The 57,671-nt window shown below is 45.9% G+C and carries 58 protein-coding genes (1 of these 58 running past the window's edge); 10 read left to right on the forward strand and 48 right to left on the reverse strand.

Translation table 11 applies throughout. The features are described 5' to 3' along the window. Window positions 1-426: transposase (locus tag FZD51_RS20510; protein WP_187445843.1), on the forward strand; the 426-nt coding region annotated here is incomplete at its 5' end. A gap of 132 nt (window positions 427-558) precedes the next feature. Here the strand turns inward: FZD51_RS20510 and FZD51_RS20515 are convergent. From FZD51_RS20515 to FZD51_RS20565, 11 genes are all read right to left on the reverse strand, one after another. Continuing rightward, the gene (locus FZD51_RS20515) at window positions 559-1,524 is read right to left on the reverse strand and encodes an ROK family glucokinase (protein ID WP_148976464.1); all 966 of its coding nucleotides are present in this window, start codon (window positions 1,522-1,524) and stop codon (window positions 559-561) included. Between the two features lie 18 nt (window positions 1,525-1,542). Then, window positions 1,543-1,746 carry a YqgQ family protein gene (locus tag FZD51_RS20520; RefSeq protein WP_148976465.1) on the reverse strand — a complete coding sequence of 68 codons (204 nt, stop codon included), beginning with the start codon at window positions 1,744-1,746 and terminating at the stop codon, window positions 1,543-1,545. A 330-nt stretch (window positions 1,747-2,076) separates the two neighbouring features. Then, window positions 2,077-3,534, reverse strand: a complete 1,458-nt coding sequence (locus FZD51_RS20525; RefSeq protein ID WP_148976466.1) for a spore germination protein — start codon at window positions 3,532-3,534, stop codon at window positions 2,077-2,079. Window positions 3,535-3,700: 166 nt separating this feature from the next. After that, entirely contained in the window at window positions 3,701-5,236 is a 1,536-nt protein-coding gene (locus FZD51_RS20530; RefSeq protein ID WP_262381029.1) for a rhomboid family intramembrane serine protease, read from the reverse strand. A gap of 224 nt (window positions 5,237-5,460) precedes the next feature. Continuing rightward, window positions 5,461-5,652 (reverse strand): hypothetical protein, encoded by a 192-nt coding sequence (locus FZD51_RS20535; protein ID WP_148976468.1) that lies wholly within the window; start codon window positions 5,650-5,652, stop codon window positions 5,461-5,463. Between the two features lie 85 nt (window positions 5,653-5,737). After that, window positions 5,738-6,529, reverse strand: coding sequence for a DUF92 domain-containing protein (locus tag FZD51_RS20540; protein ID WP_262381030.1), 792 nt, complete (start codon window positions 6,527-6,529; stop codon window positions 5,738-5,740). After that, window positions 6,519-7,076, reverse strand: a complete 558-nt coding sequence (locus FZD51_RS20545) for a 5-formyltetrahydrofolate cyclo-ligase (protein WP_187445845.1) — start codon at window positions 7,074-7,076, stop codon at window positions 6,519-6,521. Before FZD51_RS20545 ends, FZD51_RS20540 begins: the two co-directional genes overlap by 11 nt. Window positions 7,077-7,218: 142 nt before the next feature. Next, complete coding sequence (rpmG, locus tag FZD51_RS20550; protein ID WP_022544192.1) at window positions 7,219-7,368, reverse strand: 50S ribosomal protein L33; 150 nt, start codon at window positions 7,366-7,368, stop codon at window positions 7,219-7,221. A gap of 112 nt (window positions 7,369-7,480) precedes the next feature. Beyond that, complete coding sequence (locus FZD51_RS20555) at window positions 7,481-8,056, reverse strand: hypothetical protein (protein ID WP_148976469.1); 576 nt, start codon at window positions 8,054-8,056, stop codon at window positions 7,481-7,483. Between the two features lie 41 nt (window positions 8,057-8,097). Continuing rightward, entirely contained in the window at window positions 8,098-10,413 is a 2,316-nt protein-coding gene (locus FZD51_RS20560; RefSeq protein WP_148976470.1) for a glycosyltransferase, read from the reverse strand. Continuing rightward, entirely contained in the window at window positions 10,394-11,044 is a 651-nt protein-coding gene (locus FZD51_RS20565; RefSeq protein WP_187445846.1) for a DUF4912 domain-containing protein, read from the reverse strand. The genes FZD51_RS20560 and FZD51_RS20565 overlap by 20 nt, the downstream gene beginning before the upstream one ends. Before the next feature lie 322 nt (window positions 11,045-11,366). Here FZD51_RS20565 and FZD51_RS20570 point away from each other — a divergent pair, with 322 nt between their 5' ends. Beyond that, window positions 11,367-11,738, forward strand: a complete 372-nt coding sequence (locus FZD51_RS20570; RefSeq protein WP_009794884.1) for a hypothetical protein — start codon at window positions 11,367-11,369, stop codon at window positions 11,736-11,738. Then, window positions 11,735-12,256: an endolytic transglycosylase MltG gene (locus FZD51_RS20575; protein ID WP_148976472.1), complete on the forward strand. Its 522-nt coding sequence runs from the start codon at window positions 11,735-11,737 to the stop codon at window positions 12,254-12,256. The genes FZD51_RS20570 and FZD51_RS20575 overlap by 4 nt, the downstream gene beginning before the upstream one ends. Before the next feature lie 233 nt (window positions 12,257-12,489). Here the strand turns inward: FZD51_RS20575 and phoU are convergent, their stop codons facing one another. The 10 genes from phoU to FZD51_RS20625 form a co-directional block, all read right to left on the reverse strand. Further along, entirely contained in the window at window positions 12,490-13,149 is a 660-nt protein-coding gene (gene phoU / locus FZD51_RS20580) for a phosphate signaling complex protein PhoU (protein ID WP_009794882.1), read from the reverse strand. Between the two features lie 53 nt (window positions 13,150-13,202). Continuing rightward, window positions 13,203-14,030 carry a phosphate ABC transporter ATP-binding protein PstB gene (pstB, locus tag FZD51_RS20585; protein ID WP_262381033.1) on the reverse strand — a complete coding sequence of 276 codons (828 nt, stop codon included), beginning with the start codon at window positions 14,028-14,030 and terminating at the stop codon, window positions 13,203-13,205. 96 nt (window positions 14,031-14,126) lie between these two features. Further along, entirely contained in the window at window positions 14,127-15,005 is an 879-nt protein-coding gene (gene pstA, locus FZD51_RS20590) for a phosphate ABC transporter permease PstA (protein ID WP_148976473.1), read from the reverse strand. Next, on the reverse strand, window positions 15,005-15,979 hold the full coding sequence (gene pstC, locus FZD51_RS20595) for a phosphate ABC transporter permease subunit PstC (RefSeq protein ID WP_148976474.1): 975 nt from the start codon (window positions 15,977-15,979) through the stop codon (window positions 15,005-15,007). The genes pstA and pstC overlap by 1 nt, the downstream gene beginning before the upstream one ends. Window positions 15,980-16,031: 52 nt before the next feature. Further along, a complete protein-coding gene (locus FZD51_RS20600; protein ID WP_148976475.1) occupies window positions 16,032-17,021 on the reverse strand; it encodes a PstS family phosphate ABC transporter substrate-binding protein in 990 nt (329 codons plus the stop codon). Between the two features lie 367 nt (window positions 17,022-17,388). Further along, window positions 17,389-19,557, reverse strand: a complete 2,169-nt coding sequence (locus FZD51_RS20605; protein WP_148976476.1) for a peptidoglycan D,D-transpeptidase FtsI family protein — start codon at window positions 19,555-19,557, stop codon at window positions 17,389-17,391. Between the two features lie 146 nt (window positions 19,558-19,703). Further along, on the reverse strand, window positions 19,704-20,921 hold the full coding sequence (locus FZD51_RS20610) for an MFS transporter (protein WP_148976477.1): 1,218 nt from the start codon (window positions 20,919-20,921) through the stop codon (window positions 19,704-19,706). A 129-nt stretch (window positions 20,922-21,050) separates the two neighbouring features. Further along, window positions 21,051-21,659 carry a superoxide dismutase gene (locus FZD51_RS20615; protein WP_148976478.1) on the reverse strand — a complete coding sequence of 203 codons (609 nt, stop codon included), beginning with the start codon at window positions 21,657-21,659 and terminating at the stop codon, window positions 21,051-21,053. A gap of 184 nt (window positions 21,660-21,843) precedes the next feature. Further along, window positions 21,844-22,326 carry a DUF456 domain-containing protein gene (locus FZD51_RS20620; protein ID WP_148976479.1) on the reverse strand — a complete coding sequence of 161 codons (483 nt, stop codon included), beginning with the start codon at window positions 22,324-22,326 and terminating at the stop codon, window positions 21,844-21,846. An 83-nt stretch (window positions 22,327-22,409) separates the two neighbouring features. Then, window positions 22,410-24,044 (reverse strand): Na/Pi cotransporter family protein, encoded by a 1,635-nt coding sequence (locus FZD51_RS20625; RefSeq protein WP_148976480.1) that lies wholly within the window; start codon window positions 24,042-24,044, stop codon window positions 22,410-22,412. A 225-nt stretch (window positions 24,045-24,269) separates the two neighbouring features. Between FZD51_RS20625 and FZD51_RS20630 the strand changes: the two genes are divergently transcribed. Then, window positions 24,270-25,043: a DUF1189 domain-containing protein gene (locus tag FZD51_RS20630; protein WP_148976481.1), complete on the forward strand. Its 774-nt coding sequence runs from the start codon at window positions 24,270-24,272 to the stop codon at window positions 25,041-25,043. 91 nt (window positions 25,044-25,134) lie between these two features. On the opposite strand, the gene FZD51_RS20635 is transcribed toward FZD51_RS20630, so the two are convergent. After that, window positions 25,135-26,895 carry a methyl-accepting chemotaxis protein gene (locus FZD51_RS20635; protein ID WP_148976482.1) on the reverse strand — a complete coding sequence of 587 codons (1,761 nt, stop codon included), beginning with the start codon at window positions 26,893-26,895 and terminating at the stop codon, window positions 25,135-25,137. A 172-nt stretch (window positions 26,896-27,067) separates the two neighbouring features. On the opposite strand from FZD51_RS20635, the gene FZD51_RS20640 reads away from it, so the two are divergent. Both FZD51_RS20640 and ispG read left to right on the forward strand, forming a co-directional pair. Next, entirely contained in the window at window positions 27,068-27,406 is a 339-nt protein-coding gene (locus FZD51_RS20640) for a hypothetical protein (protein WP_148976483.1), read from the forward strand. A 150-nt stretch (window positions 27,407-27,556) separates the two neighbouring features. Continuing rightward, window positions 27,557-28,672 (forward strand): flavodoxin-dependent (E)-4-hydroxy-3-methylbut-2-enyl-diphosphate synthase, encoded by a 1,116-nt coding sequence (gene ispG, locus FZD51_RS20645; protein WP_022544197.1) that lies wholly within the window; start codon window positions 27,557-27,559, stop codon window positions 28,670-28,672. Between the two features lie 75 nt (window positions 28,673-28,747). On the opposite strand, the gene FZD51_RS20650 is transcribed toward ispG, so the two are convergent. After that, window positions 28,748-29,179: a DUF4190 domain-containing protein gene (locus FZD51_RS20650; protein ID WP_148976484.1), complete on the reverse strand. Its 432-nt coding sequence runs from the start codon at window positions 29,177-29,179 to the stop codon at window positions 28,748-28,750. 166 nt (window positions 29,180-29,345) lie between these two features. Here FZD51_RS20650 and FZD51_RS20655 point away from each other — a divergent pair, with 166 nt between their 5' ends. Beyond that, a complete protein-coding gene (locus FZD51_RS20655; RefSeq protein WP_148976485.1) occupies window positions 29,346-29,915 on the forward strand; it encodes a hypothetical protein in 570 nt (189 codons plus the stop codon). Between the two features lie 33 nt (window positions 29,916-29,948). Here the strand turns inward: FZD51_RS20655 and zur are convergent, their stop codons facing one another. The 3 genes from zur to FZD51_RS20670 are packed head-to-tail and all read right to left on the reverse strand — an operon-like array spanning window position 29,949 to window position 32,082. Further along, complete coding sequence (gene zur, locus FZD51_RS20660; RefSeq protein ID WP_148976486.1) at window positions 29,949-30,362, reverse strand: zinc uptake transcriptional repressor Zur; 414 nt, start codon at window positions 30,360-30,362, stop codon at window positions 29,949-29,951. Window positions 30,363-30,418: 56 nt separating this feature from the next. Then, window positions 30,419-31,282 (reverse strand): metal ABC transporter permease, encoded by an 864-nt coding sequence (locus tag FZD51_RS20665; RefSeq protein ID WP_148976487.1) that lies wholly within the window; start codon window positions 31,280-31,282, stop codon window positions 30,419-30,421. Beyond that, window positions 31,279-32,082 (reverse strand): metal ABC transporter ATP-binding protein, encoded by an 804-nt coding sequence (locus tag FZD51_RS20670; RefSeq protein ID WP_148976488.1) that lies wholly within the window; start codon window positions 32,080-32,082, stop codon window positions 31,279-31,281. Before FZD51_RS20670 ends, FZD51_RS20665 begins: the two co-directional genes overlap by 4 nt. A 169-nt stretch (window positions 32,083-32,251) precedes the next feature. Here FZD51_RS20670 and FZD51_RS20675 point away from each other — a divergent pair, with 169 nt between their 5' ends. Beyond that, window positions 32,252-32,506 carry a DUF2624 domain-containing protein gene (locus FZD51_RS20675; RefSeq protein WP_022544200.1) on the forward strand — a complete coding sequence of 85 codons (255 nt, stop codon included), beginning with the start codon at window positions 32,252-32,254 and terminating at the stop codon, window positions 32,504-32,506. A 599-nt stretch (window positions 32,507-33,105) separates the two neighbouring features. Here the strand turns inward: FZD51_RS20675 and FZD51_RS20685 are convergent. Together FZD51_RS20685 and FZD51_RS20690 are read right to left on the reverse strand one after the other, a co-directional pair. After that, the gene (locus FZD51_RS20685; RefSeq protein ID WP_148976490.1) at window positions 33,106-34,002 is read right to left on the reverse strand and encodes a deoxyribonuclease IV; all 897 of its coding nucleotides are present in this window, start codon (window positions 34,000-34,002) and stop codon (window positions 33,106-33,108) included. A 28-nt stretch (window positions 34,003-34,030) separates the two neighbouring features. Next, window positions 34,031-35,341 (reverse strand): DEAD/DEAH box helicase, encoded by a 1,311-nt coding sequence (locus tag FZD51_RS20690; protein WP_148976491.1) that lies wholly within the window; start codon window positions 35,339-35,341, stop codon window positions 34,031-34,033. Window positions 35,342-35,725: 384 nt separating this feature from the next. Here FZD51_RS20690 and FZD51_RS20695 point away from each other — a divergent pair, with 384 nt between their 5' ends. Then, window positions 35,726-36,298, forward strand: a complete 573-nt coding sequence (locus tag FZD51_RS20695) for a YqfQ family protein (protein ID WP_148976492.1) — start codon at window positions 35,726-35,728, stop codon at window positions 36,296-36,298. A 196-nt stretch (window positions 36,299-36,494) separates the two neighbouring features. Next, window positions 36,495-37,436, forward strand: a complete 942-nt coding sequence (locus FZD51_RS20700) for a 4-hydroxy-3-methylbut-2-enyl diphosphate reductase (RefSeq protein ID WP_148976493.1) — start codon at window positions 36,495-36,497, stop codon at window positions 37,434-37,436. A 38-nt stretch (window positions 37,437-37,474) separates the two neighbouring features. Here FZD51_RS20700 and FZD51_RS20705 read toward each other — a convergent pair whose 3' ends face one another. The 20 genes from FZD51_RS20705 to FZD51_RS20800 all read right to left on the reverse strand — a co-directional run. Beyond that, complete coding sequence (locus tag FZD51_RS20705; RefSeq protein WP_148976494.1) at window positions 37,475-38,590, reverse strand: Nif3-like dinuclear metal center hexameric protein; 1,116 nt, start codon at window positions 38,588-38,590, stop codon at window positions 37,475-37,477. After that, the gene (locus tag FZD51_RS20710; protein WP_148976495.1) at window positions 38,577-39,299 is read right to left on the reverse strand and encodes a tRNA (adenine(22)-N(1))-methyltransferase; all 723 of its coding nucleotides are present in this window, start codon (window positions 39,297-39,299) and stop codon (window positions 38,577-38,579) included. The genes FZD51_RS20705 and FZD51_RS20710 overlap by 14 nt, the downstream gene beginning before the upstream one ends. A 169-nt stretch (window positions 39,300-39,468) precedes the next feature. Further along, entirely contained in the window at window positions 39,469-39,834 is a 366-nt protein-coding gene (cccA, locus tag FZD51_RS20715) for a cytochrome c550 (RefSeq protein ID WP_148976496.1), read from the reverse strand. 193 nt (window positions 39,835-40,027) lie between these two features. Beyond that, on the reverse strand, window positions 40,028-41,167 hold the full coding sequence (locus tag FZD51_RS20720) for an acyl-CoA dehydrogenase family protein (protein ID WP_148976497.1): 1,140 nt from the start codon (window positions 41,165-41,167) through the stop codon (window positions 40,028-40,030). 96 nt (window positions 41,168-41,263) lie between these two features. Then, complete coding sequence (locus FZD51_RS20725) at window positions 41,264-41,785, reverse strand: hypothetical protein (RefSeq protein ID WP_148976498.1); 522 nt, start codon at window positions 41,783-41,785, stop codon at window positions 41,264-41,266. A 96-nt stretch (window positions 41,786-41,881) separates the two neighbouring features. Next, window positions 41,882-43,006 carry an RNA polymerase sigma factor RpoD gene (gene rpoD, locus FZD51_RS20730; protein ID WP_009791410.1) on the reverse strand — a complete coding sequence of 375 codons (1,125 nt, stop codon included), beginning with the start codon at window positions 43,004-43,006 and terminating at the stop codon, window positions 41,882-41,884. A 48-nt stretch (window positions 43,007-43,054) separates the two neighbouring features. Continuing rightward, complete coding sequence (dnaG, locus tag FZD51_RS20735; protein WP_148976499.1) at window positions 43,055-44,866, reverse strand: DNA primase; 1,812 nt, start codon at window positions 44,864-44,866, stop codon at window positions 43,055-43,057. Window positions 44,867-44,911: 45 nt separating this feature from the next. Continuing rightward, window positions 44,912-45,379: a YaiI/YqxD family protein gene (locus FZD51_RS20740; protein WP_224951682.1), complete on the reverse strand. Its 468-nt coding sequence runs from the start codon at window positions 45,377-45,379 to the stop codon at window positions 44,912-44,914. A 278-nt stretch (window positions 45,380-45,657) separates the two neighbouring features. Next, window positions 45,658-46,476, reverse strand: coding sequence for a pyruvate, water dikinase regulatory protein (locus FZD51_RS20745; RefSeq protein WP_148976500.1), 819 nt, complete (start codon window positions 46,474-46,476; stop codon window positions 45,658-45,660). Between the two features lie 24 nt (window positions 46,477-46,500). Continuing rightward, a complete protein-coding gene (gene ccpN, locus FZD51_RS20750) occupies window positions 46,501-47,133 on the reverse strand; it encodes a transcriptional regulator CcpN (RefSeq protein WP_009791406.1) in 633 nt (210 codons plus the stop codon). A 188-nt stretch (window positions 47,134-47,321) separates the two neighbouring features. After that, window positions 47,322-49,394: a glycine--tRNA ligase subunit beta gene (gene glyS, locus FZD51_RS20755; protein ID WP_148976501.1), complete on the reverse strand. Its 2,073-nt coding sequence runs from the start codon at window positions 49,392-49,394 to the stop codon at window positions 47,322-47,324. Next, window positions 49,381-50,277, reverse strand: a complete 897-nt coding sequence (gene glyQ, locus FZD51_RS20760) for a glycine--tRNA ligase subunit alpha (protein ID WP_148976502.1) — start codon at window positions 50,275-50,277, stop codon at window positions 49,381-49,383. Before glyQ ends, glyS begins: the two co-directional genes overlap by 14 nt. Window positions 50,278-50,995: 718 nt before the next feature. Then, window positions 50,996-51,757, reverse strand: coding sequence for a DNA repair protein RecO (gene recO / locus FZD51_RS20765; protein ID WP_148976503.1), 762 nt, complete (start codon window positions 51,755-51,757; stop codon window positions 50,996-50,998). A gap of 29 nt (window positions 51,758-51,786) precedes the next feature. Further along, window positions 51,787-51,930: a YqzL family protein gene (locus FZD51_RS20770; RefSeq protein ID WP_009791402.1), complete on the reverse strand. Its 144-nt coding sequence runs from the start codon at window positions 51,928-51,930 to the stop codon at window positions 51,787-51,789. Between the two features lie 156 nt (window positions 51,931-52,086). After that, a complete protein-coding gene (gene era / locus FZD51_RS20775) occupies window positions 52,087-53,016 on the reverse strand; it encodes a GTPase Era (protein ID WP_148976504.1) in 930 nt (309 codons plus the stop codon). Further along, the gene (locus tag FZD51_RS20780) at window positions 53,009-53,407 is read right to left on the reverse strand and encodes a cytidine deaminase (RefSeq protein ID WP_148976505.1); all 399 of its coding nucleotides are present in this window, start codon (window positions 53,405-53,407) and stop codon (window positions 53,009-53,011) included. Before FZD51_RS20780 ends, era begins: the two co-directional genes overlap by 8 nt. A 295-nt stretch (window positions 53,408-53,702) precedes the next feature. Beyond that, a complete protein-coding gene (locus tag FZD51_RS20785) occupies window positions 53,703-54,098 on the reverse strand; it encodes a diacylglycerol kinase family protein (protein ID WP_148976506.1) in 396 nt (131 codons plus the stop codon). Beyond that, the gene (gene ybeY, locus FZD51_RS20790) at window positions 54,076-54,546 is read right to left on the reverse strand and encodes an rRNA maturation RNase YbeY (protein WP_148976507.1); all 471 of its coding nucleotides are present in this window, start codon (window positions 54,544-54,546) and stop codon (window positions 54,076-54,078) included. The genes FZD51_RS20785 and ybeY overlap by 23 nt, the downstream gene beginning before the upstream one ends. After that, window positions 54,543-56,723 (reverse strand): HD family phosphohydrolase, encoded by a 2,181-nt coding sequence (locus tag FZD51_RS20795; RefSeq protein WP_148976508.1) that lies wholly within the window; start codon window positions 56,721-56,723, stop codon window positions 54,543-54,545. Before FZD51_RS20795 ends, ybeY begins: the two co-directional genes overlap by 4 nt. 196 nt (window positions 56,724-56,919) lie before the next feature. After that, window positions 56,920-57,671, reverse strand: the 3' portion of a protein-coding gene (locus FZD51_RS20800) for a PhoH family protein (protein WP_009791396.1). Its footprint extends 211 nt past the window's final position; 752 of the gene's 963 nt are visible here — the last part of the coding sequence; the start codon falls outside the window, past its right edge — the gene reads right to left on this strand; the stop codon is at window positions 56,920-56,922.

The following is a 57,671-nucleotide window of genomic DNA, read 5'->3' on the forward strand; positions in this document are numbered from 1 at the left end:
TGTCTTGTCTATGACGAGTACTATGATTGTTATATCTGCCCAGAAGGGCAGTTGCTGGAGTATGTCACCACGACGAAGGAMGGATATCGTCAGTATAAGTCTAAACCAGAAATCTGTAAAAATTGTCCATTACTTTCACAATGTACATTGAGCAAGAATCACCAGAAGGTGATTCAACGACATGTCTGGCAAGATGCTTTGGAAGAAGCTGACCATCTTCGTCACCAAGATGATATCAAGGAAATTTACGAAAGACGAAAAGAAACCATCGAGAGAGTATTCGCCGATGGAAAAGAAAAGCATGGTATGCGATGGACAACCCTAAGGGGATTAAAAAAATTGTCTATGCAGGCGATGCTTACTTTTGCTGCCATGAATTTAAAAAAGATGGCCAACTGGACATGGAAAGAGCCAGAAATGGTCTAAGAGAATGCCTCGTCGAGGCACCAATATTCTTGAAATACAAGAAAAAACTCAAAAGGCACTTCGAATGGACACATTCGAAATGCCTTTTGTCTACAATCTGAAACCTTCTGCGCAGGCAGAAGGTTTTTATGATCATTTATTTTTGATAAGCCAGGCAGCGCCGATGACTCCGGCGTCATTGCCAAGAGTGGCAATATCAATAGACGTGGACACCGCAACCCTTGGAAAAGCAAAACGGGCAAACTGGGCTTTGACAGGATCCAGCAGTATGCTTCCGGCTTTGGAAACGCCGCCGCCGAGCACGATCTTCTCAGGGTTGAGTGTATTGGCAATATTGGCCAGCACAAGCCCCAGATGGAAGGAAACTTCTTCAATAACCTTGCCGGCTGTATCATCTCCCTGTCTGGCTGCATCGAAGACATCTTTAGCAGATAAGAATCCATTATTCCTGTGCAATTCATGCAGCATGCCTTCATCCTGTCCCTTTTTCATTTTGTCCAGCGCAATCCTCACAATACCAGTAGCCGAAGCGATTGTCTCCAGGCAGCCGGTTTTGCCGCAATTGCAGGGAGCCCCGCCTTCAGGAATAGCGGCAATATGACCAATTTCCCCGGCCGCTCCGCTTGTTCCCTGGACTATGTCTCCGTTGGCGATTACCCCTCCGCCGACTCCAGTTCCAAGTGTGACACATACAAGGTCTTTAGCGCCGTCCCCGGCACCCTTCCACATTTCACCCAATGCGGCACAATTGGCATCATTGTCTATGATGACCGGCAAAGAGGTTTCCACTTCAAGCAGATCCTTTAAAGGATAATTATCTTTCCAGCCAAGATTTACAGTATTATAAACGACACCTGAAGCGAGATCTACCGGGCCGGGCGCCCCCATTCCGATGCCGGCAACATTTTCCTTGCTGTGATCCAGTTCTTCAAGCTTTTGATCAATTGCTTTGGCAATATTAATGGTGATATTCTTGCCATAATTAGAATTATCAGTCGGTATCTCCCATTTATGAATGATTTCTCCATAAAAATTCAAAAAAGCCAATTTGGTTGTCGTTCCTCCCAAATCCACTCCGATCAGCCATTTTTCAGCCATTATTGTCACCTTTTCCTTCTATCGTTTGTTTTTATTGAGCAGCTGCCTTTCATGCCTGACGAGCAAAAGAGCAGTCTGAAAATCCTTTGGGTCAATCAGCTGGGACTGCCGGAGCTCCATCAGCTCCTCTTCCATCAGCTCAAGGTCAGCCGACCTGTCTCCAATATAAATGAAGGTCCCATACTTTTTTAAAAATTGCTGTACATCATAAATGCTTTTCATTCTCAACCCTCTTACTATTGGTTTGCTTTTATATTTTTGCAGCGGTTACATCACTAAAAGTATAATCGAAAAACATAGCTATCTCAATGGAAAACAGCAGCTTGAGAACTTTTTAAGGCTGAACAAGACAAACGGCACCGAGGACAGCAGCTCAAGCAGCCTTCCAGGGCAGATGGGCGAGGGATAAGATCTTTCATTTTGCACCAAACCAAAATACCATATTGATTCATTAGCAATGTTAAAAGAGTTTCACACAAATAAGCCCAGCAACTTGGATACCAAAAAAGCCCCTCAAATCAAGAGGGGTTCTGACAATATCCAATGTATCTTTCAACGATCAGGATCTTTGGGATGAAGAAACCGCGGACGCCTGTTTTTCAGCGGAATCGGCGATCTTAGCAGCACATCCCTGAATGCCCTTAAGTTGAACGGAAGAAACGGCCAAAGGTAAGGGACACCAAATGAATTGACTCTCGCAAGCATAAAGATAAGGAATGTTACCGCAAGCATGAATCCATATTCATGGAATGCTGCTGTGGCCAGCAGCAGAAATATCCTTACAAGCCTGTTGGCGAGGCTCATTTCATAGCTTGGAGTTGAGAAGGTGCCGATCGCTGCAATGGCGAGGTACAAAACTACCTCATTGATGAAAAGCCCAACCTCCACGGCCACCTGGCCGATCATCAGGGCGGCGACAAGACCCAAGGCTGTCGCAAGGGCGGAAGGTGTATGTATGGCAGCCATCCGGAGCATATCAAGCCCAAGCTCTATAATCAGAAATTGAAGGATAAGGGGCAGCTCACCCACTTCATTCGGTCCGATATAGGCAAGGTTTTCCGGGAGCAATTCAGGCTTGACGGCCAGCAGATAATAAAACGGCAGCAGGAAAATCGACGCCCAGACAGCCAGAAAACGGACAAAACGCAGATACGCCCCAATCATCGGCTTGTTCCTGTATTCTTCTGCATGCTGGAGATGGTGCCAGAAGGTGGTCGGGGTTATCATCACACTTGGCGAGCCATCGATCATGATGCATACATGGCCCTCAAACAAGTGTGTCGCTGCCGTGTCGGGGCGTTCGGTATACCTGACCATGGGAAACGGGTTCCAGTGCCTGCCTGAAATGAACTCCTCAATCGTTTTTTCTGCCATCGGGAGGCCGTCCGTATCAATCTTTGATAGAGCTTCCTTGATTTTTTTCACCGTATCAGGATCGGCAATATCCTCGATATAGCTGACCACAATATCAGTCTTTGACCTTCTCCCTACCTGCATATATTCCATGCGCAAAGTACGGTCCCGGATCCGCCTCCGTGTTAAAGCTGTATTGAAGACAAGGGTTTCGACGAATCCGTCCCTCGATCCCCTGACCACTCTTTCCGTATCAGGCTCCTCCGGCCCCCTGACAGGATAAGTCCGCGCATCAATCAGGATCGCTTTGTCCACGCCATCTGCAAATAAAGCTGTGGGGCCAGACAGTACGGCATCGACGACCTTGTCCAGATCATCCAGGGTCTCTACCTCAACATAAGGGATGTAGGTTTTGACAAGCTTTGCCAGGGTATCCCCTTCCAGCTGTTCTTTATCCAGGCTTGAAAGCAATTTCATCAGATAATGGAGAATATCATCTTTCACAAATCCATCAACCAGATACAGCGCCATTTCTCTTTCCGCATATTCCACGTTCAGCTGAATCACATCAAAGCTTTTATCAACCCCAAGGGCTTCTTTCAGATAGGCGGTATTTTCCCGGAGAACGGGGCTGACATGCTTTTTCGTTCCTTCCATCTTCAACACATCCTGACAATATGAACATATTATTCCAAACAATAGTCTCATCATAGACAACGGATGGAAAAAACATACCATGCCGGGAAAAGATCCAGTTCATCTTTGAGGAAGACTCACTTGAGCAGCTATCCATTACAGACTAACATGCAAAAAAGGTACAGCTCTACTCGAGCTGCACCTCATTACCTTTGATTTCTTCCAGCAGAAGTCTATAACCCTCTTCGGACGGATTCAGTTCGATTGCCTGTTCTGCATACTCTCTGGCCTTTGCTGTATCCTGCTCATTATAAAATATAACGGCAAGATAGTAATACGCTCCATCCAGATCAGGATGATCAGCGACAAGCTCTTCAAGCCTGTTTTTTGCCTTCGCTGCTTCTCCTCTCTCCAGCTCCAGATAAGACAGAAGCAGCCGCATTTCAGCAGAAGAACTTTCAGAGCTTTCTACCTTTTCACTTACAAGGCTGTACGCCTTGTCATATTCCCTGTTCTTGGTATATTCCTGTGCCATTATGAATACAGATTCCTCATCCAGCTCCCTGCCAGGACTGTAGCCATATGAGAGCCCTGTATAAATGACGGCAGATGCCAGAAGAAGGAATAGGAGCTGTAACCCGAATCTTCTCTTTTTAGGCACATGGACCATACCTGCTGCAAGGAAGCCTCCTGCAAGCCCGCCAAGATGACCGGCATTATCAATGCCCGGTACAGAAAAACCAAAAAGCAGATTGATGCCTAGGACAATCAGGATGTTCAGCCCCATGGTCCTGAAAAATAGCTTGGGCTGAATCAGGCCGAAATAGAGAAGTGCCCCAAAACAGCCAAAAATAGCTCCGCTCGCACCCGCAGAAACACTCGAGTTGAACAGGAAGCTGGCCAGGGCGCCCGTGAAACCGGCCAGAATATAAATGAACAGGAACCGTGCGCTTCCATATATCTTTTCTACAGCTGTTCCCAGATAATAAAGGGCCAATGTATTCATGACCAGATGCAGCAGGCCGATATGAAGCACAATCGGTGTAAAGAAACGCCACCACTCACCTTCTAAAATGAGCGGATTGTATTTTGCCCCATATTGAATCAGCACTGAGGTTGTTTCGCTTCCTCCATTAGCTTCCAGCCAAAAGAACATGGCCACCTGGATAAAGATAAAAAGATAGGTGAAAATCGGCCTGCCCTGATTAAAGACAGCCTTATCCGCTTTCACTTTATCAGCTGCATTTCCCAGTGCAGCACGCTTTATGTTTTCTACTTCTGCTTCTTCATACTCCTGCTTTAAGTCAAATGAAATGGAAGTGCCGAGAAAATCCCCTGCTTTCTTCAGTCCATCTTCATAGCCTGCCCGGTCAATCAGGATATTGGCCACCTTCGTTTTGCCCCCTGCACCGGAAGGCGGATCAAGCCTGAATGTATAATCATCTACCGGCGGATAAGCCGTTATATATATATTGAGGATAGTCAGCTCTCTTTTTCTGACTTGCTTCCTTATGTTTTCTCCATTTGCTGCTGTAAGGTCAATATCGCGCTGAAGTGAATTTCCCCAATCCAGGTTTCTCCGCAGCAGCCTGACGACCTGTGTATCCTTGCTTTCCAGTTTTTCGAGCCAGATTTCGTTCTGGTTCTTCGACATCTGCACAAGTCTGTAGTCTTTTTCGGCGATCAAAAAATAGGCCAGCCTCCAAAATAAATAATCTTCCATATATACCAACGCTTCCCCTACTTTCTTTGGCAACTCCGCGCATTTACCCTCTTACACTATAGGCAATGCCCTCTCCTTTTGTCTAGCACCGGCTCCTGAACGTTCAGCAGTTATACATTTTTTCCTTATTTGCCCCCATCCTAAACGGACTTAAACAAATTGAACGGCATTTCCCCAAAATAAAAAGGCCCTTACTGGACCTTTTTTCCGGGCAGCCGGCAAGCTTACCAGCCTGTGTTTCCGGAGAAAACCGATTTCATCATTTTATTCCTTACGCCTGGTATATTCATCAATGAAGTAACAAACAGGCGGCGCAGGACAGCGCTTCCCATCACTGTATTCACCACTCGAAAACGGTTTTGATAAAGATAATATCCCCCGATGCCAATGGCTAATATGGAAATAATCCGTGACATATATCATCCCTCCTGAGATTATTTTTAACGAAAAACTCCATATTATCCATCAGCATTGAATGTTGCAGACGGGTTTCTGTATGTATTATGACAGCCAAAGCAGGCAGCAGACCCCCAAAAGGGAAGCACCTGACCCGCTTGCAAAATTAACAGCATCGTTGGTCATCCATCTGAACCCGGAAACCAATTCAGCCCTTTTTCCGCAATGTTTGCTTTTTTCCATATCGGCCCCGCAGAATGCACATCTGTATGAAGCCTGCCAATAGGTGCCGATAAAGGTATCCAGTATATTACCGATGCATCCGAACAGAAAGATGGCCATCATATGCTCTGATGAAAAGGAAAAAAGCAAAGCTGCTGCGCCAGCTATAACCAGCGAGCCTGCTGCACCTGCTGCCGATCCAAGGACGCTTACTGCCCCGGATGTCCCTGCTGATGCTTTTCTCCATGTCCTGATGGAGATAGGGGAGGATTCGCTCAAAGCCCCTATCTCAGAAGACCAGGTATCCGAATTGGCGCTGGCCAGGGAAATAGAAAAGGCAGAAAGCCAAAGGATCTGCGGGTCAAAAGCGAATATGATACTGAAGAGTGCAGCAAGCCCCCCATTGGCTGCGACCTGAAGCCAGTTTCTCTGCGCTCCCTTTCCCAGCTTTTCTTCCATCGCTGTTTTTTGTTTCTTTTTATATACCGACCAAAAGCTGGATGTTAAAAAAAACAGCCCCAGAAGAGCCAGCCCCCGCCAGCCGGTCCCCATCACTATGCATATACCCGCTGCTGCGGCTGCAATGCTCCCTGATGGAGCCAGAAGCCGCAGCTTCAGGCTTAGGAAAGATGCGAGCAGCACAAAAGCTGCCGGCCATAAAAAATCAAACATCATCAGGAGCTGTAATGATCATATCAATTTTTTTATCGTGGGGCTCAACAGGCATTTCAGTAACCATTTGCACGCGGAAGGCAAGGGAAATGGTGTACCCGCCATATCCGGCCAGCCAGCGGTCATAATAGCCTCCTCCGAAGCCAAGCCGCAAGCCGCCGGAACAATAAGCAAGGCCGGGCACAATCATCAGGCCGAATTCCTCCGGCTCAATCTTTTCTGTCAATGCTTCAATAGGTTCCAATAAGCCGTAATACACGGATTCCAGCTCGAGGAAGGAAGTCAGCCTCCTGAATTCCATCTTTCTATCCGCAGGAAAGCATTTAGGGACTGCGACCCTCTTCCCTTCCTCCCAGGCGCGGCGGATAATCTGCAGGGTATCCGGTTCAGGAAACCTGGAGACTGTTATCCCGATTGTATCTGCCTTTTTCCAGCTTTCTTCATTATATAGCCTTTGTGCCAGCTGATAGGAATATTGTTCATATTCCTGTTTCGTTATTTCCGAAAGCTTCTCTTTCACTTCTTTCCGAAGCTTGTTTTTATCTGCCAAGTCATTTCCTTCCCTTCCGAGCCTTTTGTTCATCATAGCATAATACGGGATATGAAGAGGAATATACGATGAAGAAAAAAAAAGCCCGGACAAGTCCGGACTTTAAAAATGGATACAAAAAAACAGTGGAAGAATCCACTGTTTATTTTGTTTCGCGGTGCAATGTAACACGCTTCAATCTTGGGCTGTATTTCTTAAGCTCAAGACGATCTGGGTTGTTACGTTTATTTTTTTTAGTAATATAGTTACGATCACCAGTCTCTGTGCAAGCCAACGTAATGTTCACACGCATGTAATTTCCCTCCAAACTATGTTTCATCCTAGTTCGTTCATACGACTTTTCTATAATATCATTAATTCAGCTTAAATGCTAGTCCGTTTTTTCATGACTTTTTATTTTTTGATCAAACATTCTTATCCAGCGGTCTTAGAGAAACAGAAGCCCCTCCACGGACCATTTTTTTCGCTGGTATGGAGATCTCCAGAAGCAGCACACTGGAAGTCTCCCCCCTGATCATCGGGACATAATTCAATATTCCCCTTTTTTCATGCTTCCAGATTCGTCCGTCCAGAGCAGCACCCATGGACAAGGCCGAAAGCTGTGTCCGATTCCCGCAGGGTGAATCTGGCGTGATCAGGAACAGCTTGTTATTACATGCGTGATAAATCGCCTCTCTTGAAGGTGAAACAAATGAAAAAGCCTCACCCGCTGCTTCCTGATAGAAGGCAAACAATAATTTAACAGAGATAGAAGATGCCTGGTCATTCGCCACTTTTGCAAAAAATAAATCAGATTCTGTTTCGGCCTTTTCTTGGCTAAAGGAGACCGTAACTCCTTTTTTAAGAAAAATGTCCCCGCCATATCCCTTTTCCTGCCAGCAGGTCCGGCCTTCCAGCCATACTCCCTGCCTGACGAGCAGCTTCCCGCCTGCCCGCCTGCTGTCTTGGTCCAAATCATGCAGATTGGCTGATTGTCTCATTTCCTCGCACCTTTATCCCTTCTATATAGTCAGATGAACCGCTAAATTCTGTAGCCCAGCACACAGTCTTCAATCACCCGTTTGGTTTCTTCAGCGATCCTGTCCCAGCTGAACAGCTGCAGAGCCGCAGTCTTTCCCATGCTTCCGATCACTTCGGCTTCTTGTTCATTGCAAAGGAGGAAAGCGGCTTGTTCCACAAAGCTTTGAGCATTTCCCGGCTCCATCAGCAGACCTGTCCTTCTATGGCTGATAATCCCTTTCAATCCGCCTGTGTCTGACACAATGGTAGGTTTGCCATGCATCATCGATTCCAGCGCCACTATACCAAAAGGCTCATAATCACTTGGAAAAACAGCAGCATCACATAGTGAAAATAATGCGTTGCGCTGCTCATCACCAATGAACCCTATAAAGAATACGGTCCCGGACAGCCCCATTTCTTCCGTTTTCTTTCTATAGAAATCCAATAGCGGACCTTTTCCGGCTATAAAATAATATACATCCGGAAACTCGTCTTTCATGAGGGCTGCTGCTTCCAATAGGGTATCAAAGCCTTTTTCCTTCACCATTCTGCCAAGGGAAAATACTAGCCTTCTGTGCGGGTCAACCGGCAGCTGGCTTAAAACATCTTTTTCCGGCTGGAGAAAATCACCAGGATGAATTCCATTGGCTATGATATGAACAGGCTTTCCTTCTATATGAAAAATCTTCTGGATCTCGTCCCTCATATATCTGCTGCAGACAATCAGCATATCTGCAGCCTCAGCCAGCCTGCTTTCCTTCTGATGGATGAACTTCTGTATTTCCGTATATATGCCATTATTCCTTCCATATTCCGTTGCATGTATCGTGGCCAAGAGCGGTAACCTGAGCTCAGATTTCAGCGATTCAGAAGCTGGCCCTGCAAGCCAGTCATGTGCATGTATGAGGGAGAAGCGGTGGATACGTGCCAGCTCCAGCCCTTTTTCAGCCATGGCCAGATTCAGGCTCCCTACCCAGTACAGAAAATCTTCTTCTGCAGCAGCAAGCGGCTTCACCCGATGGACAGTGACTCCATCTGCACTCTCCTCCATCGGCGCTCCGTCTGTACCGGCAGTAAGAACATGAACGTCGAAGCCTTTTCCTGCAAGGCTCGTGGCCAGTCCATGGACATGACGGGAAAGGCCTCCGACGATATTGGGCGGGTACTCCCAGGACAGCATCAGTATCTTTGGCAAACTGCCCGTTTCGGCAATATGCCCTCCTCTGCCTCCAATTGCTGCAAGGATGGGTGATTTCACCTCCAGTTCCTCCAGAAAGGCCTCTCCTCCCTCCCCAGCCGCAAACAGCATCTCCAGCTTCCGGAATGCTTCGGCATGCTTTTCTGATTCGCCCCGGTAATCGGGATGGGCTCCGAGGGTATTCAAGAAAAACATCCATTCTCTTGCCATTTGTTTATAAATCCTCAGCTCCCGGCTATTCATCAAAGATTCTGCAATCTTCTCAAGTTTTCTTTCCTGGAAGAAGCACTCCTCCCATAAGCCGGATATCTCTTCGAAGGGAACTCCGCAATCTTCTAAAAATGATGAGGAAAGGTGCACCCTTTCCAATTCCTCAGCTCTTTCCTTGGCGGAGGATACCGATACAGCGGATAGTCCTTCAAGGTTAGAAATATTGAGATCATGCAGGCTGACCGCCGGCATACCATCTTCCTTTTTTTCTGTCCCCTGAAAGTGATAGACAGGAATCATGATTACCCCGTGGGGAGATAAGACCTCTCTCTTCCTTCCATCCTGCGGCGCCGGGTCTCCATAGCCGATCGTCCTGCCGTGTATATAGCTGTGAAGGATACCTGCTTCAGCCAGATAAAGATCCAGCCCTTGCTCATAAGCCCCTTTTGGAAACCAGAATCCTGCCGGATGGATGGAAAAATAATCAGTTATGATGGAAATCCCAGAATCAATCTGCATTCTTATTCCATTTTGAGTCGAAAGAAAAGGGAGGATCGCTGAACATGACGGAGAAGCAAGGAGCTCCAGCTGGCCGCTTTCGGCAAGCTGGCGCACAAAGATATTCAGCCTTCCCTGATGCTTCTCCCAAATTCGGATCACCTTTCCATCCTGCTTATCCTTGTTTAAATAGTCAGCCATTTTCTGCTGAAAATCAGGCTGATCGAGAAGTTCAAAGTAGATGGGAGTTACCGCCAGCTTAATCCCTTGTTTTTCCTGAATATTATCGAGAAACAGAACGAACTTCTCAGTAAAAGAAAAAACTTCATCCTGCATCTTCCGGTTCTCTGAATAAAAGTTCATGACAGGCGCTTCTGCGTATACGATAAACCCTTCTGTAGCAGCCAGTTTAAACGCCTCCCTTTTCATTTGTATAAAAGCTGTAGGTGCTGACGTGTTCAATCCAATTTGGCGGGGACCCGTTTTCGTGTGCCTTTAGATCTTCCTTAAGACGCCCTGCCTGTTCAGAGGAATTCCTCGGAATTTGAACTGAATTGGATCTCATAAAGGGTATGAATCTGCCGCGAATCCTGGCCCCTGCTTCAATGCAGTAAGACCGGTCTGGGGCCAGGTTTTTAAACATGCTGGAGTTCTGCCCTTCAGCGAGGAGATGTTCCTGGAAACTGTGTGCATTGCTGCCATTAAAGATTATGCTGGTGATATCATAAAGCCTGATTGCATCCTCCAGCTCACTTACATGAACTTCAAAATATGACGCAGCAAGGGTTTTCTTCATGGCTGCCGTCCTCCAGAAGGAATATATGCATCCATCCTCCACCTGCCAGGCAGCTATCCCCTCTTCTTCCATCCGACAATCCGGAGGTACCCGGATCGCTTCTGTCACACTATGTTTTTGCTCCTTTTCATCCTCTTTCTCCTCCGTCTCTTTCAAGTGTTTCATCCACTGATACTGAACTTTTCCGCGGGTTGTACCTAGCTCTTTTGCAATATTTCTGAAGGAAAGCCCTTTCTCCCTTAATCTGATAATTTCAGATTGCATGGTGCACCTCCTGCCGGCCAACCTGCCATTATATGCCCTGCCGGCCCGTCTTATTACTTTCATGTTATCACTGAACCTGCGCCCCCACAATGAACGCATTTTGTCGTATTATGCAGGTCCTTTGAACGCTGGCACCAGAGGGCAAAATAATTTTTCTGCATGAGTTTAGAACCAGTCATTCCGGCCGGATTCTGTTTTAAACTCGGCCAAAAGTACGGATTATGCAGATAAACACTCTTTTCCTGCTAGATGGAGTCGAATTTTGTCATCTGTAATGGTAAAATTACTAGGGCACTAAAAAATTATTATTGAGGTGAATATAATGGGTTATGTAATGATCGGCCTGATAGCCGCGGCAATATTGCTTCTCATACTCTCGTTTTTCCTGAAAGATCCATATAAAAGCATTCGTGAAGAAATCGACCAGGTATCAATCCATCAGATACAGGAACTTTACTTGATCAAGAAAAAACTGAAGGTGCTTGAAGAAGAGCTATTAGTAGACGGAGCTGCCGCCAAGCCGGCAGGCCAGCCGCTCTCTTCCGGGCCAGTCAATCCCATATTGAAGAATCAGGTTCTCTCCCTTTCACAGCAGGGGCTGTCCATCGACCAGATTTCGAAGCAGTCCTCCCTTTCCAGAAACTCTGTACAGGAGATCGTCAATGAATTTTCTGCAAGGAGAGAGTACTCATGAACAGACTGACCTTGCGGGCATTTTCACTTGGGATGCTGATTACTGCGTGTCTCATCGGCGCTTTTTATTTCTTTTCAAAAGACGATTATATCAATCTTTCGGATGCGAAGGCTGCCAAAGCAAGCGTGAAGGAAAACGGATATATCCTTTTGTCGGAAAAAGAATATGATGAACTAAAAGGCAGGACGGCAGAGGAAACTGAAAGCAGCCAGGCAGAGGATAAGCCTGCCAAAGAAGGCGATAAAAAGGCAGATCCAGAGGAAAAACCCAAACAAGATGAGCAGGAAAACAAAGCTGAGCCAAAAGTTATTACCTATAAAATCACAATTTCAAGCGGAATGGATACAGGAGAGATTGCAAGCCAGCTGGCTGCAGCCAAGATCATCACCAATGAGTCAGCATTTAAGCAGTACCTCATCTCCAGCGGCATGCATACAAAGATCCAGCTTGGCACATTTGAATTGAACAATGAAATGACTTCCCAGCAGATTGCAACAGTCATCACAAAAGGCAGATAAAGATAGAAGCGGATGGAGGGGCACTTGCCCTCCATCCATTTTTATTTAATAGGCTTTGTTAAATATTTTTGTTGATTTTGGGCTCATTTTTAGCCGGATATTCATTTCAGCTGTGCTGAAATGCGTGTGAAACAAAGTTTCACACGAATGAGCCCAAAATCAACAAGGTACACTAACACAGCCATTTAATAAAAGAGCCCTGCAGAATCCGGGATCCTGCGGGGCTCTTTGCTTTAGCTATTCAAATCATAGTGCCTTCCTTTAACAAGATAAAACACGCTTTCTGATATGTTGGTCACATGGTCTGCGGCTCTTTCAAGATAGCGGCAGATAAAGGACAGCTGGGTGATCTGCGGCAGGTATTCAGGCTTCTGCAGATTGATCTGCAGGAGCTCCTGTATCGTCTGGCCGTACAGGTCATCAACCTGATCATCCATTTCTGCCACTTCTTTTGCTTTCCTGACATCTTCTTCATTGAAAGCCTCAAGAGACATCTTTAGCATCCTGGAAGTGATTTCATACATTTCTTTAATATGGACGATCGGCTTAACATGCTCCTCGCTTCCGATACGGATGGTGGATTTCGCGATGTTGACGGCAAAATCGGCTATCCTTTCAATGTCGGTGGCAATTTTGATCGCCACAATGATTCTTCTTAGATCAATTGCGACCGGCTGCTGCTTCGCTATCAGAAGGATGGCCAGATCATTGATTTCCTCATATAGAACATCAGCTTTCGTATCGTCCTCCATGATTTCAAGAGACGACTCAATATCCTTGCTTTCAAGGGCATTAATCGCCCGGAGCAAAGCCTGATCGGCAAAATTGCCCAGTTCCATCAATTTATTTTGCAGCTCTTTTAAATCATAATGAAATTTTTCGCGGATTGCCATTTTATAAGCTCCCTTCTTTTCCTGTAAAGTGTGTTTTCCTTATTAACCGGGCATCAGCCAAATCGGCCGGTAATATAATCTTCCGTCCTCTTGTCGACAGGATTGGAGAAGATCTTATCTGTATTGGAAAACTCGATCACTTCACCATTTAAAAAGAAAGCAGTCTTATCGGAAATACGGGCAGCCTGCTGCATATTGTGGGTAACGATGATGATGCTGAATTCTTTCTTCAGTTCCTGCACAAGCTCCTCAACCTTCAGGGTGGATATAGGATCCAGGGCAGAGGTCGGCTCATCCATCAGGATGACATCAGGTTCAATGGCGAGGCAGCGGGCGATGCAGAGACGCTGCTGCTGGCCTCCGGACAGACCAAAGGCATTCTGGTTCAGCCGGTCCTTCACTTCATCCCAAATGGCTGCTCCCTTCAAGCTCTTTTCCACAATCTGATCAAGAATTTTTTTATCGCGGATCCCATGGATCCTTGGCCCGTAGGCGACATTTTCATAGATGGATTTCGGAAAAGGATTAGGCTTCTGGAATACCATGCCTACTTTTGTACGCAGCTCTTCCACTTTATAAGACTTATCAAAAATATTCCTGCCCCTGTAAGCAATTTCCCCTGACGTCCTGACTCCGGGAACAAGCTCAATCATCCTGTTCAGCGTTTTGATATAAGTTGATTTCCCGCAGCCTGAAGGGCCGATGATGGCGGTCACTTCATTTTCATAGATATCCAGATCGATGTTCTTCAATGCATTATTATCGCCATACCATAAGTTCAGCTGATTCGTTTTGTATACGATGCTTTTTTCATTAACAGACCCCTGGGTAGTGCCTTTTCTGACAGCTGGTGCATTCACTTTATCTTTTGTTGCATTCATTATGAAAAACTCCCCTTCATCCTATATTATTAGCCCGTCTGATTGGATGCCCATGAAAAATGGGCAAGCTGAAATCTGATCAAACATTTAAGAGCCTTAATATCTTTTCTGAAATTTATTCCTGATCAGGACGGCAACAGAGTTCATGCCGATCAGAAGCACAAGCAGAACAATGATTCCTGCTGCTGCAAGCGCCTGGAACTCCTCCTGCGGCCTTCCGGTCCAGTTATAAATCTGCATTGGCAGTACAGTGAACATATCAAACACAGACCTCGGCAGGAACGCCAGGAACAGCGGAAGTCCCAGGACGACGAGCGGAGCTGTTTCCCCGATGGCCCGTGAAAGCGCCAGGATGCCGCCTGTCAGTATGCCGGGCACCGCAGCAGGCATGACAACCCGGACGATTGTCTGCCATTTGGTGGCGCCCATTCCATAAGAAGCTTCTCTAAGCTCTTTGGGAACAGAACGGATCGCTTCCTGTGAGGCTACAATGATGATCGGCAAAACAAGCAGGCTCATAGTCAGCCCTGCAGCAATAACACTTGTGCCAAACCCTGCTGCCCTTACGAATACAGTCAGGCCAAGCAGACCGAATACAATGGAAGGCACACCTGCGAGGTTAGAGATATTCACTTGGATGAAGTCTGTGAATTTGCTTTTCTTCGCGTATTCTTCCAGATAGATTGCCGTTCCCACTCCAAGCAGAAGTGATACCGGGGCAACGACGCCCATGAGCCAAATGGTCCCGATCAAAGCTGTTTTGACCCCGGCCAGTTCAGGCTTTCGGGATGGCAGGCTTTGAAGGAACTGCATATCAAGGTAGCCGGCTCCTTGAGTGAGTATCCGATACAATAAGATTCCTAAAATCAATAACCCAAACATGGTAGCTGCCAGGAATATCAATTTAAACAGTACATTCTTATACAGCCTCGGTTTCATTTTGTTAACGACAGATGTATGGTCAATCAGCTTCATCAGTATTCCTCCCTAAAGCGGCGGGAAATGAACTGGGCGAACAGATTCATTACTAAAGTGAACAGGAAGAGTGTAAATCCAACCGCGTATATGCTGTAATAGATCGTTGTCCCGTAGCCGGCATCACCCTGGCTGACCTGGACAATATAGGCTGTCATGGTTTGGATGCTGTTTGTCACATCCCATGAAAGGTTCGGAGTCGATCCCCCAGCAACTGCTACAATCATTGTTTCTCCGATTGCCCTTGATACAGCAAGTACAACTGAAGCGACAATGCCTGATAATGCTGCGGGCAGGACAACCTTGAAGGCCACTTCAAGCTTAGTCGATCCCATTGCAAGAGCCCCTTCCCGCATCGCACGCGGAACCGAAGACATGCTGTCCTCTGAAAGGGAAGCTATCATCGGCGTTATCATGATGCCGATCACTATTCCCGGGCTCAGGGCATTAAAGATTTCAAGAGAAGGAATGACATCCCGAAGGATTGGCGTTACAAATGTCAGTGCAAAAAAACCGTAAACAATCGTCGGTATGCCTGCCAGCACCTCAAGGACCGGCTTAATGATCCTTCTTGTCCTGTCAGATGCATACTCACTCAAAAAGATGGCCGATGCGAGGCCGATTGGCACCGCAACTATAACCGCAATGGCGGTAACTTTCAATGTTCCTGATACAAGCGGCAGGATGCCATAAGACCCCTGTGATTCAGAGAAAGGATACCATTTCTGGGCTGTAAGGAATTCTCCGATGCTTACCTTGTCGAAGAAGATGAATGTTTCTACAATAAGAGTCATAACAATGCCGATTGTCGTCAGCACTGAAACTGCAGCTGTCAGCAGCAGAAGCCATGGTACGAGTTTCTCTATAAAATTTCCTGCATTTTTCTTTTGCTTTTTCTCCTGAATCATTTCCTGGACGGAAAATGTGTCCGATGACTTTAATAGTGCCAAAATGAAAACCCCTTTCATCCGCATAGCAAGATGAGAAGCACAGGTGACGCGCTTCCCATCATAAAATTGTTAAATATTATTTAAGGCCTTCTAATGTTGTCATTGCCTCATCATATTCTTCATCCGTCAGCTTTACATAGCCTACATCTTCAGAAAGGACACCGGCATTTTCAATCGTATATTTTACAAACTCATAAACTTCTTCATTTTTAAGTGATTCATTTTTCACATAAGTGAAGAGCGGCCTTGACAATGGTGCATATTCTCCGCTTTCTACTGTTTCATTGTTCGGTTCAACAGGGCCGTTTCCGCCGTCGATCGGTACAACTTTCAGGCTGTCTTTGTTTTCAGCATAATAAGCATAGCCGAAATAGCCGATTGCGTTCTTGTCTCCTGTAACACCTTGTACCAGTACGTTGTCATCTTCAGAAAGTGTTGCTTTTTCAACGATAGGCGCTTCTTCAAGGATGACTTCATCGAAGTAGTCATATGTGCCGGAATCTGTACCTGGTGAATAGAATTTGATTTCCTCTTCAGGCCAGCCTTCACGGATATCGGACCATTTTTTCACTGATCCATCTTCAACCCACATTTTCTTCAGTTCTTCAACAGTCAGGTGGTCTACCCAGTCGTTGTCTTTGCTTACTACAACAGAGAGGCCGTCATTCGCAAGTTTGAATTCTGTGTATTCAATCCCTTTGCTTTCCAGCTCTGCTGCTTCTTCTTCTTTAATCGGACGGGATGCGTTGCTCAAATCTGTGTCGCCGGCGATGAATGCCTTAAAGCCTCCGCCAGTACCTGATGACGCAACAGAAACTTTTACTCCAGGCTGTTCCATTCCGAACTCTTCAACGACAGCTTCCATGATTGGATATACAGTAGAAGAACCATCGATATTAATTTCGCCTTGAAGCTGCTTATCTTCATCACTTGCTTGCTCTGTGCTGTTGCCTCCGTCTGTTTGGGAACCATTTGTTGTTCCTTCTTCAGAGTTGCCGCAAGCTGCTGTGAATGCTAGCACTGCCCCGATCATTGCTGATAGTGCCAAGTACTTAAAGCTTTTCATTTCTTTATTCCCCCTAAGAGATTTGGTTGTTTTGTCCTACGAGTATTAGAATAAGGCTTTTCTATTAATCTGGTTTTAACTAAATGTAAAGCTTTTGTAAATGAGGTCTCCTTTTGTATTAAAATGTCGGATTGGAGGGAATGAAGATAAATTTGAACATAGAAAAGCCTGTCCCCGGAGGAGACAGGCTTAAACTTACACTTATAATGAAAGATTTATACAGCTGCTGATTTATGTTCCAGGGGCTTGGCTTTCCGCGGGGTCTCAAAAATTCCGCTACCTTCCCAGGACGCTGAATCTGCTTCTTCAAATTGCCTCGCACGAGAAACATGCATGCATTTTATGGTGAGTCTGCGTGCCTAATTTATTACAGTCCAGCTTCTTCACGTTCAGCTTCCTGGCCTTCTTTTACATCTTCAATATTCTCCACTTTTTGAACTGCTTCTTCTTTATCTTTATTTTCTTCTGCACGCTTCTTCTTTAAATCGAAATAGGCATCCAGAACACGCTCGCCGATTTTTTTATTGGCTCCATGATCGACGCTTCCCTGGTAGGCCCATGGCACCAGAACAGCCATAGCCACCTCAGGATTGTCTGAAGGTGCATAGCTAACAAGGCTCAGGTTCATGGTTTCAGGCGGCTCCTTGCCGAAATCCTTCCTTCTTGGCCCATCGTAGAAGGCCTCCGCAGTCCCCGTTTTCCCTGCCGGCTTATAAGTTTTACCTTTTCCGCCAAAGCTTCCGTATGCTGTACCGCCCGGCTCCTGCATGACCCTCCTGAAGCCTTCCTGGACGCGTTTGATCCAGTTTTCTTCTATATCAAGCCTGTTCAGGACCTTCGGCTTGATTTCCTCGAGAATCGGACCGAGTTCACTATTGTCCATCAGAGGCTCACGGATTTCCTTGACGATATGCGGCTCCATCCGGTTGCCCCCGTTGGCGATGGTGGAAACATACTGGGCAAGCTGCATATTTGAATAGGTGTCATATTGCCCGATTGCAAGGTCAAGCATAAAACCGGGCTTGTCGCTCATCCCCTTGAATCCGGTCTGCTCATTCGGCAGGTCGATTCCTGTCCTTACCCCCAGGCCGAACTGCGCGAACGAATCCCGGATCGTATCAAACCCTTCCTCATTGAGCGGAAGCGGCCTGTCCGGCTTATAGACGCCGTCCCCGATCCTGATGGCTGTCTGGAACATATAGACGTTGGAGGAATATTTCAGCGCATTGATATCATCAAGCGGCCCAAAGTTCTTCCATGATTTTTTGATGGGAGTGCCTTTGATTCGCAGAGGCCCGTCGAAGATGACTGACCCCGGCTGGATGACTCCTTCTTTATAGCCGGTAAGGATGGTGGCTCCTTTTACAGCTGATCCGACATTATAGGTTGTCGTAATATTTCCCAGGGCATCATCCTGCATCTCGCCATCAGCGATTTTCTTGCCGGCCATCGTCAGGATTTCCCCGGTCATCGGATCCATCAGGACGGTATATGCACGATCAAGAAGTGCGGTTCCAGGGGAACGCTTGGCGGCCCTGAGCTCTTCTTCAAGTATCTTTTCCACTTCCTTCTGAAGTTCCATATCGATGCTCAGGACGAGGTCCTTGCCCCTTTGCCCTTCGCTGATCGTCTCAGTCTTCAGAAGGCTGCCGCCTTTGTCGGTTATATTTTTAACCTTTGCTTTCTGGCCATGAAGGACATCCTCATATTGCAATTCGATATAGCTTTTCCCGACCCTGTCATTGCGGCTGTAATCACGTGCCAGGTAATAATCCACCTTTTCCGCAGGCAGGCCTTCATCTGATTTCGAGATCCTTCCCAGCACCGATTGCAGCGTGCTGCCAAAAGCATAATATCTTTCCCAGTCGGTTGTCGTGTCCACGCCTGGAAGGAATTGAAGATTTTCACTGACAACCGCAAATTCTTCATTGGTGACATCTTTATTTTTCACGATTTGCGGAGTCAATGCATATCCGCTTGTGAAATCCCTGTAGATCGCAAGGATTTCTAGATCTTTATCTGTAAGGGAACTCAGCTCTTCCTCTGTGATGCGATCCAATTTCAGATCATATACTTTTTTATTGAACTCTTTATCATCTTCATATTTTTCCTTTAGGGCATCAAGCTCTTTTTGTGTTACTTTTGCATCTGCCTTTTCCTGGTTCTTTATGATCCAGTAGTCTTTCTTATCCCTCTCCTGGACTTTTTCTGTATCCTTCTGAATCAGGCCGGCGAGATTTTCCGCTACCTTAAGCATTTCCTCCTGGCTTGCGCCTTTATTTGTGTAAGTGATGGCATTTTGCGGCGTATTGTCCACGATTACCTTGCCGGTGCTGTCGAACATCTTGCCCCGCGGAACAGGGTTATTGACAGTCACGTCCTCCGTCCTCTCAATTTCCCTTTTGTAGTCATCCCCATACACAATCTGAACAACGCCAAGGCGAAGGATCAGCATGGAAAACAGCAAAAATACAGCAAAGAACAGCATGTTCAGCCTCATAGGCACATGGTTCTTCTTTTTTCTCTTTTTATTCAAAACAGCAGCACACTTCTTTCCTCATGAATTGTCTTCTTATATTGTAAAAGAAAGTAGAAAATATTTCTATAAACAGCCTGCTGGTTTTAACAGGAAATAATTAGCTTTCGGCACACAAAAAGAGGAGGGGCAGGCTCCCTCCCCTCCTATGCAGGCTTGATTTGAATTTTACGGTAGAAAAAGTAAATCACTGAATGGCCTGCCCCCACGAACAGCAACAGAATGGGGATACTCTTTTCCTCGCTGAAAAAAGTTACTGCACCGAGGAAGCAGAGAATGGATACAACCCTGCCCATATTCAGAAATACTTCCCTGACGACAATATACTCAATCCTCATCTCAGCTGCGCGCCAGCCTGTTCCGATAACATCATAGGTCATGGAAACATAGGGAACAAGCAGCAGGGGATAAGCTATGGCAATCGAAGCCGCATACATGAGCAGCCTTGCGTACGTAACATCAATGATGATAAAAAAGATGCTGGCATATAGAATCAGTCCGCCAGCCAGGATCGATTTTTTGCGGTATTTCTTTTTTATGAGCCTTGATGCAAGATAATACGCTACAAAGGCAATGCCCGAATTGATCAGCCCGAATGTCCCGAGGGCCATTTCACTGCCTGTCGATATAAAAACGAAGACAGAGATGACAAACACGAAGGTCCCTTCACGAAGCCCCTGAAAAAAGTGTGCATTGGTGACAAGCTTCCAATTGGGGTTATTATTTCGTTCTTTAAAGATGCGGACAAACCAATAGGCCCCTTCTGCAGGACGGCGCTTCAGGAAAAAGCTTAAAAAGACAGCAAGTGAGAACAGGACCAGAGAAAGTCCAAAAACAATCGAATAGCCTGTGAATTTTTCCAGCCTGGAAATGATGAAGCCGGCTGAAATGGGTCCGATCATCCCTCCGACAGAAGAAAGGATTCCAAGAAATCCGTTAAAAAAATCCCGCGTATCCGGCTCAGTGATCTCAAAGGTAAGTACATTAAACGCCAGCCAATAGAAACCATAGCCCATACCAAGCAGCGCTCCAAGGAGCAGCAGGAATTGGGATGCCTTTGTGCCGATGATCAGGACAGTCAAATAAAAAAGAGCCAGGCATATGACGCCGATCCGGAGGACAATGACCCTGTCGATCTTCTTTGCCCACCTTCCTGCAAGTATAAAGGTAAGCGGCTGAATGACGACAATCGATAAATTATACAATCCCAGATCCTTGAATTCCCCTGATTGCTTCCATAAATAAATATTTACAAAAGTGTTTGAAAGAGCAACACTCAGAGAATAAAGCCCCCCGATTAATAGCAGCAGGGTCAGGTCTTTATTCAGCTCAATATTTCCGATCAGCTTATTCAATTTGCTCATTTTATAAAAACTCCCCTTTGTTTCTAAGGGTAGTCTTCTACAACGGGGACTTGCTTATTCATCCCTGGACGCTTTGATTGCATGCAAAAAGGCAGCAGACGAATCTGCTGCCTCTCCTGGATGGAAAGATTATTTTGCTGAGCTGTAGCGCTTAGACACTTCTTCCCAGTTAACTGCATTAAAGAAGTTATTGATATATTCCGGACGGCGGTTTTGATACTTGAGGTAGTATGCATGCTCCCAAACATCAAGGCCAAGGATAGGCGTTTTGCCTTCCATCAATGGAGAGTCCTGGTTTGGAGTGCTTGTTACTTCAAGCTCGCCGTTGTTGACTACGAGCCATGCCCAGCCAGAGCCAAAGCGTGTTGTTGCAGCTTTTGCGAACTCTTCTTTGAAGTTTTCGAAGTTGCCGAATTTGCTGCTGATGGCGTCTTGAAGCTCGCCAGTCGGCTCGCCGCCGCCATTTGGAGAAAGGATCTGCCAGAATAAAGAGTGGTTGGCATGTCCTCCGCCATTGTTTCTTACTGCTGTGCGGACTGATTCAGGAACAGCATCAAGATTTGAAACGACTTCCTCAACTGTTTTTGAAAGAAGCTCTTCATTGCCTTCCAATGCATTGTTAAGGTTTGTTACATATGTGTTATGGTGCTTCGTGTGGTGGATGTTCATTGTTTCTTTGTCAATGTTTGGCTCCAGCGCATCGTAAGCATAAGGTAATTGCGGTAATTCAAATGCCATAATAAATTCCTCCCTATGTATCATTATTTAGCTTCCGAACGGCATCTATTCCATTTTTCAGAAAATAGAATCGTTCTAAAAGTCTTTAATATTAGATTACCAAACTTGGGTAATCCTTTCAAACAAAATGCTTTGCCTGACAGATATACAATACCCTCTCTCCTCCCTTTTATGCGTGCAGCGGTCATAAAACGAGAAAAAGGAAGTACACGATCATGACTGTCTGGATGAAACCCTTTGCCGCAATGCTGCTGACAAAGCCGACAACCGATCCCATCCCGATTTTTGCAGCTTCCTTGATGTCCTTCTTATGGACGATCATTTCAGCAGCGATGGCGCCAATGAAGGGGCCGATCAGTATCCCTAAAACCGGGATGACAAAAGGGCCGGCCAGGATGCCGATCGTGCTTCCCCATATCCCCGCCTTTGAACCTCCGTATTTCCTGATGCCAATCATATTGGCCGCATAATCGGCGCCGAACAGAAGAAGGACGAACATTCCCTGGACGAGCCAGAACAGCCACCCGAAGGGCTCAAAAGAATAGGACAGCCCATATACAACAAATCCTCCGATGATGAAAAGGACGCTTGGGATGATGGGCAGAAAGAGGCCAATAAAAGCTATCGCAAATAAAATAATGATAATCGTCCAGTATACATATTCCATAAGACCAGCACCTTCGTTTTTATATTTTTCTTTCCACTCTGAAAAAGGAAAAAGCAAGAGGTTTCCCTCTTGCTTACTATACACTAATTGTCTTCTCCTAAAACAGCCTCTGCGATGTTCACAGCATGATCACCGATACGCTCCAGATTGCTGATAATGTCTACATAAACAATTCCCGCCTGCCCGGTGCATGTCCCTTCATTCATCCTGATGATATGCTGCTTCCTCAGCTTTCTTTCCATCTTGTCAATTTCCTCTTCTTTTTTGACAACATGCCTTGCAGCTTCCTTATCATTATGGTCAAGCGATTCAAGGGATTCCTTTACCGTTGAAATCGTCAAAGCGAACATATCTTCAAGGTCATTCATCGCTGATTCAGTGATTTTTACTTTATTGGCCTGCTGATATTCAATCAGTTCAATGATGTTTTCAAAGTGGTCGCCGATCCGTTCGATATCCCTTACTGTATCCATTAGCACTGTATGTTCTTCAGACTCATTTTCAGAAAGTGAGCTTGTTGATAGATTAATCAGATAATCTGTAATCTTGCGGTCAAGATTATTGATGGCTTCTTCAAGCTGGTAGGTACTGTCTGAATGCTTTTTCAGCTTTGTTTTTAAGAACAGGTTTGTTTCTTCAAGGCCTTTAACCGCAAATGATCCCATCCTGAGCACTTCTTCTTTCGCCTGGCCAAGGGCAATTGAAGGAGATTGTTCTATAAATACCGGATCAAGATGCTTAGCTTTATAGTCAACAACCGAATCCTCGCCCGGAATCAGCTTTGTGACTATGAAGGCAAGTGCTGCTACAAACGGAAGCTGAATCAATGTGTTGGACGCATTGAAGATCCCGTGTGCAAACGCAATCGTCATTTCCGGATTGAGACCCAGCGTATCCTGTATAGCGGAAATCAGCAGATTGAACGGATGAAGCAGTATCAGGAAAATGGTTGTACCGATCAGATTGAAAAGGACGTGTACAGCTGCCGCTCTCCTCGCTGCGACAGAAGCCCCAATGGCTGCCAGCACGGCAGTAATGGTTGTCCCGATATTATCCCCGAAGAGGACCGGCAAAGCTGCATCAAGATTGATCAGATTCTCAGAGAATAAGCCCTGCAGAATCCCGATTGTCGCACTCGAGCTTTGGACGATGACCGTGAACAATGTACCGACCACTACACCAAGGATCGGGTTGGAGCTCATATTGACTGTTAGATCGTGGAATGCCTCAAGCCCCCTGAGCGGCTTCATTCCCCCGCTCATCAGTTCAAGTCCATAAAATAATGCCCCGAATCCAAAAACGATCTGGCCGACATTATGTACTTTTTTATTTTTAAAGAAGAATAGCATGATCGAGCCCAATGCAATGATTGGAAGTGCATATTCCCCAACATCAATACCAATGATGAACGCCGTTACCGTCGTTCCGATATTTGCACCCATGATGACGCCGATTGCCTGGCGCAGGGTCATGAAGCCGGCACTGACAAGACCGACAGTGATGACTGTTGTAGCAGAGCTGCTCTGGATAAGGATCGTGACAATGATCCCCGCGAGAACACCCATGACCGGATTGGTAGTAAACTTGTCCAATATATCCCTAAGTTTATCACCGGCCGACTTTTGAAGGCCGTCGCCCATGAATTTAATACCGTATAAGAAAATACCAAGGCCGCCCAAAAATTCAAAAAGCATTTGCTGGATGTTTAGTTCCACCATTTTTCAACCCCTATAACTTTTTAGATTCGACATTAATCTACAAACCCCACATCATTATGTATGATGGGTAAATAAAAAGTAAAGATTCCTTCAGCCAAATTTACAATACCTTAACATTTAAGCCTAATGTTACATTTGTGTTACAAATCTGTTTATGGATCATACTTGTACATATAGGGCTCTGCGGCTAAAATAAATGGTGAATCTTTTTAAGGGTGTGTCAAAATGAATGTATTTAAACAGTTTTTTAAAAGTCTTTATTCCCCAAGGGATATAGCAGCCTTCCGTTTTCAGGGAATCGGGAAGACAATTCTCTATGTTTTCCTCCTTACCCTCCTGTCTGTCCTGCCAACCATCTTTTATTTCAGCACGGCCATCATGTCAGGAGCAGATGCTGCCCGTGAGAGCCTGGCAGAGGATATCCCTGACTTTACGATTGAGAACGGGGAGCTGAATTCCGATCAAAAAGCTCCGATCATCATCAATAAAAACAGCTTTACCATTGTATTTGACTCAACAGGCACCGCCAACGAAGAAGAGCTGGCCGATTCCGATATGGCCCTCGCTATGCTTAAAGATGAATTTATGTTTGTTGCCGGCGGGCAGGTGCAGACGTATTCTTATTCAATGGCTGGCGATCTGACTTTGACGAAGGAAGACGCAGTATCCTTCCTGGATTCCATTGATTCAGTCCTGGTCATTTTCATCATTATTATGGCTTTGGTCATTTACCTGTTCAGCACCGCGGTTAAATTCATTGAGGTTTCCGTGCTGGCGCTGATCGGCCTCCTTCTCCGCAGCATTGCCGGCCGCCGCCTGCAATACAGGCACTTATGGCGGATGGCCGCATACAGTGTCACGCTGCCGACTGTCTTCTTTGCGGTCATGGGCGCTTTGCAGACAAATGTGCCAAGCGGCTTCATGATCAACTGGTTTGTGTCCATCATCATCCTGATGCTGGCAATAAAGGAAGTGCCTGTGCCAAAAAGCAAGCAATAAGCGTCAGTAATCAAGCTGTATTCTCAGCCGGATTACCCTTCCAATTTGCATATGAAAAAGGCGGACCATTCGGGCCGCCTTTTTTCATTCATTAATATTTAAACAATGATATGGTCTCCGCAAGCGACCCGGAAAGGGAGATAAGGCTCTCACCCGCATCATGGCTTTTTTTAGTCTTGGCTGCCTGCTCATCGGAAGCTGAAATCATTTGTTCTGCACTCGCAAGTGTTTCCTGGGACACGGACGTAAATCCTTCTGCTGTGGCCTCGGCTTCAGGCAATATCCCATTCAGGACGGCCAGTCCCTTCTCGGACTCTTTAATCATCATGCTCACAGATGAAATTTCCCGCATGAGTACATCAAATGTGTTCCTGCTTTTCTCCGCTGCCTCCAGATGAATCTCAAAGTTTTCCTGCATCCCCTGGAAGCCATCTGAAGCTTTTGCAGAAATACTCTCCATCTCTGCTATTGTTCCTGTTATATTTTCAGCTGCTTTTGAAGACTGCTCTGCCAGCTTCCTTACTTCATCAGCCACAACCGCGAAGCCTTTGCCTGATTCCCCTGCCCTTGCTGCCTCTATGGCCGCATTCAGGGCCAGAAGCTTTGTCTGCCCGGCAATATCCTGGATCAGCGTGACGACCTGTGCAATCTTATCTGAATAATCCCTTACCTCCTGTACAGAGGCAGAAACTGCTTTAAACTCCTTCTCATAATTTCTCACAGTATGAACAAGTTCCCTGATGCTATCTTCACCCTCTGATGCGGATGTATTCATTGAACTTGCGCTGGCAGTCATACTTCCCATCATCCGAGAGATGCTTTCAATTGAATTTTTCATTTCCTGAAATAGCTGTATGCTTTTCTCTGAACTTCCTGCGGTTTCTTCTGCCCCGGCCCTTACCATGCGGATGGCTTCATAAAGGTGTTCCTGCTCTTCCAGAACCAGGCCGGAAATTTCCTGCAGATCAGCGCCTGTCCATGTCAAATCCCTGGATGTATCCGAAATGCGGATGATCAGCTCCCTCATCTGGCCCATCATGCTATGAAAACTTTTTATCAGAGATGTAATCTCCGGGATTGTGGTTCGTGATTCTGCTTTTATGTCAAGGTTCCCCTTCCTGGCCAGCTTCATAACATCCCTTAACGTATTAAGCGGGCCTGTGATGCTTCGGACCAGCAGCAAGATGAGGAGGGCAGCTGCCACTATACTGGCAATTGCCGCAATAAGTATGTATGAAGCCATATCATAAACATTGTGCAGGTATTGCTCTTGCGGGATGGCTATTAAAAATACCCCATTAAGTTCCTGGACATTGTGATAGGAAAGAGTATATTCCTGTCCATTCAAATTTTCATGGGCAATCCCGGTTTTTGTTTCCTGGATGCCGGCCAAAAGATTCTCCGGAAACTTCAATGAAGATTTTTTGCTGACATCAAAAGCTTCCGCCTTTCCTTCCGAAATCAGAAAATATTCACCGTGCAGCCCATCTTTGGCCAGCTCCGCTTCCTGTCCCTTCAGCACCTGGTTCACCTTTTTGCTGAATTCATCTTCTTTTCCCACGTAAATGAACATCAAGTTCTGTGCAAGCTGGTAAAAGGTTTTTGTTTCTCTTTCCAGCCTTTGCTCCATAAGCTCTATAGCTGTATCTTTTGACTTTTCATAAGAGATATAGGCAACTGCTGAAATGGCCGCAATAAGCAGCCCCAAAGTCAGGAACAGAAGCCTGAACTGCAGCGGCATCCTTGCCATGAGATTCTTCCCGATCATACTTAACTTCATATTCTGCAATGGCTTGGCAAAACGTTTGCCAGCCTTTTTGAGTTTGATGAAATACTGTGATGTTTTTGCCAAAATACATCTCTCCCCCTCTATATACCTTCAATTATAGAGAGGGATTGTTAAGCTTTTGTAAAAAAGCAGTAATATTTTCCTAAATCATTATTCGTATGCACAGCTTGTTCTATCCTTGAATGTACAGGCATACATTCAGTATAAAAATACTGCGGACCGGAGGCTGTGCCCAATGAAACGGATTGCTTCGCTGCTGATTGCTGTTCTTGCCATATATATTATATTCTATGATCTGAGCCGCGGGACCCTTCCTGCCCCTGACCAAGCCCCTGCCCTTGAAGCCTCTTCCATTGTGGAGCCGGATGAAGATGCTTTGGCCTATTTTGAACAGAAGGCAGTTCCCGGGGAAACTGTCCTGACTATTGTCGAGAGGCATCTCGACAGCTCAGTCCCTGTTTCCATCTCCCAGGTAGCAGCTGATTTTGAAAAGCTTAACAGCGGAGTGAAGGCCGGGAAGATTCAGGCGGGCAAAATTTATAAATTTCCGGATTACGCAAAAACTAGCAATTGAAAAGATAAATGCCAGAACCATCATTCTTGTCAATTCAGCAGGTTCATTGATACAATAGGATATAGTTTGACAGCGGCAGGACTTTGCAATGCGCTGCTGAAAATTCATTTTATATTGTTCCAATTCCATATTTAAAGGAGCGAATCACCATTGAGTGAAATTATACATCGTACCAAAACCCGCCCGGTCAAAGTAGGCAACCTGACCATCGGCGGCAATAATGAACTTGTAATCCAAAGCATGACGACCACTAAGACGCATGATGTGGAAGCTACTGTTGCTGAAATTAAACGGCTTGAAGAAGCAGGCTGCCAAGTGGTCCGGGTGGCGTGCCCTGACGAAAGAGCGGCAAATGCGATCGCTGAAATAAAGAAAAGGATCAATATCCCCCTTGTTGTGGATATCCATTTTGATTATAAACTGGCTCTTAAGGCTATCGAGGGCGGAGCTGACAAAATCAGGATCAATCCCGGTAATATCGGCCGCCGTGAAAAAGTGGAAGCAGTTGTCAAAGCTGCAAAGGAAAAAGGGATCCCGATCCGGATCGGTGTAAATGCCGGTTCACTGGAAAAGCGGATCATCGAGAAATACGGCTATCCGACTGCCGATGGTATGGTGGAAAGCGCCCTTCATCATATTAAAATCCTTGAAGACCTTGATTTCCATGACATCATTGTTTCCATGAAGGCTTCTGACGTCAACCTGGCCATCGAGGCTTATGAAAAAGCAGCCATGGCGTTTGATTACCCGCTTCACCTTGGAATTACAGAATCAGGGACATTGTTTGCCGGCACAGTGAAAAGCGCTGCAGGCCTTGGTGCCATATTAAGCAAAGGCATCGGAAATACTTTAAGGATTTCCTTGAGTGCCGACCCTGTCGAGGAAGTAAAAGTCGCCAGGGAACTTTTGAAGTCATTCGGACTTTCATCCAATGCTGCTACACTCATTTCCTGCCCGACCTGCGGCCGGATCGAGATCGATTTGATCAGCATTGCCAATGAAGTGGAAGAATATATCCAGAAGATCAAAGCACCTATAAAAGTAGCTGTGCTGGGCTGTGCTGTAAACGGCCCCGGAGAAGCCCGTGAAGCAGATATCGGCATCGCCGGCGCCCGCGGGGAAGGCCTATTGTTCCGTAAAGGGAAAATAGTCCGCAAAGTCCCTGAAGATACAATGGTCGAAGAATTAAAAATCGAGATCGATAAAATAGCTGAAGAATACTATGCAAAACAAGAAGCTGAAAAGCAGCTTCAAATGAATGATTAAGCGGCTTGCCGCCCCTTAAGATGAAGCAAATAAAAGACCGGCTCAATTTGAGCCGGTCTTTTTTCACGTTTCCGCCTAAAAGAACGGAAGGATAAAGATTCCGATGATAATGGAGACGGCGCCGATGCCGATTGCCCAGGCCCCGGTTGTGCGCGCCCCTCTCCTGCGCGCTATGAAGCCGAGAATGATGCCGGCAGCGCCAAACAGGATTGGCAGGACAAACAGGGAAAGAATTGAAAGCGCTAAGGCCCCGTACCCCATCATACCGCCAGAAAGGTCCATCCCGGCATTTTCTTCTCCGCGGTAGCCCTCCCCGCTGCTGTCACTTCCCAGCGAAACAGGTGCTGCGATTTCGGCGGCTGTTTCTTCTGTATAATTCCTTGACCCATATTCATTGTTTTCGCCAAGCTCTTCGCTGTGGCGAAGGTCTTGTTCTTGCTGAGAGCGTTCTTGATCTGCCAATATAATCCCTCCGCTTTCAGAAGCCTGATTTGTTAGTAATGGCAAATTAGCTGCCCCCTTCTATAGGGGCATTATTTATTATCTGCTCTTTCCCCCTGTTTTACGATGCTAATGTATGGATAAAAAAACAGGCATTTCTCCTGCAGTCCTTTTTGACGGGCAATAGTTCTGTTAAGATGGTATGAGACATCCATAGAAGGAGAAAAAGCATATGAAAAGATTTGGCATTGATATCGATGGGACAGTGACCTGCCCTTCCTCGATCATCCCCTATTTGAATGAAGCGTTCCAATTAAACCTGACCTTGGAGGATGTAAAAGAGTATGACTTAAATCCCCTGGTTGATATAAGCGAAGAAGAATTTGCAAAATGGTTCCTTGATAATGAACCAAAGATTTATGCCAACTCCCCGCTGGCTTCAGGAGCAAAACAGGTCCTGAAAGAATGGGAAACAAAGCATGAGCTGTACTTTATCAGTGCGCGCGGCTCTTACCTGCAGAAATTGACCGAAGAATGGTTTCTTGAAAACAAGCTTCATTTCCATCATGTAGAATTGATCGGCTCTCATGATAAAATCAGTACAGCCAAAAAGCACAATGTGGATATATTCTTCGAAGACAAGCATGATAATGCAGTTGCAATCCATGAAGAATGCGGCATACCCGTCATCCTTTTTGATACACCTTATAATCGCGACCCGATCCCGGCCGGGGTTATAAGGGTGAAAGGCTGGTTTGAGGCGAAGGCAGCAGTTGAAAAGTGGCTGAAAGCTGAAAAATAAAAAAAACCGGCCCCCTGGCCGGTTTTTCATTTATTAATAAACACAATCCGGGCAGCGGCCGTAAATCTCGAATTTATGGCCGGACACATCGTATCCCTTCAGGTTCTCCTGAAGCCCATTCATTGGGCAAGTATCAATTTCCTTTGTTTTGCCGCAATCAAGGCAGATAAAGTGATGGTGATGGTGGTGGTGCGAGCATGTAAAACGGAAATGTTTCTCTCCGGACAGCTCGGTCATTTCAAAAATCCCCAAATCCACAAATAAAGAAAGGTTCCGGTATATAGTGTCAAAGCTTAACCCGGGATAATCGTCCTTCAATTTATCAAGCACATCTTTGGCAGTCAGGTATTTATTGCTGTCAGAAAAGAACTGCAGCATTTCCTCGCGCTTCCCTGTATGTTTATATCCTTTTTCTTTTAAAAGAATCAAGGCTTCTTCCACATTCATTGCAATCACCTCTTTAAATCGCGCTGCCTTCTCCCGGCAGCTGTTCTTGGCCCTTCCTACGCCCCGGCTTTTTCAGAACCGGCTGCAAATTTCAGGAGCAGGGATTTTATTAAAATGGTCAACACAAGAATTAGGACGGCAATCATCACAATCGTCCCTCCTGGAGCAAGATCCAGGTAATATGAAACCGACAGTCCCCCAAGGACAGAGATTTCACCAAAAATCACCGAAAAAAGAATGGTTTGCTTAAATCCTTTGGCAATGCGGATGCTGGCAGCTACCGGGAGTGTCATCAGGGACGAAACAAGCAAAATCCCGACAATTCTCATGGAAGCCGCAATGACCAGGGCAACCATTACGATAAAAATGAAATGGACACTTTTTGCGGCAATCCCGGATGCCTTTGCATGCTCTTCATCAAAGGAAAGCAAAAATAGCTCTTTATATAATAATACTATAAGAATTGCCACAACGGCGCTAATGATTAAAATTAACCACAGGTCTGTCCTGCTGACTGCACTTACACTTCCAAACAGGTAGCTGAACAGATCTGTATTGAAGCCGTCCGCCAGAGAAATGAAGATCACTCCGATCCCGATGCCACCCGAAAGAATGATCGGTATCGCCAGCTCCTGATAATGCTTATAAACAGCTCTCAGCTTTTCAATAAAAAGTGAGCCTGCAACTGAAAACGCCATTCCCATGTACATCGGGTTCAGGCCGCCGGATAGCATGAGTTTCTTTTCCAGGAGGAGGCTGGCAGCAATCCCTGCAAGTGTAACATGGCTCAGGGCATCGGCTATCAGCGACAGCCTGCGGACAACAATGAATACACCCAGAATCGGGGCTATGATGCCGATAATAATGCCTGTCAAAAAAGCGTTCTGCAAAAATTCATATTGAAGGACTGCGGAGATCATAATGTCCCTCCTTCATGGTGATGATGATGATGGTGATGGTGATCGTCATGATGAAGGACGTGAAGCCCGTGCCCGTAAAACTCAGACACCTCATTCCGATCGAATTCTTCAAATTCTTCTGTCCTTCCATGAAAATGAAGATGCTTATTCAGGCAGGCTACATGCGAAACCTTATCGGTTATCGTACCGATATCATGCGTGACAAGAACCAGCGTAATGCCCAGTTTTTTATTTAAATCCTCAAGCATCTGATAAAATGACTGCACATTCTGTGCATCAACCCCGACAGTCGGTTCATCCAGGATCATCAGTTTAGGGCTGCTGACAAGTGCTCTCGCAATGAAGACCCGCTGCTGCTGCCCTCCGGACAGCTCCCCTATATTGCGTCCGGAAAAAGCAGTTAAGCCGACTGATTCGATCGCTTCCGCAACTTTTTCACGCTCCTGCCTGCCGGCAAAACGGAACAGGCCAAGCTTTTTCGTAAGGCCGCTTGAAACCACCTCAAAAACAGTGGCAGGAAATCCTGTATTGAAGGAGTTCGCCTTTTGGGAAACAAAGCCGATTTTTGATTGGTCCCTGAATTTTCCGATTGGCTGGCCAAACAGAAAAATCTCACCTTTCTGCGGCTTAAGAAGCCCCAGGACCATTTTAAGGAGGGTGGATTTTCCTGAACCATTCGGTCCTACTATCCCAAGGAATGCCCCTTCAGGTACAGTTAAATTTATATTTTCCAGCACATTTTCTTTTTCATATCTATAAGTGAGATTTGATATCTCAATTATGGGAGTTTGATCTTTCATTTTTATCACCTTTTAACATAAGAATGATTCCGATTTAACCTATGTAGTATAACGGAACTCTTCCCTAAAGTAAAGAGAACCGGGCTGAATGGTTTAATTTTATTCTGGAGGCAATTTTCAGTAACATTTCCGGGCTATTGTACATATGGTACAGAGGAGGTGGGAGAAATTGAAAATATTCGAAAACATCATCAATCATAAAGTCAGCACGATAACGACTGAAGAGCTTTTAAAATACGCTAAGCAATTCCAAATATCCATAAATCAGACTCAGGCAAAGCAGATTGCCAATTACTTAAGAGGTAAACAGGTAAACATCTTCCAGGATTCAGAACGCTCCAAGATCATTAAGGAAATTGCCAAAATTGCCGGACCCGACACAGCAAGGGAAGTAAACAAGCTGTTTATGCAATTTACGAAGTGAAATGCGGAGGCGGCTTGCCCAGAGACGACAAGCATAAGACGCCAGAGAATAAAAGGCGTTCTTTGCCTTTAATTCTCTGGTGGCTTATGACTCGAGTCTCTAGCCGCTGGAGCTGGACAAATAGAAATGCGGAAAAGCCTTGTTCAATAAAGGAACGCAGACTAAGAACGCCACGTCCTGTGGCAACGTCTGCATGACCCACATCCTGTGGGCCTCAAGCATAAGGCGCTTATGAATAGAAGGTGTTCTTTACCTTCAATTCCTAAGTGACTTATGACTCGAGGGGCTAGGCTTTGGAGCTGGACAATAGAAATGCCGGGACCTCAATTAAAACTGCTTGTCAATATTAAACGGACGAGTGGAAAAAAATTATAAAAACCCTGTTGATTGGAGTGGAAGGCACGTAGACTCCTGCGGGATCGCAGCGAAAATGTTGAGACCCCGCAGCGCGCAGCGTGAGGAGGCTCAACTTCGCCCCGCGGAAAGCGGAGTGCCTTCAACGGAAATCAACAGCCCCATACCAAGAGAATACTGTTTCATTAATCCCTGTAGCTTTCCCAATATAAATACAGCTGCAGGGTGCTGCAGCTGTATTTCATTTATTTGCCTTCCAAGATGTCCGCAAGCAGGTTTTCATTGAATTCCCTGTTCTTTAGCATCTCAATTTCGTATTTGTATGGAGGCATCTTGCTGTTCTTATCTTCCCCGACAAATGGCGTCTCAAGGATTTTCGGGACTTCTGAAAGCTGCGGATGATGGACGATATAACTTAAAGCGTCAAAGCCGATATGGCCGAAGCCGATGTTTTCATGCCGGTCCTTTTTCATTCCGCGCTCATTTTTGCTGTCATTGATATGAAGCACCTTCAGGCGGTCGATACCGACAATTTTATCGAACTCATTCAAAACGCCATCAAAGTCTTCTACGATATTGTAGCCTGCATCATGTGTATGGCATGTATCAAAGCACACGGATAGATGATCATTATACTTGACCCCATCGATGATCATGGCCAGCTCCTCAAAGTTTCTGCCGCATTCAGAGCCTTTTCCTGCCATTGTTTCTAAAGCAATCTGGACATTTTCTTCACCATTTAGGACTTCATTCAGCCCTTCAATGATTTTTTTGATGCCCTCTTCTGTTCCTGCACCAACGTGCGCACCGGGATGAAGGACGATTTGGCGGGCGCCGATTGCTTCAGTCCGATCTATTTCCGAACGCAGAAAGTTGACTCCCAGCTCAAAGGTCGAAGGATTTGTGGTATTTCCTATATTGATGATATATGGGGCATGGACAATGATATTGTCAATTCCATTGGCCTCCATATGGCGCCTGCCTTCCTCAATATTCAAATCCTCAATCTTTTTCCGGCGTGTATTTTGAGGGGCTCCTGTGTAAATCATGAAAGTGCTGGAGCCGTAAGATACAGCTTCCTCACTTGCGGCAAGGAGCATCTTTTTCCCGCTCATCGACACATGCGAACCAATTTTAAGCATGTCATTCTCTCCCTCCGGCAGCCTGCCTTTATTTCTTTTTAAGCCTTCTTTGACGTTTCTTGATGCTCTCTACTTCTCTTTGTATTTTCTTTTTATATCCAGGCTTTACATTTTTCGGTTTTTTCACACGGGATTGAGCATGGGCATCAATCTCATCCGTCTGCCTTTGCCGTTTTTTCCGCCTGTTGCGGTCGCCCAGATCGATCCATTCGCCCTTTTGAAGATCTACATGCTTGAACTCGATCCCCATCTTTTCCAGCCTGTTCAGCGCATCTTCATCTGACGTCTCATAAATCGTGAGAGCAATGCCCGAAGAACCCGCTCTTGCCGTCCGGCCTACACGGTGGATGTAAAAATCAAGATCTGTCGGCAGCTCATAATTGATGACATGGCTGATTCCCTGAATATCAATGCCTCTGGCAGCAAGATCGGTCGCAACGATATACTGGAATTCCAGATCCACGATCTGCTTCATCATCTTCTTCCGCTCACGAGGGCTGAGATCTCCGTGAATGCGGCCTACTTTCAAGCCTTTTTGCATAAGGGCATCTGCGACTTCATCAGCCTTTTTCTTTGTATTTGTAAAGACGATCGCCAAATACGGATTGAAAGCCTCCAGAGCACGGAAGACAATTTCCGTCTTATTTTTGTGCTTTGAAGGAAGCAGATAATGCTCAATTTTTGCAGCAGCAATCTGCTTTGGCTCTATTTGAACGAATTTCGGATTTTCCAGATACTTTTTCAGAAATGGCTTCAGCTTTTCCGGGATTGTTGCCGAGAATACAAGCATTTGAAGCTTTTCAGGCATCTTGCCTGCAACCTGGTCTACATCTTCAAGGAAGCCCATATCCAGCATCAGATCAGCTTCATCCACGACCAGCATTGAAACGGTATGGACGAAGAGTGCATTTTCCTTGACCAGGTCGTTGATCCGGCCTGGTGTCCCTACTACTACCTGGGGCTGCACTTTCAGCTTCTCAATTGTCCTCTGTTTATCGGTTCCCCCTATAAACAGTTTGGAGCTGATTTCCTCATCGCCTTCAGCCTGCTCTGTTACTTTAAGCACTTCTTTATGGATCTGGGTGGCCAGCTCCCTTGTCGGAGCGGTTATGACAGCTTGTACCCCCTGCCTGGAAGGATCAATTTTCTGGAGAATCGGCAAAATATAGGAATGAGTCTTCCCTGTGCCTGTCTGGGACTGTCCAATCGCACTATCACCTTTAAGGATGATCGGGATCAGGCGTTCCTGAATTTCTGTGGGCTCATAAAACCCGAGCTTTTTAACAGCTTCTATAATAAATGGCTTAAGTTCGTAGCGTTCGAATTTCGTTTCCGTCATAATTAACTCCTTATAGTTAGTGGCCGCAGCCTGAGTGGACAACTTGCCTCACCAGTCTTTGTCCATCATATTATTATAATAAAGTTTCATGCAAAAGACCACCAATACCGCTGATATTATTATTTTAGCCATTCAGGGAATTTTTAATAGGCTTTGGCATTGTTCCATGTTTATTTGGGACTCATCCAGACCGATATTCTGCATGCCGTGTGAAACTCTGGTTCACACAACTAAGCACGGAATCAGCAGCAATCTTCCGCAATAGGCCCTTACTAAATGCCCGGCAAACATGAAAATAGGGAAACATCCGCAGAAACCTAAACCAATTTCATGACAGGTGCATAGCTTACATAAAGAGAAACTTTTAAGTAAAGGAGGCAAATTATGCAGCCTAGACCCCGTTTTCCGATGCAGGGCGGAGGAATGCCGCCGCAATTTAGAGGCCCGATGCAGGCCAGGCCCAATATCGGCCCCATGATGGGACCTATGCAGCAGACACGCCAGGGAGGCGGAGGACTGCTGGCCAAGCTTCTGGGCAAAGGCGGGAATCCAGCATCAGCAGCAGGCGGATTGAATAGCATGCGCGCCGCAGCTCCGGGCGCTGCCAATGCAGCCGGTTCAGGCGGATTCCTGAAGTCGATTGCCAACCCGTCCAGCATCTCGGGATTCTTGTCAAATACACAGAAAATGCTCAATACAGCTCAGCAATTCGGACCGATGGTACAGCAGTATGGCCCAATGGTCAAAAATCTTCCGGCCATGTGGAAACTGTATAGAGGATTGAAGAGCTCCGGAAATGAAGAAAGTGAAAAGGAGGCAGCTTCTGAAACAAAAAAAGCCCCCTCCCCGCCTGAGAAAAGAGAAACTGAGACAGCCGGGTTCCCTCAGCCTTCAGAAGCTCCCAAACGTGCCAAAGCTCCTGGGAAGGGCAGTTCCTCACCCAAGCTGTATATTTAGAATCCGTGAAGAATGCAGCTTTTGCGCATTCTTTTTGTTTTGGCTTCATTCATCCCAGCTTTTGAAAAGATTCAATGATTTTTTCTGCCAATTGAAGGCCCCCTTTTGTAATATCTCAACAAGTCTTATATAATGTAGGGGCAGTTGATTCTCTTAAAAATAAGTTTCAGTTCCACTGCAATGGGAGGATTGGAGAATGGATGTTTTAAAAATTTCGCCGCGGGGCTATTGCTATGGGGTTGTCGATGCAATGGTCATAGCAAGGAATGCCGCTTTGGATAAAAACCTGCCGCGGCCGATTTATATACTGGGCATGATTGTCCATAACAAACATGTCACCGATGCATTTGAAGAGGAAGGCATTATAACGCTGGATGGAGAAAACCGTAAAGATATCATTGAAAAAGTCGACAAAGGCACTGTCATTTTCACGGCGCACGGCGTCTCCCCTGAAATCCGCGAAATCGCTAAATCAAAGGGGCTCGTAACGATTGATGCCACCTGTCCGGATGTGACAAGGACACATGATCTGATCAGGGAAAAAGACTCTGAAGGCTATCAGATCATTTACATCGGCAAAAAAGGCCACCCTGAGCCTGAAGGCGCCCTTGGGGTTGCTCCGCATGCAGTATCTCTTGTACAAACTGCAGAAGATGTCGGCAAACTCACCCTGGACAGCAGCAAAATCATTGTTACCAACCAGACGACTATGAGCCAATGGGATGTCGTCACTGTCATGGACAAGATAAAAGAGAAATACCCTCATGCAGAGTTCCATAAAGAAATATGCATGGCTACCCAGGTTAGGCAGGAAGCGGTCGCCGAACAGGCAGGAGAAGCCGATGTACTGATTGTTGTCGGTGATCCAAAGAGCAATAACTCCAACCGCCTTGCCCAGGTGTCCGAGGAAATTGCAGGCACTACCGCATACCGGATTGCCGATCTTTCTGAACTGAAGATCGAATGGCTGAAAGACGCCAAAAAGGCGGCTGTCACAGCAGGAGCTTCTACTCCTACACCAATAACAAAAGAAGTTATCACTTTCCTTCAGCAGTTCGATCCTAATGACCCGGAAACATGGAAAACCGAGAAGAAAGTGCCTCTCAGCAAAGTGCTTCCAAAAATCAAGAGAGCCTAAAACAAAAGAGCTGCAGCCAACCGCTGCAGCTCTTTCCTTTAGATGAATTTGAAAGGATCCGTATGCACTTCTGAAGGAATAAAATTCACATCGTATCCCTTTTCCCTGGCCATTTTTTCAAGGATGAGCGCCACACCCTTCTTCATGACCTTTTCAACATTGTGGCCGGGATCAATAATGTTCAGGCCCATCATCATGGCATCATGCGCAGTATGATAATACATATCTCCTGTAACATACACATCCGCACCTTTGAATTTAGCCTGGGTAAAATATTTATTCCCGTCTCCGCCCAGGACAGCCACTTTCCTGACAGGAGAGTTCAGATCTCCGACTACCCGGACCCTGTCAAGCCCGAATGCCTCTTTGATTTTTCCCGCGAATTCTTCAAGCGTTGCTTCAGGAACCGTTCCGATCCGTCCGAGCCCAAGTGTTTGGCCTTTATTATCAAGGTGATAAATATCATAGGCAGGCTCTTCATACGGGTGTGCTTTAATCAGTGCAGAAATCACTTTCTTTTCCAGATGATCCAGAAAAATTGTTTCCACCTTGACTTCCTTTACCTTTTCCAATTGCCCTCTGGTTCCTATGTAAGGATCGGCTGAGTCTCCGGGCATGAACTGTCCGGTCCCTTCCGAAGAGAAAGCACAGCAGCTGTAATCTCCGATTGCCCCGGCACCTGCCCTGCCCAGTGCCTCTATCACAGCCTCAGCTGCTTCCAGCGGTACAAAAACAGCCAGTTTCTTCAGGATGGATTCATGTGTGGGCACAAGCACTTCTGTGTTCTCTAAGCCAAGTGCTTCCGCCAGGAGATCATTCACACCGCCCTCAGCCACATCAAGGTTCGTATGGGCCGCATATACGCTTATATCATGCTTTATGAGCTTCTCGATAATCCTTCCGGCTGCTGTATCCGTATTAATTTTCTGCAAAGGCCTGAAGATCGGGGGGTGGTGGGCGATGATGAGCTGTATATTCTTTTCGATAGCTTCATCAACGACCTCCTCCAGCACATCAAGGGCGATCATGACATTATCTGCCTTTTTATTCAGTCCGCCAATCTGCAGTCCGATTTTATCACCTTCCATTGCCAGGTTCTTTGGAGAGAACTCCTCAAACAAAGAGATGATTTGATGGCCGTTAACTTTTTTCACTTTTTACTGCCTCCTCTGCCATAGAGATTTTTTGAACGAGCTCCAGCCTTCTTGTCCGTGTCTCTTCCGAGTCTGCAGCTTTATCCAGTTCCTGCAGGATTCTTTGCCAATTTTTTATTTCATGCTGCCATTTTTTCTGAAAGGCATCCGATCTTTTCTCTGTCAGGAAGGGGCCAAAAAGAAAAGCGCTATTCTCATCCTTTCCCCTGTAGGGACGGAGCGGCTCTCCATGCTCTGCAACCAGGATTTCATATATTTTTCCATCCTCTTCAAGCATATCCTCTTCTACAAGCTCCCAGCCGTTTTCAATCAGCCACTTACGGATTGAAATGGCACTTATATTCGGCTGAAGGACAAGCCTTTTCACAGAGGAGAGCTTATCTTTACCTTCTTCAAGGATACTGGCAATCAAGGCGCCTCCCATACCGGCAATGGCTACGCAATCGACTTCTCCTCCTTCAATTACTTCCAGCCCGTTCCCTTTCCTGACAGCGATCTTATCGCCCAGCCCTTCCTGGGTGACTTGATTTCTTGCAGATTGAAAAGGACCCTCTGCCACTTCACCTGCGACTGCGAAGGGTACTTTGCCCTTAGAGACAACATGGCATGGAAGATATGCATGGTCTGAGCCTATATCAGCGAAGGCTGCACCATCAGGTATATATTCGGCGACCTTGGCAAGCCGCTGCGATAACTGTTCTGTATTCATCTTTTACATCACACCACTTTACATAGATTCAAATTAACAATATTCTCTTAGTATAAGAAAGCCGGAAAGCAATGTCCAGCCGCCCTGCAAGCTATTGATTGAATGCTTGCATAGCATCCCAAAATAAAGAAAAGCCTTTCAAAAGAAAGGCTTTTCTTTAACTGTCACATTATTTCAGGCCTGCCAGCCATTCAGCCATTTCGCCTGCTTTTTCCTGTGGAACAAGCCCTGGCGGCATGGAACCTTTACCGTTAACAACGATGTCAGCGATTTCATCCTGTGAATAGCGGTCGCCAACGCCTGTCAAAGCAGGACCTACCCCACCCTGATACTGGTCGCCATGGCAGCCGATACAGCTCTGTTTATAAATGTCTTCCGGGTTGGCAGCAACCTCTTCAGTCTGTTCTTCTCCGCCGCCTTCCTGCTCGGCCGCAAGGTCCTTTGCATCGCCCAGCCCTTTGAAGGAAACGAGGAACATTGCCCCAATGCCTAACACAGCAATCAAGAGAAACGGAATTAATGGATTACGGTTCATGTTTTAACCTCCCTTATGTAAGAACATCTCAGTCAAGTATATTATATAATACAAACAATCTCTATTTTACTTGAAAACCCCTGGAAGGAAAAGCCCTAAACTGAACTTTGTCACAGTATGTTCGAAATTGGAAGATTCCGCCTCTGTTTGCCGGCAAAATGAAAAAGCTCCATCTAAATGGAGCCAGTTGCCCTTAACAGCCGATCTGCCGCGCAATCACCATACGCTGTATTTCTGACGTCCCTTCTCCGATTTCCGTCAGCTTCCCATCCCTCATATAGCGTTCTACATGATAGTCCTTCATATAGCCATAGCCTCCATGGATCTGGACAGCCTGGTCAGCCACTTCCATGCAGATTTCCGATGCATACAGCTTGCACATTGACGATTCTTTCGTAAATGGCTTTCCCTGGTCCTTAAGCCATGCTGCTTTGTAGACCATATTCCGGGCAAGCTCGATTTTCATCGCCATATCAGCGAGCTTGAACTGGATAGCCTGGAACTGGGACAGCGAGCGGCCGAACTGAGTCCTCTCTTTCGCATACTGCAATGCTTTTTCATAAGCAGCCTGGGCGATTCCGACAGCCATGGCGCCTATCCCTATCCGGCCTCCATCCAGTGTAATCAGGAATTGCTTAAAACCTTCACCTTTTCTGCCGAGCAAGTGCTCAGTCGGCACACGCACATCTTCCATCACAAGCTCTGTGGTATTAGAAGCATTAAGCCCCATTTTTTCGTAATTATCGATCACCTTGAAGCCTTCTGCATCTGTCGGCACAATGATGGCGCTGATTTCTTTATCCGCCCCGCTTCCGCCCGTGACCGCTGTAATGGCCAGATGCTTTGCATAGCTTGCATTTGTAATATAGCATTTGCTGCCATTTATGATGAACTCCCCATCATTTTCTACCGCGCTCGTCCTTGTACCGCCTGCATCTGATCCCGCGTTAGGCTCTGTGAGCCCAAAAGCCCCAAATGATTCTCCCGTGCAGATCGGAACCAGATACTGTTGCTTTTGCTCTTCAGTCCCAAAAAGATAAAGGGGTGCCCCGCCAAGGGAGATATGGGCTGAATAAGTGATCCCCGTCGAACCGCATGCCCTGCTGAGCTCTTCAGTCACAATGGCAAAACTGACTGTATCCGCCCCTCCGCCGCCGTATTCTTCAGGGAACGGCAGCCCCATCACACCCATTTCAGATAATTTATTAAATATTTCTTTAGGGAATTCTTTCGTCCTGTCCCTTTCCAGTGCACCGGGAGCAACTTCTTCATCAGCAAACTCCCTGATCATTTTCAGAATCATATTCTGTTCGGCAGTCAATTCAAAATTCATGCAAATCCCCCTCGAAGTTTTGTATACGCTTTCATTACCATTATACGAGGAAGGAATTAATTTTCTCAACATTAAAAAACTTTAAAATTTAATTTATTATATGAAAATAGAAATAATAATGATGATAAGTCCTACAAGGCCGGATATTCCAAAATAGTGCTGACGGAATTTCCAGGCAGCCGCAATCCAAAGCAGACAATTAAGCATTAAAGCTCCATACAAGGCTGTATTATGATGCGGGAAAAAATAAGATGCCATTTCAACCGATATCAAAAGCAATATTAAAGCCGAAACCGCGAGAGGCAGTTGCGGCGCAATTCCTTTATTAGTAAAATAAATAGCAAGAGAAACTCCAGTAATTGTAAAAAAAATCAGAAGGCCCATTTGCAAAATGAAAGATAATTCAGTAAAATAAATGAATAACAGCGACAGAGGAATCAGCAGCAAGAGAATGATATTGAGAAAATAAAACCCTTTTGCCTTTCGAGCTTTATCCTTCGGCCGATTCCCTTCTGTATACAAAGCAAGCAGATAATCACAATAATGCTCAGGAAGCATGCGATTATCCTTCCAGTATAAAATTTCTTTTACAATAATGTCTTTTCTCGCTTTATCCATATCCACCCATCCCGTCCGGAAATCCAAAGGCATTTTTTTCAAAAAAAATAGTTTACCTCTATTTTAAGAAGTAAACTATTTTCTGACAATGTTTTTTTATTCGAGGAAGTCTTTAAGCCGCTTGCTTCGGCTTGGATGCCTCAGTTTGCGAAGTGCTTTCGCCTCGATTTGGCGGATACGCTCCCTGGTTACGCCGAAGACTTTTCCGACCTCTTCCAGAGTGCGCGTACGCCCATCATCGAGCCCGAAACGCAGCCTCAGGACATTTTCCTCACGGTCAGTGAGCGTATCAAGGACGTCTTCAAGCTGTTCTTTCAGGAGTTCATATGCAGCATGCTCAGATGGCGAAGTCGCATCCTGGTCTTCAATGAAGTCGCCGAGGTGGGAGTCATCTTCTTCCCCAATCGGCGTTTCGAGTGAAACAGGCTCCTGGGCAATCTTAAGAATCTCCCTGACCTTATCCGGTGTCAGATCCATGTCTTCCGCAATTTCTTCCGGAGTCGGTTCGCGGCCGAGATCCTGGAGAAGCTGACGCTGCACCCTGATAAGCTTATTGATTGTTTCCACCATATGGACAGGGATCCTGATCGTCCTTGCCTGGTCGGCAATCGCCCTTGTAATGGCCTGGCGTATCCACCATGTTGCATACGTACTGAATTTGTAGCCTTTACGGTAGTCAAATTTCTCAACTGCCTTAATAAGGCCCATATTCCCTTCCTGGATCAGATCTAGGAACAGCATGCCCCTTCCGACATACCTTTTGGCAATGCTGACTACGAGCCTCAGGTTGGCTTCTGCCAGCCTTCTCTTTGCCTCTTCATCGCCTTCCTCGATCCGCTTGGCCAGGGATATTTCCTCCTGTGCAGAAAGAAGATCCACACGGCCGATTTCTTTCAGGTACATGCGGACGGGATCATTGATTTTAACTCCTGGAGGAACGCTTAAATCGTTTAAATCAAATTCCTCTTCACCCTTGGCAAGCTCCTGGACATTAGGGTCCGCATCATCGTTGTCGCCGACAAGCTCTACCCCCTGATCTCCAAGAAACTCATAAAACTCATCCATCTGATCGGAATCCAATTCAAAGTTGGATAGCCTTTCCGCGATATCGTCGTATGCGAGAACCCCGGTTTTCTTTCCTACTTCCGTTAACTGTTCCTTCACTTGCTCCATGGTCAACTCTGAATCAACCTCTTTTGAACGGGCTGACTTTTCAGCCATAAGTCCCCCTCCTTCCAAAAATCACAAACCAGTCGTATAAAAGCTTATCTATAGCAATTTACGCAGTTGAATAATTTCCATTGCAATCGATGCAGCCCTTGCAAAGTCATTCTGCCGCTCGGCTTCCTTCCCTTCAGCCTGCTTTTCCTTTATCATTAACATCTTTTGATAATTCAACACCTGCTTAATATAGTCATTGAGCTCCTGCTCTGTCAGCTCATCATTGACCGACATCATCTCGATATCCGCAATGATCCGCTTAAGCTTCGCATCTTCAACGAAATTTAAGAAGGCGCTTGGATCGGGGCTATTCCCCTTTTCATAAAAAGCAAATAAATAAGTAATGATAGCCTGATGATCATCAATGTTAAAGGCGCTGCCTCCGAGAAGCTCCTGAACTTTATAAGCAGTATCGCTGTTTCTCAGCATATGGGCAATCAATCTTCTTTCAGCTGTATGAAAAGCAGGCTTGAGCGAATCCTGTCGCCGTGAAACGATCATTTGCTTCTTTTGTGCTGGGGCAGAACTGCCCTGGTTTTTTCGTTTCTCGGCAAAGTATATCTGCTTTTGCTCCTGCTTCAGCGCTTCCAGTGACAGAGAAAATTCATTAGCCAGCTGGCGCATGTAATGATCTCTTTCAACAGCCTTATCAAGAAGGCTGATTTCCTTAAGTACTTCTTCTATATATAGAAGCCGATCTCCTTCATCCTGGAGCTTTTTGCCCCTTCTATAATAAAGAAACTTGAACGCCATGTGGGTAATGCTGGACTCGATTACATCATTGCGAAACTTTTCAGCTCCGTGCTGTTTGATGTAGTCATCCGGGTCCATGCCATCAGGCAGCATGGCAACCTTGATGCCGCAGCCAGCCTCAGACAGCATTTTAGCGGCTTTAAAGGCCGCCTCTATTCCGGCATTATCCGAATCATAGCAAATGGTGACAGACTCAGTATTTCTCCTGAGCATTGCAACATGTTCAGGCGTCAGTGCAGTCCCCATTGTGGCAACCCCATTCTCAACAGACGAACGGTCTGCAGCAATAACATCCGCGAATCCTTCAAAAAGGACCGCCTGGTGTGTCTTGCGGATTGCCGGTCTTGCCAGGTGGAAATTATATAAGATTTTACTTTTATTAAAGATTGCTGTCTCCGGACTGTTCAGATATTTGGGCTCATTTCCGGCCCCGAGCGATCTTCCGGAAAAAGCAATCGTGTTTCCTTTGCGGTCAAAGATCGGAAACATGATCCGATCACGGAAGCGGTCAAAATAACTGCCATCTCTGTCCCTTTTGATGATAAGCCCAGCTCTTTCCATGAATTCAGGATTGAATTTCCTTTTTGCAAGGAACTTGCATACAAAATCCCATGAATCCAGGGAATAACCGATCTGGAACTTCTCAATCGACTCTTTGGTAAAGCCTCTGTCAAGCAAATACTCCAGTGCGTGCTGGCCATCCTTTGTGTTCATTAACAAATGATGGTAAAATTTCCGGAGAAGCTCATGCGCTTCTATCATCTGCTGGAGATTTTCGGGCAGCGAGCTCTGCTTTGCAGATGCGGCTTCAATATCAAGCTGAATCCCCGCTCTTTCTGCAAGTTTGACAGCAGCTTCCTGAAAAGAATAGCCTTCATGCTCAATCAGAAACGAAAACACATTCCCTCCGGCTCCGCAACCAAAGCAATGGTAAATCTGCTTTTCAGGGGAAACAGAAAAAGATGGCGAGTTTTCTCCATGGAATGGACATAAGCCAAAATAGTTCCGCCCCTGTTTCTTGAGCTGAACATGATCACCGATTACATCGGCAATGTCTGTAGCCTGCCGGATTTCATCCAGTTTCGCTTCGGAAATTCGCTCTGCCATGAGAACAACTCCATTTTTACTTATGAGGTATTCGTGATAAAAAAGCTATTTTCCTGCAAGATTCGACAAAATCTTTGTCAATTGCTTCACAAACCTGCTCCGGTCTTCCTGGGTGAAAGGCTTAGGGCCTTTTCCATATTGCCCCCGGCGCCTTGCTTTGGCACTGAGATACCTCATATCCAGAGCGGTATGGATATGCTCTTCTTCGTATAAGGTTCCCCTGGGAGAAAGAACATAAACCCCTTTAGGCAGCAGGGTTGAGGCAAGGCCGATATCCTGTGTGACCGCAACGTCCCCCTTTTTCACATGATTCATGATGAACAGATCTGCTGCTTCTTTGCTTGAATCAACAAACTTCCAGACAGCCCCGCCAAAGTCATTTACCATATGTGCGTAGGAAGCGACGAAAACCGGTTCGATTTCAAAGCCTTTGGCAATTTCGACAATTTCCATCTTAACAGGACAAGAATCAGCGTCAACCAGGATGCTTCTTTTCCCTAATGTACTAGTAATTCTACATCACTCCGCATATTCCTTCTTTAATAGAGCAACTTTTCATAAGAGATTCATGTCGAATTTTTTTTAGATGCCTGCCTTGACTTCTCACAATAAATAGTTTATTCGTTATGTGGTAAGTCTAAACCTAATGATGAATATTTTTATCACAATTTTTTATTATAGTGCATAAAAGTCAGTTTTGCCATTATTTTTTACTGTACAGCCCTAATTTTCTCATTAACCGGAATGTACTGCCTAAAATTAGAAAAAGCACATATTCACAAGAGTATGTGCTACTTTGCAGAAATATTTCTCCGGTAGAGGTCAAAAATGACGTTTGCCGTTTCTTCCACTGCCTTATTTGTTACATCGACGACAGGACAGCCGATCCTGGTTACGATCTGGTCAAAATAACCTATCTCGCTTTTGATCCGTTCAAGATTGGCATAGCTGGCATTATCGCTCAAACCGAGGGAAATGAGCCTTTCCCTCCTGATATTATTCAGCTTTTCAGGGCTTATTTTTAAGCCAAAGCACTTGGAAGGCGGTACCTGGAACAGCTCCTCAGGCGGATCAACTTCCGGGACGAGCGGGACATTCGCGACTTTAAGCCGCTTGTGGGCGAGATATTGGGATAATGGCGTCTTCGAAGTCCTTGAAACGCCGACAAGCACAATATCAGCCTTAAGGATTCCCCGTGGATCGCGGCCGTCATCATACTGCACAGCAAACTCGATCGCTTCCACCTTTTTGAAATAGTCATCATCCAGCTTCCTGACAAGGCCCGGCTCATACAAGGGTGTTTCGCCGCAGATCGACTGTATCCTATCCATCAATGGCCCGATGATGTCGATTGCATAAATATTTTCCCTGGCTGCTGCTTCCGCCATATAACTGCGGATTTCAGGCTTTACCAATGTAAAAGCAATCATTCCCTGGTCCATTTTCGCGAGCGATAATACCTCATCGATATTAGATTTATCTTCTACATAAGGAAATCTCTTTATTGTCAGATCGCTGCCATTGAACTGGCTGATGGCCGCTTTCGTCACTAACTCTGCCGTCTCTCCCACTGAATCGGAAACAACATAGATGATCGGCACTGTACCCATTGCTCATCCATCCTCTCTTCAAAATCACCTTTGTTCTGCAAGTGCAAGGAACGCCCTTGTCAAATTGGTCTTTGTGATCCTGCCTGTTACTTCAAAGCCCTTATCGGTTTCTTTCACGACCGGCAAAGCGTCTATCTGTTTTTCGATCAGCAGATTCGCTATTTCAATCAGCAGATCATCTTTTTTGCAGGTTGTAATATTAGGCATCCTCGTCATGATGATATTTACCGGAAGGGCTGTAAGCTCCTGATTTCCGATGCTTGCCCTCAGCAGGTCCTTCCTGGACAAGACGCCGACCAGCAGAGAAGATTGATCGACAACGAATAATGTACCGACATCCTCCAGGAACATCGTAACAATAGCATCATAGACCGATACATTTTCATTCACGACCACCGGGATGGACTGATAATCCTTCACCAGCAGCTTCTGCAGGCTTTCAGTCAAAAGCTGGGCACCTGTCTTGCCGGTATAAAAATAGCCGACCCTCGGCCTTGCATCCAGATAGCCAGCCATGGTTAATATAGCCAGATCAGGCCTTAAGGTTGCCCTTGTCAGGTTCAGCCTCTCTGCAATATGTTCACCTGTGATTGGACCATTTTCTTTCACGATATCCAATATTAATTCTTGTCTTTTATTAAGCTCTATTGTCCTCACCACCTTGCTTGCCAGCTAATAATGTTATACTTTTATAAAAATATTATATACTATTTGCTATAAATGAAAAGAATGATTTGACAATTAACCTGGCATATAGGAAAAAATTTCAAAGAGCCTGTCGGAATTTTTGACAGGCTCTCTGCATAATCATATCTTTTAGCAAGCTAAAAAGCAAAAATTACTTCTTACTTGACCACTATTTCATTTACCTTGGCAAATGCCTGGATCAGTGATGCGATTTCAACCATCATGCTCAAACGGTTTTCCTTCAAAGCAGCGTTATCGGCCATGACCATTGTATTTTCGAAATAGGCACCGATCTCAGGCCTCATAGATACGAGCAGAATATAATATTCTTCCTCTTCAACACCATTGCCGATCTCTGCGGAAACTTCAAGGAAACGGCTGTACAGCTCCGTTTCTTCCTTATTTTCAAAAAGCCCCTGATCAACCGCTGCAGGGTGTTCTGCTTTGGATGCAATATTCAGCACACGGCTTAAAGCCTCCATGCTCTCTTTAAAGCCGTCTTCTCCTTTGCGGGCATTCAATACTTCCGCTCTCTTAATTAAAGAAGCCATTGAACCGATTTTTCCTGATAAAACGGCATCAATAATATCGTAGCGGATGCTGCGCTCCTGCAGAGTATGCTTGATGCGGAGTTTAAAGAAGGACAGCAGTTCATCATATACCTGCTCTTCCTCTTTCTTTCCGACGCCTGACTCTTTGACAAGCGCAAGCGACTTCTTGATCACTTCTTCAAGCTCAAGCTTCCATCCCTTAACAAAGAGGATCTGGACGATGCCTGCTGCCTGCCTTCTTAAAGCGTATGGATCCTGCGAGCCGCTTGGAATCATGCCAATTGCAAAGAAGGAAGAAATCGTATCCAATTTCTCAGCAACTGCAAGGACTGCCCCTTCATTGCTTTCAGGTGCAGAATCCTCTGCATTCCGCGGCATATAATGCTCATTGATTGCTTTAGCAACAGCGGCATCCTCACCTTTTTGGGCAGCATATTTTTCACCCATGAAGCCCTGCAATTCAGGGAACTCATATACCATCTGTGACACCAGATCAAATTTGCTGATTTCCGCGGCACGGTCAACCGTTTTCTTTTCTTCGGAATTGAGGGAAAGCGATCCTGCAAGCTCATTGGCAAGCTTTCTAACTCGTTCAACTTTCTCAGCAAGGGTGCCGATCTCCTCATGGTAGACGATGCTGCCGAGCTTCTGAAGCGCTGACTCAATATCCATCTTCTGGTCTTCCTGGTAAAAGAAAGCTGCATCAGCGAGTCTGGCGCGAAGCACTTTCTCGTTCCCCTTTGCCACTTGTTCAAGGTGGTTATGATCACCATTGCGCACAGTGATAAAGTAAGGCAGCAGTATTCCTTCTGCAGACTTGACAGGGAAATAGCGCTGATGCTCTTTCATGCTAGTGATCAGCACTTCCTCAGGAATTTCAAGAAACTCTTCCTCAAATTTTCCGAAAAGCGCCGTTGGGTACTCAACAAGGTTTGTTACTTCCTCGAGCAGATCCTCATCCACTGGAATCACCCAGTTATTTTCCTCTGCCAGGCGTTCAATCTGGCTGCGGATCCCATTTTTTCTTTCCTCTGCATTGACAAGGACGAACTGGCCGAGCATGCTTTTTTCGTATTCAGCAGGCTCAGTGATCTCAATTTTCTCTCCAAGGAAACGATGCCCAAGCGTCCAGTTGGATGCAGGCACCCCGGCAATTTCAAACGGGATGACATCTTGGCCGAAGAGAGCCATGATCCATTTAATTGGCCTTACATACCTCATATCCCTGTCTGCCCAGCGCATATTTTTAGGGAAAGTAAGGCTTTCCGCGATATCCTTCAGCTCCGGCAGGATAGAAGCAGTCTCTGCTCCTTTGATGAACTTATTCACATGAGCATATTCAATGCCGTTTATTTCTTTGAAATAGATATCATCCACACCCAAGCCCTGGCCGCGTGAAAAGCCGATTGCAGCTTTCGACCACTCTCCTGCATCGTTCTGGGCGATTTTCCTGGCCGGACCTTTCGCCTCTTCATGGATATCCTCCTGTGTTTCACTTACATCCTTTACAAGGACAGCAAGACGGCGGGGAGTTGAAAAAGCGCTGATTCCTCCGTGCGGCACCTTCTTTTCTTCCAGCCACTTTTCCACTTTGGAAGCAAGCTGGTTCATCGAATCTGTTACAAATCTTGCCGGCATTTCCTCAAGGCCGATTTCAAGCAATAAATCACGCTTCGCCATTTTCAACCTCTCCCTTCCGCTGTAAAATCGGGAAGCCTAATTTTTCCCGTTCTTCATAGAATGTTTTGGCGACCTTCCTCGCCAGGTTCCGGCAGCGTCCGATATAACCGGTCCTTTCTGTTACAGAGATGGCTCCCCTCGCATCGAGCAGGTTGAAAACATGGGAGCATTTCAGCACATAATCATATGCCGGATGAACCAGCCCTTCTTCCATCTGTCTGTGAGCTTCTTTTTCATAAATATTAAACAAGTTAAAAAGCATATCCGGATCAGAGGTTTCGAAAGTGTACTTGGAATGCTCATATTCAGGCTGCAGGAAGATGTCCCTTACAGTGAATCCTTCAGTCCACTCTAGATCAAAGACATTCTCTTTATCCTGGATATACGAAGCAAGGCGCTCGATCCCGTAGGTGATTTCCACAGAAACAGGCTTACACTCAAGGCCGCCGACCTGCTGGAAATAGGTGAATTGGGTGATTTCCATTCCATCAAGCCACACTTCCCAGCCTAATCCGGCACATCCGAGGGAAGGATTCTCCCAGTTATCCTCAACAAACCTGATATCATGCTCCAAAGGGTTAATTCCAAGAGCGCGAAGAGAATCAAGATACAGCTCCTGGATATTGTCAGGAGACGGCTTCATGATCACCTGGAACTGATGGTGCTGATAAAGACGGTTTGGATTCTCGCCATACCTTCCATCCGCAGGGCGTCGTGAAGGCTCTACATAAGCCACATTCCATGGCTCAGGCCCAATCGCACGCAAAAACGTGTACGGGCTCATCGTCCCTGCACCTTTCTCGACATCATAAGCCTGCATAAGGATGCAGCCCTGCTCTGACCAGTGCTTCTGCAAAGTCAGAATCATATTTTGAATATTCATCCTGGCACCTCCAATAGGTATTTGTGTAATCAGAGCATCGGGAAAAATGCACAAAAAAACTCCCATCCCTATGCTCCAAAAAGCATAGGGACGAGAGTTACCCGCGGTTCCACCCTATTTGCTGCAATCCATGCAGCCACCTTATGTGCCCAAAGCACGCAATCCGCTCAGGAACGCCCTTCATCCAACACCCATAATCCGGCTCACACCATCCCGGACTCGCTTCTACAGATCATTCGGACTACTTCTTTCCGTCATAGCAGAACTATTAATTATTGAGAATCATAAAACAAAACAAAATAAAAGTCAATATCGAAATGCGGAAGGGGCCTGGGTATCGGCGACAAGCATAAGACGAGCCGGACGGGAGGTTGTTTTTTAACCTCCTGGCCGGATTGGCTTATGACTCGAGCCGATGGCCCCTGCAGCTGGACAATCGAAAAGCGGAAGGCGTTTGCTGTCAAGGAACGCAGACTAAAAACGCCACGTCCTGTGGCAACGTCTGCATGACCCGCGTCCTGCGGGCCTCAAGCTTAAGACGAGCAGAGCGGAAGGTTGTTCTTTAACCTTCTGATCTGATTGGCTTAAGACTCGAGGGGCTAACGCCTGCAGCTGGACAATATCGAAATGCGGAAGGGGCCTGCTGTCAAGGAACGCAGACTAAAAACACCGCGTCCTGCGGGCCTTAAACTTAAGACGAGGCGGAATTTCTCAGGCATTACCCTTTTTCAAAGAAACCGCCCATCTTGTCCATCTGGTCCAGGAACTTTCTGGTTTTCAGGCTGAGGCCTGAATATTCATTATAGTAAGCTGAGATGATTTTTTTCAGTTCCGCTTTGGTTTCCGGCTTAACTGAAATATTTCCAAGCCTCGACAAGTCAAAATAATAAAAAAGGCGCAGGAGTTTTAAAGCTCCCGGCGAAATCTTATAGTGGTACGGGTCTTTCTCCAGACAGCGGTGGCAAATGAGACCGCCCTCCCTGATGGAAAAAGAAAAATGCCCATCAGTGCTTCCGCAGAGAGAGCATTTATCCAAAACCGGATAAAGTCCAAGGGAATTGAGCATTTTCATTTCATAAATATTCACCATGATTTCAGGGTCATAGCCTTCGTTTATATAATTCAAAGTCTGGTGAAGCAGTTCAAAATGGAACGGATTCGGCTTTTTCTCTTCGACTGTTTTATCAGTCAGATCCACAATATAGCTGGCATATGCCGTCAGGAAGATATCCTCCCTGATCGAGCGCATGGAGGAGACCATCTCCCCCTGCTGCATAAGCCCCAGCCCGCTGCTTCTCTGAACGAGGAAGTAGCCATAAGTAAAAGGCTGGGTGACAGCCGAAAGCCTGCTGTTAGGCTTTTTTGCACCTCTCGCCATCACGCCAACCTTACCCCATTCCCGGGTATATAGAGTAACTATTTTATTGGACTCACCATAATTGACTGTTCTCAATACGATTCCTTCGCATTTTTCAAACACTTATGCCACCATCCCTGCAAGAGACAAACCTATGAGATGGGAAAATCAACTTCTGCTAGTTCATGTTCACTGCTTCCGGGCAAATCCTGAGTTTCTTTTTCAAGCTCCTTAAAAAGAAGATATGTGTCAATATTACCTGTCTGCTTGAAGACCTTCCAGGTAAAATCCAACATTGGAAACCCCACCTTTCAATTTTTAACTAGCAATTATTAATTCCATACCTTTATCATAGCCTGTCATTAGAAAATCATAAGACGTAATAATTGTTAATAAAAAGTCTGCATAATTCCAGTTGAGGTGAAATAGGTTAGTTATGGCTGAATCGCCCTTTAATATTCATCATCTCTGAATCCGAAATCACGCAGCTGGCTCATTTTGTTGCGCCAATCCTTCTGCACCTTTACCCATAGTTCCAGATAGACCTTCGAGCCCAGCAGGTTTTCAATATCTGTCCTGGCCCGCTTGCCGATTTCCTTGAGCATAGCGCCCTGCTTCCCAATGACAATCCCTTTTTGGGAATCGCGTTCTACAATGACAGTAGCCATCACATTTATGACATCCTTGTCTTCGCGCCTCTCCATCTTGTCAATCACTACAGCAAGGGAATGCGGAATCTCCTCCCTGGTCAAGTGCAAAGCCTTTTCCCTGATCAGCTCGGATACAATGAACCTCTCAGGATGGTCTGTCACCTGGTCAGCGGGATAGAATTGCGGCCCTTCCGGTATATACTGCTTGATCTGCTCCAGCAGCGTATCCACATTGTTCCCTTCCAGCGCTGATATCGGGACGATTTCCTTAAAGCCGTATTTCTCTTTATAGGATTCAATGATGGAGAAAAGCTTATCAGGGTGAATCTGATCAATTTTATTTATGACAAGGAAGATGGGAGTCTTCACATTCTGAAATTTCTCGATGATGAACTCCTCGCCGCGGCCGAAGCCTTCTTCGGCATTCACCATAAACAGGATTAGGTCCACTTCTTTCAGCGTATTCTGTGCTATCTTCATCATAAAGTCGCCCAGCTTATGCTTTGGCTTGTGGATCCCTGGGGTATCAATGAATATAAACTGAGCATCATTGGTTGTAAGCACACCCTGTACCTTATTCCTTGTGGTTTGGGGCTTATCGCTCATGATGGCGATTTTCTGGCCAATGACTCTGTTCAAGAATGTTGATTTACCAACATTAGGCCGTCCGATAATAGATATAAATCCAGATTTATGAGTTTGTTCGCGATTGCTATTCCATTCTTTATTCATTAAGGTCCTCCGGTGAAAAAGCTCCAGGCAGCAGCTCTTCTACTGTTAATTCATTTATATCCCCTTTTAAATTCGCCAAAACCACTTTCATCGTATTTGGGCATAATTCTGAAATAACCTGGCGGCAGGCTCCGCATGGAGGAACCGGACGCTCTGTATCAGCTACAACTGCCATTGCTGTATATTTTTTGTCTCCTTCGGAAAATGCTTTGAAAAGTGCGGTGCGCTCAGCACAATTGCACATGCTGTATGCCGCGTTCTCAATATTGCAGCCATGGTATACTTTGCCGTCTTCAGTCAGAAGGGCTGCTCCCACCGGGAAATTGGAGTATGGCACATATGCTTTGTCCCTTGCTTTTTTTGCTTCTTCAATCAACACTTCCGTCTTCATCAGTCATTCTTCCTTTCGAAGGAGGGGAGTATTCTCCTTCTTATATTTTACCTTATTTTTGCAAGATTTTCATTGATTGTAGCAAAATCGTAATAAAAAATTTGAATTTTCCAAAAACGGACACACTATCTCATTACATGCTCTGTCATTTTAACCAAATCAGACAGCGTTTTCAAGAAAGCCCAAAATCCATACCCGCTTTTCTTTTTAAAATACAGGGAAGGTCGTTAAATATCATATGGTATCATTTCATTATTTTCCTTAATTAAAAAAGAACGGCATGCTGCAGCCGCTCCTACTGGAAAAGTGACCATATCTTCGGGAGGAAAATGATTGCACCAAGTGCCGCCGACGCAAAAGCAAACACCAGCACAGCCCCTGCTGCAGCATCCTTGGCCTGCTTTGCCAGCGGATGCCATTCTTCTGTTGACAGATCCACAGCTCTTTCAATGCTTGTGTTGATCAGTTCCAGCGCAAACATCCCGCCAATGGCCAATATGATGAACATCCACTCAATCCTGCTTAAGGAAAAGCCGGCGCCTGCTGCAATGACCACAGCAGATGAAAGGGCATGAAATCTCATGTTCCTTTCCTGCTTCAGTGAATTGCCGATACCGGCAAAAGCTGCGGCAAAAACAGGCCACAAGCCTTTCACGGCACCCGGCTTCTTATCGCGTGAGCCCGTACTCATCAAGGATGTCCTTCTGTCTGCCGAACATTTCTCTTTCTTCCTCATCTGTCTCATGGTCATATCCAAGGAGGTGGAGGAATCCGTGAACAGCAAGGAAACCCAGCTCGCGTTCAAAAGAGTGTCCATATTCACCGGCCTGTTCTTCTGTCCTCTGTATTGATATGATGATATCGCCGAGCACCCTTGGAATACCTTCCCCGGCAATTTCTGTTTCGCCTTCCCCAAGCTCTTCCATGGCAAAAGAAATAACATCGGTAGGTTTGTCTTTATCGCGGTACTCCCTGTTTATTTCCCTTATACGGCCATTCGTTACGAAGGTTACGGACAATTCCGAATCATCTTCAACATTTTCCTTTTCTGCTGCAAAATTCAGCAGCTTTTCAACCTGTTCAATATGGCTGCTTTTTACTTCATTCGTTTCATCCAAAAAATCAATATTTAAGCTCATGCTTGCTTCACCTTCTGTTTCGTGGATTCTGGATATTCAATTCTGGAATGGAAGATCCCCTTTAGTGTTTCACAAAATGTGTGTGCAACGATTTCCAATTCCTTCAGTGTTAAGTCACATTCGTTCAGCTGTTCATCCTGAAGCCTGTCTGAGATGATATTCCTGACAAGCCCTTCAATTTGTTCAGGTGTCGGATTGGACATGGACCTCACAGCTGCCTCGACACTGTCGGCAATGCCGATGACGGCGATTTCCTTTGACTGTGCTTTTGGCCCCGGATAACGATAGTCCTCTTCATTGACATCCATACCGTTTTGTTTGGCCTTATGGTAAAAATATTTGAGCAAAGAGGTGCCATGGTGCTGTTCGGCAATATCGACGATTTCCTTCGGCATTTTGTGCTTTCTCAGCATTTCAGCTCCGTCGACCGCATGGGCAATAATAATATTTTTGCTTGTCTGCGGCGGCAGCCTGTCATGCGGGTTTTCGATATTCATTTGATTCTCAATGAAAAAATGAGGTCTCTTTGTCTTCCCGATATCATGATAATAGCAGCCTACCCTGGCAAGTAGGCCATTTGCGCCGATTGCTTCACATGCTGACTCAGCCAGATTAGCCACCATTACACTGTGATGGTAGGTCCCTGGCGCCTCAGTCAGGATTTTGCGGAGCAGCGGATGGTTCGGGTTTGACAGCTCAATCAGCCGCATGGCGGAAAGGATGCCAAAGCTCCCCTCAAAGAATGGAAGCAGGCCGATGGCCAGCACAGATGAAGCCACGCCGGAGATCAATGCTGTCACTAAGTGGAAGCTGTATTCAACCGCCTCGAAATGAGTGTTTCTAAGCAGCATGAGGGAGATGATCACAACAAGGTTCACCCCGGCTGCAAACAGTCCTGCCTGAAGAATCTTGGACCTGTTATTTTGCTTGTTTAAGAATAATATACCCGCAAAGCCTGAGCAAATGATATAGATGCCCATATTAATATTCAATGTTCCGGCAGTGCCTTCATTGAACATGACGCTTCCGCAGATGGCAAGGACTATCGTAATCAGAATGGCAAGCCTTTCATTGATCAGGATCCTGATCAGCATGGCTGCCATTGCAGCCGGAAATATAAAGCCAATTTCCGGATACTGGAGCAGCTGCAGGAGGCTTACGCATTTCATCAGCAAAAGCGAAAGAATGAAAATCAGGCTGAACAGCAGGAGGTAATTCTGTTTCAGCTCCTTTTGGACATTCAGCTCATAAAAGTAATAATAGAGTGCTGCCAGAATGATGGCTACAATCAGGCCCAGCCCCAGAAACGGCTGTATGCTTTTCTGGTTGTCCAGAAGCCCTGTAAGCTCCAGCTGCCTGTAAATTTCCCTGTTGATCAGCTGGCGCTCTTCCGCGATGATCTGGCCCTGGAGGATTTTTACAGGTTCTACATTCTCTACTGCCTGCTGCCTGAGCTCTTCAGTCGCAGCCGGGTCATAGAATTCGTTCTGGATGACAGCATATCTGCCAAGCTCAATAGCCGAGCTTCTTAAATTCGTGCTCAGGCTGGTATATTTCAGCTCTTCCTCCACCCTTTTCTTGCTGTTTTCCACTTCATCAGCAGGGATTTTGCTGCCCATCACATTGTTGATCGCCGTTACAGTGAGATCCCTTGCAATCGTGAGCTCGTCCTTGGACGCCTGCAGAAGCGGTGACAGGACTGCATCAGAGACTTCCTTCGTCACATTATCTGTCAGCTTTTCCTTGAGCATTTTCAGTTTTTCCGAAGAAGAAGGCGGGACATATGCAGTTTCCTGTTCTCCATCACCCTGTTCATTACCGCTTTGTGCCGCTTCCTCGCTTATCTCTTCGTTAACTTCCGCTGCGGAATCAAATATGGAAGTGACCAGATCGACACGGTTCTGATTGATTTCCTTTTTGACTATGTATACATCGGTCACCTGGTCGGCGGCCGCCTTCTTTTCCTTCTCTGTGTTCGCCTTGTCTTCTACCGTAATCGGCGAGCGGATTGTCTGTTCAGCCACAGAAAACAGGCTTATGTCGAGCTTTTCGGGCTTTACATTGCTGTACATGGCGGCATATAGTACGATGCCGAGCAAAAGAAATAAGACGACTCTAAAGAATGTCATATCCAACAGGTTTCTGACCTTTGCCAACTGGCGCTGTAATTTTTCCATGCTTCCCCCTCCTATCCAGGCATAAGCAGGGCCGGATAAGCTCACATTTAATTTGAACTATGATTATGTAAAATGATAACAGTTTTTCCGGCAAGTTTCACCCCTCTATTCGCATCAACTTGGCGAAACAGAGGGTTTGCCTTCCGGAAGGTCCTTTTTAGACAGAATAAAAACCGCCCACCCAGGACGGTTTTTATTATTGGTCTGTTTTTTCGTAAGCTGAAATGATCCGGGCTACAAGCGGATGGCGGACGACATCGCTTTGCTCCAGGTAAGAGAAGGAAATCCCTTTTACAGCAGACAGGATATCTTCTGAAGCAATCAGCCCGGAACGGACTCCCTTCGGAAGGTCGACCTGCGTGCGGTCCCCCGTGATGACCATCTTGGAGCCGAAGCCCAGTCTGGTCAGGAACATTTTCATCTGAGCCTGTGTCGTATTCTGTGCTTCATCAAGAATGACAAATGCATCATCAAGCGTACGGCCCCTCATATAGGCAAGGGGGGCTATTTCAATGGTACCCCTCTCGATCAGCCTTTGAGTATGTTCGGCGCCAAGGATGTCATGCAGGGCATCGTAAAGCGGCCGAAGGTAAGGATCTACCTTTTCTTTCAGATCCCCAGGGAGGAAGCCAAGGCTTTCGCCTGCTTCAACAGCCGGCCTGGTCAGGATGATTCTCTTAACATTCCCATTTTTCAGTGCATTGACTGCCATCACAACAGCCAGATAGGTCTTGCCTGTACCTGCAGGGCCAATTCCAAATACCAGATCATTTGTTTTAATCGCATTTATATATTGGCGCTGCCCAAGCGTTTTTACCCTAATGGACTTGCCTTTTGCATTCTTCGTTATTTCCTCTTCATACAGGTCGCTGAAATATTCAAGTGTGCCTTTTTTGGCCATCTGGATGCTGTACATAACATCCCTGCCGCTGATATTGATTCCTTTGC

Origin of the sequence: Bacillus infantis, from assembly GCF_008180445.1 — a bacterium.
Lineage (GTDB): Bacteria > Bacillota > Bacilli > Bacillales > Cytobacillaceae > Bacillus_AB > Bacillus_AB infantis_B.

What these genes read in the sequence shown, in the direction of transcription:
- FZD51_RS20515 (WP_148976464.1), bottom strand. Translation starts at nt 1,524, where the DNA reads ATGGCTGAAAAATGGCTGATCGGAGTGGATTTGGGAGGAACGACAACC.
- FZD51_RS20520 (WP_148976465.1), bottom strand. Translation starts at nt 1,746, where the DNA reads ATGAAAAGCATTTATGATGTACAGCAATTTTTAAAAAAGTATGGGACC.
- FZD51_RS20525 (WP_148976466.1), bottom strand. Translation starts at nt 3,534, where the DNA reads ATGGAAGGAACGAAAAAGCATGTCAGCCCCGTTCTCCGGGAAAATACC.
- FZD51_RS20530 (WP_262381029.1), bottom strand. Translation starts at nt 5,236, where the DNA reads ATGGAAGATTATTTATTTTGGAGGCTGGCCTATTTTTTGATCGCCGAA.
- FZD51_RS20535 (WP_148976468.1), bottom strand. Translation starts at nt 5,652, where the DNA reads ATGTCACGGATTATTTCCATATTAGCCATTGGCATCGGGGGATATTAT.
- FZD51_RS20540 (WP_262381030.1), bottom strand. Translation starts at nt 6,529, where the DNA reads ATGATGTTTGATTTTTTATGGCCGGCAGCTTTTGTGCTGCTCGCATCT.
- rpmG (WP_022544192.1), bottom strand. Translation starts at nt 7,368, where the DNA reads ATGCGTGTGAACATTACGTTGGCTTGCACAGAGACTGGTGATCGTAAC.
- FZD51_RS20555 (WP_148976469.1), bottom strand. Translation starts at nt 8,056, where the DNA reads ATGAGACAATCAGCCAATCTGCATGATTTGGACCAAGACAGCAGGCGG.
- FZD51_RS20560 (WP_148976470.1), bottom strand. Translation starts at nt 10,413, where the DNA reads ATGAAAAGGGAGGCGTTTAAACTGGCTGCTACAGAAGGGTTTATCGTA.
- FZD51_RS20565 (WP_187445846.1), bottom strand. Translation starts at nt 11,044, where the DNA reads ATGCAATCTGAAATTATCAGATTAAGGGAGAAAGGGCTTTCCTTCAGA.
- FZD51_RS20570 (WP_009794884.1), top strand. Translation starts at nt 11,367, where the DNA reads ATGGGTTATGTAATGATCGGCCTGATAGCCGCGGCAATATTGCTTCTC.
- FZD51_RS20575 (WP_148976472.1), top strand. Translation starts at nt 11,735, where the DNA reads ATGAACAGACTGACCTTGCGGGCATTTTCACTTGGGATGCTGATTACT.
- phoU (WP_009794882.1), bottom strand. Translation starts at nt 13,149, where the DNA reads ATGGCAATCCGCGAAAAATTTCATTATGATTTAAAAGAGCTGCAAAAT.
- pstB (WP_262381033.1), bottom strand. Translation starts at nt 14,030, where the DNA reads ATGAATGCAACAAAAGATAAAGTGAATGCACCAGCTGTCAGAAAAGGC.
- pstA (WP_148976473.1), bottom strand. Translation starts at nt 15,005, where the DNA reads ATGAAGCTGATTGACCATACATCTGTCGTTAACAAAATGAAACCGAGG.
- pstC (WP_148976474.1), bottom strand. Translation starts at nt 15,979, where the DNA reads ATGCGGATGAAAGGGGTTTTCATTTTGGCACTATTAAAGTCATCGGAC.
- FZD51_RS20600 (WP_148976475.1), bottom strand. Translation starts at nt 17,021, where the DNA reads ATGAAAAGCTTTAAGTACTTGGCACTATCAGCAATGATCGGGGCAGTG.
- FZD51_RS20610 (WP_148976477.1), bottom strand. Translation starts at nt 20,921, where the DNA reads ATGAGCAAATTGAATAAGCTGATCGGAAATATTGAGCTGAATAAAGAC.
- FZD51_RS20615 (WP_148976478.1), bottom strand. Translation starts at nt 21,659, where the DNA reads ATGGCATTTGAATTACCGCAATTACCTTATGCTTACGATGCGCTGGAG.
- FZD51_RS20620 (WP_148976479.1), bottom strand. Translation starts at nt 22,326, where the DNA reads ATGGAATATGTATACTGGACGATTATCATTATTTTATTTGCGATAGCT.
- FZD51_RS20625 (WP_148976480.1), bottom strand. Translation starts at nt 24,044, where the DNA reads ATGGTGGAACTAAACATCCAGCAAATGCTTTTTGAATTTTTGGGCGGC.
- FZD51_RS20630 (WP_148976481.1), top strand. Translation starts at nt 24,270, where the DNA reads ATGAATGTATTTAAACAGTTTTTTAAAAGTCTTTATTCCCCAAGGGAT.
- FZD51_RS20640 (WP_148976483.1), top strand. Translation starts at nt 27,068, where the DNA reads ATGAAACGGATTGCTTCGCTGCTGATTGCTGTTCTTGCCATATATATT.
- FZD51_RS20655 (WP_148976485.1), top strand. Translation starts at nt 29,346, where the DNA reads ATGAAAAGATTTGGCATTGATATCGATGGGACAGTGACCTGCCCTTCC.
- zur (WP_148976486.1), bottom strand. Translation starts at nt 30,362, where the DNA reads ATGAATGTGGAAGAAGCCTTGATTCTTTTAAAAGAAAAAGGATATAAA.
- FZD51_RS20665 (WP_148976487.1), bottom strand. Translation starts at nt 31,282, where the DNA reads ATGATCTCCGCAGTCCTTCAATATGAATTTTTGCAGAACGCTTTTTTG.
- FZD51_RS20670 (WP_148976488.1), bottom strand. Translation starts at nt 32,082, where the DNA reads ATGAAAGATCAAACTCCCATAATTGAGATATCAAATCTCACTTATAGA.
- FZD51_RS20685 (WP_148976490.1), bottom strand. Translation starts at nt 34,002, where the DNA reads ATGCTTAAAATTGGTTCGCATGTGTCGATGAGCGGGAAAAAGATGCTC.
- FZD51_RS20690 (WP_148976491.1), bottom strand. Translation starts at nt 35,341, where the DNA reads ATGACGGAAACGAAATTCGAACGCTACGAACTTAAGCCATTTATTATA.
- FZD51_RS20695 (WP_148976492.1), top strand. Translation starts at nt 35,726, where the DNA reads ATGCAGCCTAGACCCCGTTTTCCGATGCAGGGCGGAGGAATGCCGCCG.
- FZD51_RS20700 (WP_148976493.1), top strand. Translation starts at nt 36,495, where the DNA reads ATGGATGTTTTAAAAATTTCGCCGCGGGGCTATTGCTATGGGGTTGTC.
- FZD51_RS20710 (WP_148976495.1), bottom strand. Translation starts at nt 39,299, where the DNA reads ATGAATACAGAACAGTTATCGCAGCGGCTTGCCAAGGTCGCCGAATAT.
- cccA (WP_148976496.1), bottom strand. Translation starts at nt 39,834, where the DNA reads ATGAACCGTAATCCATTAATTCCGTTTCTCTTGATTGCTGTGTTAGGC.
- FZD51_RS20720 (WP_148976497.1), bottom strand. Translation starts at nt 41,167, where the DNA reads ATGAATTTTGAATTGACTGCCGAACAGAATATGATTCTGAAAATGATC.
- FZD51_RS20725 (WP_148976498.1), bottom strand. Translation starts at nt 41,785, where the DNA reads ATGGATAAAGCGAGAAAAGACATTATTGTAAAAGAAATTTTATACTGG.
- rpoD (WP_009791410.1), bottom strand. Translation starts at nt 43,006, where the DNA reads ATGGCTGAAAAGTCAGCCCGTTCAAAAGAGGTTGATTCAGAGTTGACC.
- dnaG (WP_148976499.1), bottom strand. Translation starts at nt 44,866, where the DNA reads ATGGCAGAGCGAATTTCCGAAGCGAAACTGGATGAAATCCGGCAGGCT.
- FZD51_RS20745 (WP_148976500.1), bottom strand. Translation starts at nt 46,476, where the DNA reads ATGGGTACAGTGCCGATCATCTATGTTGTTTCCGATTCAGTGGGAGAG.
- glyS (WP_148976501.1), bottom strand. Translation starts at nt 49,394, where the DNA reads ATGGCGAAGCGTGATTTATTGCTTGAAATCGGCCTTGAGGAAATGCCG.
- glyQ (WP_148976502.1), bottom strand. Translation starts at nt 50,277, where the DNA reads ATGAATATTCAAAATATGATTCTGACTTTGCAGAAGCACTGGTCAGAG.
- FZD51_RS20770 (WP_009791402.1), bottom strand. Translation starts at nt 51,930, where the DNA reads ATGTTGGATTTTACCTGGAAGGTCTTCAAGCAGACAGGTAATATTGAC.
- era (WP_148976504.1), bottom strand. Translation starts at nt 53,016, where the DNA reads ATGAATAAAGAATGGAATAGCAATCGCGAACAAACTCATAAATCTGGA.
- FZD51_RS20780 (WP_148976505.1), bottom strand. Translation starts at nt 53,407, where the DNA reads ATGAAGACGGAAGTGTTGATTGAAGAAGCAAAAAAAGCAAGGGACAAA.
- FZD51_RS20785 (WP_148976506.1), bottom strand. Translation starts at nt 54,098, where the DNA reads ATGAGTACGGGCTCACGCGATAAGAAGCCGGGTGCCGTGAAAGGCTTG.
- ybeY (WP_148976507.1), bottom strand. Translation starts at nt 54,546, where the DNA reads ATGAGCTTAAATATTGATTTTTTGGATGAAACGAATGAAGTAAAAAGC.
- FZD51_RS20795 (WP_148976508.1), bottom strand. Translation starts at nt 56,723, where the DNA reads ATGGAAAAATTACAGCGCCAGTTGGCAAAGGTCAGAAACCTGTTGGAT.